Annotated in this window: 50 protein-coding genes and 3 pseudogenes (1 of these 53 only partly in view); 37 read left to right on the top strand and 16 right to left on the bottom strand. The window is 60.2% G+C overall.

The genetic code is table 11. From position 1 onward, the window contains the following. Positions 1-252, bottom strand: partial view of a pirin family protein gene (locus ACP7CJ_RS24800; protein WP_276193530.1) — the beginning only. It extends 471 nt beyond the left edge of the window; the window shows 252 of its 723 coding nt (coding positions 1-252); its start codon is at positions 250-252; its stop codon lies beyond the left edge, outside the window. A 180-nt stretch (positions 253-432) separates the two neighbouring features. Between ACP7CJ_RS24800 and ACP7CJ_RS24795 the strand changes: the two genes are divergently transcribed. After that, positions 433-1,383 carry a GlxA family transcriptional regulator gene (locus tag ACP7CJ_RS24795; protein WP_426102471.1) on the top strand — a complete coding sequence of 317 codons (951 nt, stop codon included), beginning with the start codon at positions 433-435 and terminating at the stop codon, positions 1,381-1,383. A 150-nt stretch (positions 1,384-1,533) separates the two neighbouring features. Further along, complete coding sequence (locus ACP7CJ_RS24790) at positions 1,534-2,985, top strand: winged helix-turn-helix domain-containing protein (protein ID WP_426102469.1); 1,452 nt, start codon at positions 1,534-1,536, stop codon at positions 2,983-2,985. Here the strand turns inward: ACP7CJ_RS24790 and ACP7CJ_RS24785 are convergent. After that, positions 2,932-5,694, bottom strand: a complete 2,763-nt coding sequence (locus ACP7CJ_RS24785) for an ATP-binding protein (protein WP_426102467.1) — start codon at positions 5,692-5,694, stop codon at positions 2,932-2,934. The two genes, ACP7CJ_RS24790 and ACP7CJ_RS24785, sit on opposite strands and share 54 nt — an antisense overlap. Positions 5,695-5,752: 58 nt before the next feature. Then, positions 5,753-6,148 carry a helix-turn-helix domain-containing protein gene (locus ACP7CJ_RS24780; protein ID WP_276193526.1) on the bottom strand — a complete coding sequence of 132 codons (396 nt, stop codon included), beginning with the start codon at positions 6,146-6,148 and terminating at the stop codon, positions 5,753-5,755. Between the two features lie 204 nt (positions 6,149-6,352). Between ACP7CJ_RS24780 and ACP7CJ_RS24775 the strand changes: the two genes are divergently transcribed. The 6 genes and pseudogenes from ACP7CJ_RS24775 to ACP7CJ_RS24750 form a co-directional block, all read left to right on the top strand. After that, entirely contained in the window at positions 6,353-7,264 is a 912-nt protein-coding gene (locus ACP7CJ_RS24775; protein WP_426102465.1) for a LysR substrate-binding domain-containing protein, read from the top strand. A gap of 110 nt (positions 7,265-7,374) precedes the next feature. Continuing rightward, positions 7,375-7,965 carry an antibiotic biosynthesis monooxygenase gene (locus tag ACP7CJ_RS24770; RefSeq protein ID WP_426102463.1) on the top strand — a complete coding sequence of 197 codons (591 nt, stop codon included), beginning with the start codon at positions 7,375-7,377 and terminating at the stop codon, positions 7,963-7,965. After that, positions 7,962-9,800 carry an amidohydrolase gene (locus tag ACP7CJ_RS24765; RefSeq protein WP_426102461.1) on the top strand — a complete coding sequence of 613 codons (1,839 nt, stop codon included), beginning with the start codon at positions 7,962-7,964 and terminating at the stop codon, positions 9,798-9,800. Before ACP7CJ_RS24770 ends, ACP7CJ_RS24765 begins: the two co-directional genes overlap by 4 nt. 36 nt (positions 9,801-9,836) lie before the next feature. After that, on the top strand, positions 9,837-10,454 hold the full coding sequence (gene ycaC / locus ACP7CJ_RS24760; RefSeq protein ID WP_276193522.1) for an isochorismate family cysteine hydrolase YcaC: 618 nt from the start codon (positions 9,837-9,839) through the stop codon (positions 10,452-10,454). A gap of 692 nt (positions 10,455-11,146) precedes the next feature. Further along, on the top strand, positions 11,147-12,034 hold the full coding sequence (locus ACP7CJ_RS24755; RefSeq protein ID WP_426102459.1) for a LysR family transcriptional regulator: 888 nt from the start codon (positions 11,147-11,149) through the stop codon (positions 12,032-12,034). Next, positions 12,033-12,182, top strand: a pseudogene (locus ACP7CJ_RS24750) (energy transducer TonB); the annotation flags it as partial. The gene ACP7CJ_RS24755 and the pseudogene ACP7CJ_RS24750, both read left to right, overlap by 2 nt. Before the next feature lie 184 nt (positions 12,183-12,366). Here the strand turns inward: ACP7CJ_RS24750 and ACP7CJ_RS24745 are convergent. Then, complete coding sequence (locus ACP7CJ_RS24745; RefSeq protein WP_276193520.1) at positions 12,367-13,992, bottom strand: methyl-accepting chemotaxis protein; 1,626 nt, start codon at positions 13,990-13,992, stop codon at positions 12,367-12,369. Between the two features lie 344 nt (positions 13,993-14,336). Here ACP7CJ_RS24745 and ACP7CJ_RS24740 point away from each other — a divergent pair, with 344 nt between their 5' ends. Further along, positions 14,337-14,957 carry a hypothetical protein gene (locus tag ACP7CJ_RS24740; protein WP_276193519.1) on the top strand — a complete coding sequence of 207 codons (621 nt, stop codon included), beginning with the start codon at positions 14,337-14,339 and terminating at the stop codon, positions 14,955-14,957. A 54-nt stretch (positions 14,958-15,011) separates the two neighbouring features. Here the strand turns inward: ACP7CJ_RS24740 and ACP7CJ_RS24735 are convergent, their stop codons facing one another. Continuing rightward, positions 15,012-15,221, bottom strand: coding sequence for a phosphomannomutase (locus ACP7CJ_RS24735; RefSeq protein ID WP_276193518.1), 210 nt, complete (start codon positions 15,219-15,221; stop codon positions 15,012-15,014). 336 nt (positions 15,222-15,557) lie between these two features. Between ACP7CJ_RS24735 and ACP7CJ_RS24730 the strand changes: the two genes are divergently transcribed. The 20 genes from ACP7CJ_RS24730 to ACP7CJ_RS24635 all read left to right on the top strand — a co-directional run bounded on the left by ACP7CJ_RS24730 (position 15,558) and on the right by ACP7CJ_RS24635 (position 37,497). Next, entirely contained in the window at positions 15,558-16,004 is a 447-nt protein-coding gene (locus ACP7CJ_RS24730; protein WP_426102457.1) for a low molecular weight protein-tyrosine-phosphatase, read from the top strand. Between the two features lie 220 nt (positions 16,005-16,224). Beyond that, positions 16,225-18,447, top strand: coding sequence for a polysaccharide biosynthesis tyrosine autokinase (locus ACP7CJ_RS24725; protein WP_276193517.1), 2,223 nt, complete (start codon positions 16,225-16,227; stop codon positions 18,445-18,447). Positions 18,448-18,520: 73 nt separating this feature from the next. Next, positions 18,521-19,858: a UDP-glucose dehydrogenase family protein gene (locus tag ACP7CJ_RS24720; RefSeq protein WP_426102455.1), complete on the top strand. Its 1,338-nt coding sequence runs from the start codon at positions 18,521-18,523 to the stop codon at positions 19,856-19,858. An 8-nt stretch (positions 19,859-19,866) separates the two neighbouring features. Continuing rightward, on the top strand, positions 19,867-21,168 hold the full coding sequence (locus tag ACP7CJ_RS24715; RefSeq protein WP_276193515.1) for a lipopolysaccharide biosynthesis protein: 1,302 nt from the start codon (positions 19,867-19,869) through the stop codon (positions 21,166-21,168). After that, a complete protein-coding gene (locus tag ACP7CJ_RS24710) occupies positions 21,158-21,751 on the top strand; it encodes an acyltransferase (protein WP_276193514.1) in 594 nt (197 codons plus the stop codon). The genes ACP7CJ_RS24715 and ACP7CJ_RS24710 overlap by 11 nt, the downstream gene beginning before the upstream one ends. A 1-nt stretch (position 21,752) precedes the next feature. Further along, positions 21,753-22,985 (top strand): glycosyltransferase family 4 protein, encoded by a 1,233-nt coding sequence (locus ACP7CJ_RS24705; protein ID WP_276193513.1) that lies wholly within the window; start codon positions 21,753-21,755, stop codon positions 22,983-22,985. After that, positions 22,963-24,285 carry an O-antigen ligase family protein gene (locus ACP7CJ_RS24700; RefSeq protein WP_276193512.1) on the top strand — a complete coding sequence of 441 codons (1,323 nt, stop codon included), beginning with the start codon at positions 22,963-22,965 and terminating at the stop codon, positions 24,283-24,285. The genes ACP7CJ_RS24705 and ACP7CJ_RS24700 overlap by 23 nt, the downstream gene beginning before the upstream one ends. 28 nt (positions 24,286-24,313) lie before the next feature. Next, entirely contained in the window at positions 24,314-25,459 is a 1,146-nt protein-coding gene (locus ACP7CJ_RS24695; RefSeq protein ID WP_276193511.1) for a glycosyltransferase, read from the top strand. Next, complete coding sequence (locus tag ACP7CJ_RS24690) at positions 25,456-26,043, top strand: putative colanic acid biosynthesis acetyltransferase (RefSeq protein WP_426102453.1); 588 nt, start codon at positions 25,456-25,458, stop codon at positions 26,041-26,043. The genes ACP7CJ_RS24695 and ACP7CJ_RS24690 overlap by 4 nt, the downstream gene beginning before the upstream one ends. Before the next feature lie 42 nt (positions 26,044-26,085). Next, a complete protein-coding gene (locus ACP7CJ_RS24685) occupies positions 26,086-27,021 on the top strand; it encodes a glycosyltransferase family 2 protein (RefSeq protein ID WP_426102451.1) in 936 nt (311 codons plus the stop codon). A gap of 69 nt (positions 27,022-27,090) precedes the next feature. Beyond that, on the top strand, positions 27,091-28,212 hold the full coding sequence (gmd, locus tag ACP7CJ_RS24680; RefSeq protein ID WP_276193506.1) for a GDP-mannose 4,6-dehydratase: 1,122 nt from the start codon (positions 27,091-27,093) through the stop codon (positions 28,210-28,212). Positions 28,213-28,214: 2 nt separating this feature from the next. Beyond that, positions 28,215-29,192 (top strand): GDP-L-fucose synthase, encoded by a 978-nt coding sequence (fcl, locus tag ACP7CJ_RS24675; protein WP_276193504.1) that lies wholly within the window; start codon positions 28,215-28,217, stop codon positions 29,190-29,192. Then, positions 29,192-30,400, top strand: coding sequence for a glycosyltransferase WbuB (locus ACP7CJ_RS24670; protein ID WP_276193502.1), 1,209 nt, complete (start codon positions 29,192-29,194; stop codon positions 30,398-30,400). Before fcl ends, ACP7CJ_RS24670 begins: the two co-directional genes overlap by 1 nt. 5 nt (positions 30,401-30,405) lie before the next feature. Next, positions 30,406-30,864: a GDP-mannose mannosyl hydrolase gene (locus ACP7CJ_RS24665; RefSeq protein ID WP_276193500.1), complete on the top strand. Its 459-nt coding sequence runs from the start codon at positions 30,406-30,408 to the stop codon at positions 30,862-30,864. A gap of 22 nt (positions 30,865-30,886) precedes the next feature. Further along, positions 30,887-32,296 carry a mannose-1-phosphate guanylyltransferase/mannose-6-phosphate isomerase gene (locus ACP7CJ_RS24660; protein ID WP_276193499.1) on the top strand — a complete coding sequence of 470 codons (1,410 nt, stop codon included), beginning with the start codon at positions 30,887-30,889 and terminating at the stop codon, positions 32,294-32,296. Positions 32,297-32,547: 251 nt separating this feature from the next. Beyond that, a complete protein-coding gene (locus ACP7CJ_RS24655) occupies positions 32,548-32,787 on the top strand; it encodes a hypothetical protein (protein WP_276193498.1) in 240 nt (79 codons plus the stop codon). 88 nt (positions 32,788-32,875) lie between these two features. Continuing rightward, entirely contained in the window at positions 32,876-33,988 is a 1,113-nt protein-coding gene (locus ACP7CJ_RS24650) for a polysaccharide biosynthesis/export family protein (protein ID WP_426102449.1), read from the top strand. 13 nt (positions 33,989-34,001) lie between these two features. After that, positions 34,002-34,661, top strand: coding sequence for a YjbF family lipoprotein (locus ACP7CJ_RS24645; RefSeq protein WP_426102447.1), 660 nt, complete (start codon positions 34,002-34,004; stop codon positions 34,659-34,661). After that, the gene (locus ACP7CJ_RS24640; protein WP_276193493.1) at positions 34,658-35,425 is read left to right on the top strand and encodes a capsule biosynthesis GfcC family protein; all 768 of its coding nucleotides are present in this window, start codon (positions 34,658-34,660) and stop codon (positions 35,423-35,425) included. The genes ACP7CJ_RS24645 and ACP7CJ_RS24640 overlap by 4 nt, the downstream gene beginning before the upstream one ends. After that, a complete protein-coding gene (locus ACP7CJ_RS24635) occupies positions 35,422-37,497 on the top strand; it encodes a YjbH domain-containing protein (protein ID WP_276193491.1) in 2,076 nt (691 codons plus the stop codon). The genes ACP7CJ_RS24640 and ACP7CJ_RS24635 overlap by 4 nt, the downstream gene beginning before the upstream one ends. 37 nt (positions 37,498-37,534) lie before the next feature. Here the strand turns inward: ACP7CJ_RS24635 and ACP7CJ_RS24630 are convergent, their stop codons facing one another. From ACP7CJ_RS24630 to ACP7CJ_RS24615, 4 genes are all read right to left on the bottom strand, one after another. After that, positions 37,535-38,926: an undecaprenyl-phosphate glucose phosphotransferase gene (locus ACP7CJ_RS24630; RefSeq protein ID WP_426102445.1), complete on the bottom strand. Its 1,392-nt coding sequence runs from the start codon at positions 38,924-38,926 to the stop codon at positions 37,535-37,537. 255 nt (positions 38,927-39,181) lie between these two features. Further along, positions 39,182-39,865: a winged helix-turn-helix domain-containing protein gene (locus ACP7CJ_RS24625; RefSeq protein ID WP_426102443.1), complete on the bottom strand. Its 684-nt coding sequence runs from the start codon at positions 39,863-39,865 to the stop codon at positions 39,182-39,184. A gap of 30 nt (positions 39,866-39,895) precedes the next feature. Further along, entirely contained in the window at positions 39,896-40,651 is a 756-nt protein-coding gene (locus ACP7CJ_RS24620; protein ID WP_426102441.1) for a hypothetical protein, read from the bottom strand. Beyond that, positions 40,644-41,372, bottom strand: coding sequence for a winged helix-turn-helix domain-containing protein (locus ACP7CJ_RS24615; protein ID WP_426102439.1), 729 nt, complete (start codon positions 41,370-41,372; stop codon positions 40,644-40,646). The genes ACP7CJ_RS24620 and ACP7CJ_RS24615 overlap by 8 nt, the downstream gene beginning before the upstream one ends. Before the next feature lie 503 nt (positions 41,373-41,875). Between ACP7CJ_RS24615 and ACP7CJ_RS24610 the strand changes: the two genes are divergently transcribed. From ACP7CJ_RS24610 to ACP7CJ_RS24595, 4 genes are read left to right on the top strand one after another with little or no spacing between them, the layout of a single operon-like run. Beyond that, positions 41,876-42,907 (top strand): isopenicillin N synthase family dioxygenase, encoded by a 1,032-nt coding sequence (locus tag ACP7CJ_RS24610; protein WP_426102437.1) that lies wholly within the window; start codon positions 41,876-41,878, stop codon positions 42,905-42,907. A gap of 13 nt (positions 42,908-42,920) precedes the next feature. Beyond that, positions 42,921-43,715 (top strand): MetQ/NlpA family ABC transporter substrate-binding protein, encoded by a 795-nt coding sequence (locus ACP7CJ_RS24605; protein ID WP_426102487.1) that lies wholly within the window; start codon positions 42,921-42,923, stop codon positions 43,713-43,715. Further along, a complete protein-coding gene (locus tag ACP7CJ_RS24600) occupies positions 43,712-44,458 on the top strand; it encodes a methionine ABC transporter ATP-binding protein (RefSeq protein ID WP_426102435.1) in 747 nt (248 codons plus the stop codon). Before ACP7CJ_RS24605 ends, ACP7CJ_RS24600 begins: the two co-directional genes overlap by 4 nt. Continuing rightward, complete coding sequence (locus ACP7CJ_RS24595; RefSeq protein WP_426102433.1) at positions 44,455-45,120, top strand: methionine ABC transporter permease; 666 nt, start codon at positions 44,455-44,457, stop codon at positions 45,118-45,120. The genes ACP7CJ_RS24600 and ACP7CJ_RS24595 overlap by 4 nt, the downstream gene beginning before the upstream one ends. 25 nt (positions 45,121-45,145) lie before the next feature. Here ACP7CJ_RS24595 and ACP7CJ_RS24590 read toward each other — a convergent pair whose 3' ends face one another. Continuing rightward, on the bottom strand, positions 45,146-46,558 hold the full coding sequence (locus ACP7CJ_RS24590) for a PLP-dependent aminotransferase family protein (protein ID WP_276193481.1): 1,413 nt from the start codon (positions 46,556-46,558) through the stop codon (positions 45,146-45,148). Positions 46,559-46,700: 142 nt separating this feature from the next. Here ACP7CJ_RS24590 and ACP7CJ_RS24585 point away from each other — a divergent pair, with 142 nt between their 5' ends. The 4 genes from ACP7CJ_RS24585 to ACP7CJ_RS24570 all read left to right on the top strand — a co-directional run bounded on the left by ACP7CJ_RS24585 (position 46,701) and on the right by ACP7CJ_RS24570 (position 50,748). Further along, on the top strand, positions 46,701-47,333 hold the full coding sequence (locus ACP7CJ_RS24585) for a LysE family translocator (protein ID WP_426102431.1): 633 nt from the start codon (positions 46,701-46,703) through the stop codon (positions 47,331-47,333). Positions 47,334-47,415: 82 nt separating this feature from the next. Next, positions 47,416-48,474 (top strand): diguanylate cyclase, encoded by a 1,059-nt coding sequence (locus tag ACP7CJ_RS24580; protein ID WP_426102429.1) that lies wholly within the window; start codon positions 47,416-47,418, stop codon positions 48,472-48,474. A 47-nt stretch (positions 48,475-48,521) separates the two neighbouring features. Continuing rightward, complete coding sequence (locus tag ACP7CJ_RS24575; RefSeq protein ID WP_276193478.1) at positions 48,522-49,751, top strand: M20/M25/M40 family metallo-hydrolase; 1,230 nt, start codon at positions 48,522-48,524, stop codon at positions 49,749-49,751. Between the two features lie 130 nt (positions 49,752-49,881). After that, positions 49,882-50,748 (top strand): pirin family protein, encoded by an 867-nt coding sequence (locus tag ACP7CJ_RS24570; protein ID WP_426102427.1) that lies wholly within the window; start codon positions 49,882-49,884, stop codon positions 50,746-50,748. Between the two features lie 200 nt (positions 50,749-50,948). Here ACP7CJ_RS24570 and ACP7CJ_RS24565 read toward each other — a convergent pair. The 6 genes and pseudogenes from ACP7CJ_RS24565 to ACP7CJ_RS24540 form a co-directional block, all read right to left on the bottom strand. Beyond that, a pseudogene (locus ACP7CJ_RS24565) lies at positions 50,949-51,416 on the bottom strand (MFS transporter); the annotation flags it as partial. 74 nt (positions 51,417-51,490) lie between these two features. Beyond that, positions 51,491-51,693, bottom strand: a pseudogene (locus tag ACP7CJ_RS24560) (hypothetical protein); the annotation flags it as partial. A 712-nt stretch (positions 51,694-52,405) separates the two neighbouring features. Beyond that, positions 52,406-53,296, bottom strand: a complete 891-nt coding sequence (locus tag ACP7CJ_RS24555) for a phytanoyl-CoA dioxygenase family protein (RefSeq protein WP_426102425.1) — start codon at positions 53,294-53,296, stop codon at positions 52,406-52,408. Between the two features lie 76 nt (positions 53,297-53,372). After that, complete coding sequence (locus tag ACP7CJ_RS24550) at positions 53,373-54,608, bottom strand: glycosyltransferase (RefSeq protein WP_426102423.1); 1,236 nt, start codon at positions 54,606-54,608, stop codon at positions 53,373-53,375. Positions 54,609-54,796: 188 nt separating this feature from the next. Further along, on the bottom strand, positions 54,797-55,045 hold the full coding sequence (locus ACP7CJ_RS24545) for a DUF6137 domain-containing protein (protein ID WP_426102421.1): 249 nt from the start codon (positions 55,043-55,045) through the stop codon (positions 54,797-54,799). Positions 55,046-55,071: 26 nt separating this feature from the next. Then, complete coding sequence (locus ACP7CJ_RS24540) at positions 55,072-56,685, bottom strand: GMC oxidoreductase (protein WP_426102419.1); 1,614 nt, start codon at positions 56,683-56,685, stop codon at positions 55,072-55,074. Positions 56,686-56,977: the final 292 nt, after the last annotated feature.

The raw sequence follows: 56,977 nt of genomic DNA, 5'->3' as shown, positions 1-56,977 counted from the left end.
CACCGAACCGGTGCCCAGGGTGTCCTTGTGTTCCAGGGCACCTTCGAGCACATAGGAGAAAATCTCCATGTCGCGGTGCGGGTGCTGGCCGAAGCCACGGCCTGCCGCGACGCGGTCATCGTTGATCACCAGCAGGTCGGAAAAACCCTGTTCGGCGGGGTTCCAGTAGTTGGCGAATGAGAAGGTGTGGAACGACTTCAACCAACCGTGATTGGCGGCGCCGCGATCGGAGGCTTTGCGAAGGGTCAGCATGGTGGTGTCCTCACGTCTGAGCGGGCTGCGAAATGCAGGGCGCTTGCGTTGAGAAGAAGGTTACTGGTTACTTAAATATTCATTAAGAAGCTGATATTTGAATAACTGTCATGCTGAAGTTGACAGTCTCAGGCGTGGCATAATGGCCGCTGCCTTCCTTCCTGATGGACGTCTCTCTCTATGAACACCGTGGCCATGGCGCTGTTTCCAGACTTTCTCCTGCTCGACATGGCCGGGCCGCTTGAAGTGTTTTCGATTGCCAACCGCTACCTGCCGGCGGCGCAGCACTATCAGATCCTGACCGTCGGCACCGAGCCCGGCCCGCTGCGTGCGTCCAATGGCGTGGTCGTCCAGCCCGACCTGCTGCTGGCCCAGGCGCACGAGGCCTATGACCTGCTGCTGGTGCCGGGTGGCCCCGGTGCCTATAACGAATGCCACCCCGACCTGTTGCCCTGGCTCATGGCCGCCGCCCCGCGCGCGCGGCGCTTCGGCTCGATCTGCACCGGCGCCTTTGTGCTCGGGCATGCCGGGTTGCTCGACGGCCACCGCGTGACCACCCACTGGCATTACACCGAGCGGCTGATCAAGGCCTTCCCCCAGGCCATCGTTGAAACCGACCGCATCTACTTGCAGGACGGTCGCCTGATCACTTCGGGTGGGGTGACGGCGGGCATCGACCTGGCGCTGTCGGTCGTCGCTCAGGACCACGGTAAGCAGGTGGCGGTGGACGTGGCCAAAGTGCTGCTTGTGGTGATGAAACGCCAGGGCGGGCAGGCCCAGTTCAGCCCGATGACCGCCGCCGTGGCGCCCCAGGAAACCGCGATCACGCGGGTGCAGAACCAGGTGCTGGCGCATCTGGACCAGTCATTCACCATCGAATCCATGGCGGCGCTGGCGGGCATGAGTGCGCGGCACTTTGCGCGATTGTTCGCCAAAGAAGTGCAGATGACGCCCATGGCGTTCCTGCAAGGCGCGCGCATCGACCGCGCCCGGCACCTGCTGGAAACCACCGACCTGCCGCTCAAGACCGCGGCCTTTTACGCAGGCTTCGGCAGCGTGCGACATATGCGCTTTCTGTTCAGTGAAAAACTGGGCCTTAACCCCACCCAATACCGACAGCAGTTCAGTTAACGACAGGATGTCCGTCTCGCGCACCCGATTGTCCGTATCGCTCCCCGTACCAGCATTGCCCTGTCACGGCGAGCTGGCAAGATAACGGCAGGCCCATGGAAGAAGGATGCGCAGGCGCCCAAGCCCGGGTGTTTCAGCGCTTTTACGCAGATGAACAACGACCATGCGATGCGCTTTGGCCCTTACACCTTTCACCGCCAGCAGCGCCTGGTCAGCAAGGCGGGCATGCCTGTGCCGTTGGGCGGGCGCGCGTTGGATATCCTGGCGGTGCTGCTCGAAGCGCCTGGGCAATTTGTTCGCAAGGACACCCTGATCGCCCGCGTCTGGCCGTGCAGCGTGGTGGAAGAGAACAACCTGCGGGTGCATATCGCCGCCCTGCGCCGCGCATTGGGCGGCCGTCGCTACATTCTCAATGACCCCCAGCGCGGCTATTGCTGCGTCGCACCGCTGCAGGATGCCGCCCGCCACGTGCCAGCGCGGCACAACCTGGCGACCCGACTCAGCCCGTTGATCGGCCGCGACGAACTCTTGGGTGCGCTGGTCCGGCGCCTGTGCGGGCAACGCCTGATGACCTTGACCGGAGGCGCCGGCGTCGGCAAGAGCAGCCTGGCCCTGGCGTTGGCCGAGCGCGTGTTGCCGCGTTATCGCGACGGCGTGTGGTGGCTGGATCTGGCCAGCGTCGACGCGCCCACGGCAATCCTGCGCCACGTGGCCCAGACCCTTGGGCTCGAGGCGTGTGACAGTGCCTCGGCGTTATCCCGTCAATTGGCCTCGCGCCAGTTACTGTTGGTGCTCGATGGTGCCGACGTATTGCTCGGTGCCTGCCGTCATCTGGCGCGCGCGCTGCAGGCCAGCGCGCCCGGAGTGACGCTGTTGTTGAGCAGCCGCGAAGCCTTGCGGGTGCCCGGTGAATGGGTGCAGCGCGTGCCTCGATTGGCGCTGCCGATGCCGTCCGCCTGGGGCAGTGTCGAGCAGGCGATGGCCTACTCGGCGGTGCAGGTGTTCGTTGCGCGTGTACGCGCCAGTCAGCAAGGGTTTGCCCTGCGCTCCCAGGACTTGCCGGCGCTGCGCGATATCTGCCGCCGGCTCGACGGTATCCCTTTGGCCCTCGAACTGGCAGCAGCCCAGGTCGACGCCCTCGGCGTGCAGGGCTTGCAGGTGCAATTGCGCAGCAGCCTACAGGTACTGGCGCGCGGTCGGCGCACGGCGGTGGAACGGCACCGATCCCTGGCGGCGGCCCTGGATTGGTCATACGAGCGCCTGAGCCTGCCGGAGCGCTGGCTGTTCCTGCAACTGGGGCTGTTCAAGATGGCGGTGAGCTTGCCCGCGCTGACTCAGTTGATCGCCGGCACCGAGTTGGCCCACGCCGATCTGGCTTACCTGCTGCGGCGACTGGTCGACACCTCGCTGCTGAGCGTGGAACCCGGTCTCGGTCCCGAGCGTTATCGCCTGCTCAACAGCGTGCGCAGCTACGCCCTGGCGCAACTGCGCGACCCGCTGCAGGTGGCGCGTTTGCAGCAAGGGTATGGGCATTATCTGGGCGCGTTTTCAGGCCGGCCGTTTGTCTTGCAACTCGTCGAGCAGGCGGCGCACGCCGATTAGGTCCTGGGTGGCGAACCCTTCGGTGAATCGCGCGTAGACCGCGTTCAGCAACTCGCGGGCCGCTTGCCGGCGGTCTTGGCGCTGCCACAGCCGCGCCAGTGCGGTCGCGCTGCGTAACTCCCAGGCCAGGGCACCTTGCTGGTGCGCCAGGCCCAACGCGTCGAGCAGCAGTGCTTCTGCCGCCTGGGGATCGTCGATGTGCTCGGCGCGCACCCGCAAAACTTCCGCAGTACACCAGCCGGCCGCGCCGTTTCTGGCGCGCTCGAACATCGCCGCGTCCACCGCGCGCGCGTTGAAGGTCACCAGGGTGTCTGCGACCAGGCCGAGCCCGTGCATGTCTTGCTCTGGCGCCGTGCCGGCGTAGTGTCGGGCCCAGGTGTGAAACAGCTGCACCGCGTGTTTTTGCGCTTGTTGCATCAACAGGTCCAGCAGTGAACGCGCCGTGGTCGCGTCGCCGTTGTAGCGGGCGATGACCACCCCGGCCAGGGCCAGGGTGTAGCAGATCGAGGTGCCATGGTTGATTTGCAGCGCCAGTTCCAGGGCCTGGTTCGCGGTGCGCCAGGCGCGCTCCGGGAAGCCCCGCAGCCACAGGATGCGGGCGAGGATCGTCAGTGAGGCCACGCTCTGGTCGTACTGCACGCCGAAGCCATGGGTGAACCGGTTCAGATGGCCGCTGTGGGCCATGCGCTGGATCACCTGTTCGCCATTGTGCTGGGCCAATGCCTGGTCACCCGCAAAGTGCTGGGCCAGTACCCGCAGGCGTTGGGCGCTGAGGTCGAGCAAGGGAGCGGCCTGGGGGCTGAGTTGATCAAAGTGCAGGCTTTGCGCAAGCGCCTGGCGATAGTTGCCGCAACACAGGTTGACCGCCATGTGGCCCGACACCGCACGCAACTGGCCGCTCAGGTCATTGTTCGTTTCGGCCAGGCGCCGCGCGCAGGCAAAGGCGTCAATGGTCTGCGGCGTACCGCCCTGGGTGTGATACGAAAAACTGCCCAGCGCCAGTTGCAACGCCATGTGCAGGTGCGGGTTCGGCGCCGGCGATTGCGCCAGCCGCGCGAGCGCCTTGCCCACGTACAGCCCGTGCTCCCTCAGCAGTGACAGCTCCTGCCACAACGGCATCGCGCTGACCGTCAGGCGAATCCCCAACAGGTGCGCGCCCTGGTCGCTCAGGCCCCAATCCAGTGCGGTGCGGATGTCTTCGCGCAGGGGCGCATAGCGGTCGATCCAGTGCTGGGTCGCGGTCCGTTCCCAATCTTCCCGTGCCTGTTCCATCAAGGCCAGGCAGCGTGCGGCGTGGCGTTCGCGGGTGGTGTCGAGTTCAGCGGCCACGCTGAGCTTTTCCAGGGCGTAGGTGCGGGTGATGTCGAGCAGGCGGTAGACCATCTCGTCATCTCCGGGCTCGACATTGAGCAAGGACTTGGCCACCAGTTGGGTGATCGAACCCAGCACCTCGGCCGGTGCGATCTGCTCCCCGGCGATCACCGCCGCCGCGCTGGCCAGGCTGAAGCCGCCGCGAAACACCGCCAGGCGGCGCAGGCAGATCTGTTCGCAGGGCGAGAGCAGGTCGAAACTCCAGTCCAACGTGGCGCGCAAGGTCTGCTGGCGGGGCAGGGCGCTGCGGCGGCCACGGGTCAGCAGGCGAAAGTTGTCTTCCATCTGCACCAGCAGGCCTGGCAGGCCGAAGCGTTCGATCTGCGCCGCCACCAGCTCGATGGCCAGCGGGAGACCGTCGAGGCGCTGGCAGATATCAATCGCCAGCGGCAGTTCGGCTTCGCTGAGCGCGAAGCTGTCCTGATGGGACATGGCCCGTTCGATCAACAGTTGCAGGGCCGGATAGCCCAGGGCCTGGGCACGGTTGCCGGTGGCGGGCGGGCAGGCCAGCGGCTCCAGGCGCTGCACATATTCACCCTCGGCACGCAGTGCTTCACGGCTGGTGGTGAGGATGTGCAGGTCGGGCGCACGGCGCAGCAGGGTTTCGCTGATCAGCGCGATGTCGTCGAGCAGGTGTTCGCAGTTGTCGATCACCAACAGCAACTGGCGCGCCTGCAGGCTGCGCGCCAGGGTGAGCAGCGGCGCGTGTTCGGCGGGTGTGAGGTCGAGCAGGGCGGCGAGGTTGGGCAGGATCATCGACGGCGCGCTGAGGGGCGCCAGGTCCAGCAGGCGAATACCGTCGCGGTAATGCCCGATCAACAATTCGGCGACGCGCAGCGCCACCGTGGTCTTGCCGATGCCCCCCGCGCCGGTCAGGGTGATAAAACGTTGTTGCGGCAATTGCTGCACCAGCGCATCGATCAGCGCCTGGCGGCCGATCATCCGCGTGCGGCGCAGCGGCAGGTTATGGGCCTGGCTTTGGGGAATGCCGTCGGCTGGAATCGTCATCGGTTCGATGCTCAGTGGCGCCACAAAACTGTAACCGCGCTGGGCCACGGTGACGATATAGCGCTGCCCGGCCTGGCCATCGCCGAGGGCCTTGCGCAACGCCGCCATATGCACCCGCAGGTTGCCGTCTTCGACCACGCTTGTGGGCCAGACCCGCGCGATCAGTTCCTGCTTGCTCACCACATTGCCGGCCTGTTCCAGCAGGATCAGCAGGATCTCCACCGCCCGCCGTCCCAGGCGCAGCGGCCGGCCCGCCTCCAGCACCAGGCGTTGACGCGGGTGGATCCGGTACGGGCCGAAGTGCACGGCCTGTTCGCTGAGGTCGCTCATGCCTGCGCATGCTCTGAGACAAGGGGCCGCCCAGCATATTCCACGCGTGCAGCGAGCACTAGGCCGCAATGACCTGCTTGTGGCGCAGTTGGTGATTGCGCCAGGTCATCGGGTTGACGCCTTCGCTGCGGGTGAACATATGGCAGAAGTGCGCCTGGTCGCAGAAGCCACATTCCAGGCTGATTTGCGTCAGGCTCAAGGAGGAACCGGTGATCAGCTCCTTGGCGCGCTGGATACGCTGTTGGCGAATCCATTCCTGCGGCGACAGCCCGGTGGTGCATTTGAAGGCGCGGGAAAAATGGCTGCGCGACAGTGCGCAGGCCTGGGCCAGGTCGGCAATCGTCAGGCTTTCGCCGAGGTTGGCGAGGATCAGTTGCTTGGCGATACGCTCGCGCCGGGAGCAGAGGCCGCCGGTCGCGCAAATGCTTGGAGCACAATGCTCAAGTCGGGCCATGACGAATATCCGTGGTCGATGGGAGCGTTCCCGGTGAATGGATGCAGTGTAGACGGCCTCATTCTTGGTACAGGGCCGTCCGGCTGACGAGTTAATCGTTGTTAATTTCGCCCGGTGCGGGTGAAAAAAAGACAGCACAGGTGTGCAATCGCGCTCGCCTGCCGCGTGCTTAGCTAGTGCTCTGCTAACTGTTTGGATACCGCCATGAACCGCAACGACCTGCGCCGTGTCGACATGAACCTGCTGGTGATTTTCGAAGCGCTGATGTTCGAGAAGAACCTGACTCGGGTCGCTGAAAAACTCTTCATAGGGCAACCGGCGGTGAGTGCGGCCCTGGGCCGTTTACGTGATTTGTTCGACGACCCGTTGCTGCTGCGCAACGGGCGCGGCATGGAGCCCACGCCACGTGCAATGGCGATACTCAAGGAGCTGCAACCGGCCATGGACACCATCTCAAGCGCCGTCAGCCGCGCCAAGGATTTCGACCCTTCCACCAGCTGTGCGGTGTTCCGCATCGGCCTGTCCGATGACGCCGAGTTCGGCCTGTTCCCGCCGTTGCTCAGCCAACTGCGTGACGAGGCACCGGGGATTATCCTGGTGGTGCGCCGCGCCAATTACTTGTTGATGTCGTCGCTGTTGGCCAGTGGCGAGATCACTGTTGGCGTCAGCTACACCACGGATCTGCCGGCCAATGCCAAGCGCAAGAAACTGCGCGACATACCGTGCAAGGTACTGCGCGGCGATGGCGGCATAGCACCGCTGACCCTGGACGAATACTGCGCGCGGCCCCATGCCATGGTGTCGTTCTCGGGGGACTTGAGCGGCAATATCGACCTCGACCTGGCGCGTATCGGCCGAGCGCGCCGGGTGGTGCTGGCGGTGCCGCAATTCAGCGGATTGCGTGCGTTACTGGCGGGCACGCAGATCATCGCGACGGTGCCGGACTACGCGGCGTGTGCCTTGACCGAAGGCACCACGTTGCGCGCGCAAGCCCCGCCGTTTGCAATCGACGCAGCGGAGTTATCGATGGTGTGGAGCGGGGTGCATGACAACGACCCGGCGGAGCGTTGGTTGAGGAGCCGGATCAGCGCGCACATGTCCACTTTCCCTGTGTAGGCGCCCCCTGAAAGGTCGCCCCGCCAAACAGCACAAACATCCAATTCCGAATCGCCCGTCGCCGCCAAACTCCCCCCATCGCTCAGCTCTCCAGGGGGGAAGAACACACCATGAACCCAACACCCGAAACCAGCCCCGACGAAGTCGTCACCCTGATCGTCAAACACCGGATCAAATCCGGCAGCGAGGCTGACTACGAAGCCTGGCTACGGCGCATCGTGCGCATCGCTGGCGAGCGTCCCGGCCATCTCGGTGTCGACGTCGTGCGCGGTAAACAAGGTGGCCTGGCGCTGTTCACCTGCGTGTTGCGCTACCGCTCCATCGACGACCTGCAACGCTGGCTCGACTCCCCCCAGCGGCACACCCTGATCGAAGAAGCCGCGCCGATGTTGGCCGACGGCGACCAAACCGAAATCGGTGCGGTCAACGAGTTCTGGTTCACGCCGCAAACCGACAGCGTCGCCAAACCGCCGCGCTGGAAACAGGCCGTGGTCACCCTGTGTGTGATCCTGCCGCTGACCCTGCTGGTGCCGATCGTGTGGGGGCCGATATTGCGCCTGCACCCGTTGCTGTCCAACTACCTGGTCGCCACCTTTCTGGTGACGGTGACCATTGTGGTGCTGGTGGTGTACCTGCTGATGCCGGCGGCTACCCGCTTGTTCGCTCCCTGGCTTGAAGCCTCTGTAAAGGAAACCCTATGAACGCCGATCTGATTCTGTTCAATGGCCAGTTCCACACCGTGGACCGTGAAAACCCGCGCGCCACCGCCGTCGCCATTCGCCAGGGGCGCTTCGTGGCCGTGGGCACCGACGGTGAAGCCATGGCCCTGCGTGGCAGCGCCACCCAGGTCATCGACCTCAAAGGCCGCACGGTGATCCCCGGCCTTAACGACTCGCACCTGCACCTGATCCGTGGCGGCTTGAACTACAACCTCGAACTGCGCTGGGAAGGCGTGCCGTCCCTGGCTGACGCGCTGCGCATGCTCAAGGATCAGGCCGACCGCACCCCCACGCCGCAATGGGTACGCGTGGTGGGCGGCTGGAACGAATTCCAGTTCGCCGAAAAGCGCATGCCGACCCTGGAAGAACTCAACCAGGCGGCGCCAGACACCCCGGTGTTCGTGCTGCACCTGTACGACCGCGCCTTGCTCAACCGCGCCGCCTTGCGCGTGGCCGGCTACACCAAGGACACGCCCAACCCGCCGGGCGGCGAGATCATGCGCGACAGCCACGGCAACCCCACCGGCATGCTGGTAGCGCGGCCCAACGCAATGATTCTCTACTCGACCCTGGCCAAGGGGCCGAAACTGCCGCTGGAATACCAGGTCAACTCGACCCGCCAGTTCATGCGCGAACTCAATCGCCTCGGCCTCACCAGCGCGATCGACGCCGGCGGCGGTTTCCAGAACTACCCCGATGACTACGCGGTGATCGAGCAACTGGCCAAGGACGAACAGCTGACGGTGCGTATCGCCTACAACCTGTTCACCCAGAAGCCCAAGGAAGAACTCAGCGACTTCAAACACTGGACCGGCAGCGTCACCCTGCACCAGGGCGACGACTACCTGCGCCACAACGGCGCCGGCGAGATGCTGGTGTTCTCGGCGGCGGATTTCGAAGACTTCCTCGAACCGCGCCCGGACCTGCCGCTGAGCATGGAGCAGGAGTTGGAGCCGGTGGTACGCCACCTGGTGGAGCAGCGCTGGCCGTTCCGCCTGCACGCCACCTATAACGAATCGATCTCGCGCATGCTCGACGTGTTCGAGAAGGTCAACCGCGATATCCCGTTCAATGGCTTGCCGTGGTTTTTCGACCACGCCGAAACCATCACCCCACACAACATCGAGCGCGTGCGCGCCCTCGGCGGCGGGATTGCGATCCAGGACCGCATGGCGTTCCAGGGTGAGTACTTTGTCGAGCGCTACGGCGCCAAGGCCGCCGAAGCCACGCCGCCGATCAAGCGCATGCTCGCCGAAGGCGTGCCGGTCGGCGCGGGCACCGATGCCACGCGGGTCTCGAGCTACAACCCGTGGACCTCGCTGTACTGGATGGTCAGCGGCCGCACCGTGGGTGGCCTGGAGCTGCACGCCGAAGGCCTGCCGCGCCTGACCGCGCTGGAACTGTTCACCCATGGCAGCGCCTGGTTCTCGTCCGAACAGGGCAAGAAGGGCCAGATCAAGGTCGGCCAGTTGGCGGATGTCGCCGCGCTGTCGGCGGATTTTTTCAGCGTCGATGAAGAGGCCATCAAGTGGATCGAGTCGGTGCTGACCGTGGTCGGCGGCAAGGTGGTGTACGGCGCCGGCGACTTCGAAGATTACGCACCGCCGCGCGTGCCGGTGCTGCCGGACTGGTCGCCGGTGGTCAAGGTGCCGGGGCACTGGCGTCCGACTTCGGCGTTGCAAGCCCAGGTTCACCAGTGCAGCGGCCCGTGCGGCGTGCATTCCCATCGCCATGAAAAAGCACGCCTTTGCAGCGTGCCGGTCAGCGACTTCCAGGGTTTCTGGGGCGCGTTTGGCTGCTCGTGCTTTGCGTTTTAATCAACCCACCTCTTTTCACAAACAGGAGCTACTCCCATGACTTACAAACGCCTGAATAAAGATGACGCAGTGGTGCTGTTGGTGGATCACCAGACCGGTCTGATCTCCCTGGTGCAGGATTTCTCCCCCAACGAATTCAAGAACAACGTGCTGGCCCTGGCCGACGTGGCGAAGTTCTTCAACTTGCCGACCATTCTCACCACCAGCTTTGAAAGCGGCCCCAACGGCCCGTTGGTACCCGAGCTCAAAGCCCTGTTCCCGGACGCGCCGTACATCCCGCGCCCTGGCCAGATCAACGCCTGGGACAACGAAGACTTCGTCAAAGCGGTGAAGGCCACCGGCCGCAAGCAGATCATCATTGCCGGTGTGGTGACGGATGTGTGCGTCGCGTTCCCGACCCTGTGCGCCCTCGCCGAAGGCTTTGAGGTGTTCGTGGTCACCGATGCTTCCGGCACCTTCAACGAAACCGTGCAACAGGCTGCCTGGGCCCGTATGACCGCTGCCGGTGCGCAACTGGTGAACTGGTTCTCCGTCGCCTGCGAGCTGCAAGTTGACTGGCGCAACGACATGGAAGGCCTGGCCAACCTGCTGTCGCCGCGCATCCCCAACTACCGCAACCTGATGAACAGCTACTCGGCGTTCACCGCCAAGTAACCCGACCTCACGAATGTAGGTAATCAATGTGGGAGGGGGCTTGCTCCCGATGGCGGTGGGTCAGTCACGCATGCATTGGCTGACACCCTGCTATCGGAGGCCCCCTCCCACATTTGATGGTGTTGGCACATTAGGTTTGTGGTCACCGATGCTTCCGGCACCTTCAGCGAAACTGTGCAACAGGCTGCGCGCATTCCCCACTACCGCAACCTGATGAACAGCTACTCGGCGTTCACCGCCAAATAACCCGACCTCACGAATGTAGGTAATCAATGTGGGAGGGGGCTTGCCCCCGATGGCGGTGGGTCAGTCACGCATGCATTGGCTGACACCCTGCTATCGGGGGCAAGCCCCCTCCCACATTTGATTGTGTACACACATTAGGTTTGTGGTCACCGATGCTCCGGCACTTTCAGCGAAACTGTGCAACAGGCTGCGCGCATTCCCCACTACCGCAACCTGATGAACCGCTCCTCGGCGTTCACCGCCAAGTAACCCGACCTCACGAATGTAGGTAATCAATGTGGGAGGGGGCTTGCCCCCGATGGCGGTGGGTCAGTCACGCATGCATTGGCTGACACCCTGCTATCGGGGGCAAGCCCCTTCCCACATTTGATGGTGTTCACACATTGGGTTTGTGGTGTGGCCACTGACAGGCTATAAATCAGCCCATCGTCCACCGAGAAGCGACAATGAATCCCTTCGAAGACATGCGCCTGTTTTGCCAGGTCATGGAATCCGGCAGCTTCACCGCCGCCGCCGAACAACTGGGGCTGTCCAAGCAATTTGTCAGCCGTCGTCTGATCCAGCTCGAAGACCGCCTCGGCGTGCGCTTGCTCAACCGCTCCACCCGCCGCCTGGATGTCACGCCCCTGGGGCAGAGTTACTACGAATCGGCCTTGCGCCTGCTCGGTGAAGTCGAGCAAGTGGAGCAGGGCATCGCCGGCCAGAACAGCGAGCCACGCGGCACAATTCGCCTGAGTGCGCCGTTGTCGTTTGCCATGGCCCACCTGGGCTGCCTGCTGCCGGCGTTTTTGCAGCGCTATCGGCAGGTATCGGTAGAAGTCGATCTGAGCGACCGTCCCGTGGACTTGATCGGCGAAGGCTACGACCTGGTGTTGCGCATTGGCATTCTCGAAGACTCCACCCTGATCGCCCGGCGTATCGCCAGCGTGCAGCGCGTGTATTGCGCCAGCCCCGAGTACCTCGCGTTGCACGGTACACCGCGCAAACCTGACGACCTGGCCGACCACGATTGCCTGCCCTACGGCCACGGCCGCCAAGTGCAATGGCGGTTCCAGAGCAAGGGCAAGCTGCAGTCGCTGAACGTCAGCGGGCGCATGCGCGTGAACAACGGCGAGCTGCTGCGCGACACCGCTATCGCCGGCCTGGGCATCACCTACCTGCCAACCTTTATCATCGCCGAGGCCTTGAAGGATGGGCGCCTGGTGACGCTGCTGGAAGACTTCGCCCCCGACGCCCTGACCCTGTCGGCGTTGTACCCGCAGCACCGGCAGAGTTCGCGGCCGGTGCAGGCGCTGGTGGACTTTCTGCGCGAGCGCCTGGCTAGCGGCTGCTGACCCCAAGGTGCTGGACGGCTGTCACCCGCTGTTTATCCGGCCGTCACTGGCGGCGGCGAATACGTTCCGCTACCCGCCGAGGATCGTTGAAGGCAGGGCGGTTGCGGTGCCGGCGGTGCGTAATACCTTTCACTACCGCATTCAGTAGGGGCCGTCGCCGGCCCGGGCCTTGATCGTGGACTGATGATTAGCCTCCCGCAGCGGTTGCAGCTCAGCGGCCGGAGATCGTGAAAGGGTTCGCTTACCTCCGCCTGGAGAAGGGGAGGTGCGGCGTTCACGTTATGTCCATTGCATTGGGTGGCGTGTCGGTCTGTCTTGGCGAGCCCGCAGGATCAGGTACGAAAGCGCCCCACCAGCCCGCTCAGTTCGGCGGCCAACTTCGACAGTGCATGGCTTGCCGCGTTGGTCTGCAAGGCGCCCGCTGCCGATTGCGCCGACAGGTCGCGGATCGCCACGAGGTTGCTGTCCACCTCACGGGCAACCTGGGCTTGCTCTTCGGCTGCACTGGCAATCACCAAGTTGCGCTCATTGATCTGGCCGATGGCGGCGAAGATATCCTCCAGCACTACCCCCGACGCCTGCGTGATCTCCAGCGTGCCTTGCGCCCGCGCTGTGCTGCTGCGCATCGAATCCACCGCCTGTTCGGCAGTGCTCTGCACGCTCGCAATCATCTGCTCAATCTCGCGGGTCGACTCCTGAGTGCGGTAGGCGAGGGTGCGCACCTCGTCGGCCACGACCGCAAACCCCCGACCGGCTTCACCCGCCCGGGCAGCTTCGATCGCTGCGTTGAGGGCCAGCAGGTTGGTCTGCTCCGAGACGGCTCGGATCACGTCCAGCACCTTGCCGATGTTGCGCACTTCATCGGCGAGGTGCTGGATACGTTCGGCGCTGCCCTGAATCTCGGCGGTCATCGATTGCGTACCGCTGATGTTCTCGCGTACCTGCTGACGGCTTTTTTCTGACAGCGTATTGGAGGCGGTGGCCGCTTGCGAAGTAGACACCGCGTTGCGCGCCACTTCTTCGACCGCACTGGTCATCTGGTTAACGGCGGTCGCAGCCTGTTCCAGCTGCATGTCCTGCTGCTGGAGGCCGCGGTTGCTTTCTTCGGTGACGGCGTTGAGTTCTTCAGCGGCCGAGGCCAACTGCGTGGCTGAGTCAGCGATCTGGATCAGTGTTTCACGCTGGCTGGCCTGCATGCGTTGCAGCTCAAGGAACAACTCGCCAATTTCGTTGCGGCCAGGCGAGACGACCTCGCGGGTCAAATCGCCCCCGGCAATGCGCTTGAAGTGCTCGCCGGCCGCGCGCAATGGGCGCAGGACGGTGCCCGAGATGAATATCCAGCAGACGACAGCAAGCGCCAGGGTCAGCAGGATCAAGGCAATGGCCAGGGTTTGCGAAGTCTGTAGCCGCGCAGCCGCCTGCGTGTTGATCTCCTGAGCACGCGCATCCAATGCGCCGACCAGCTTCATGCGAATGTCCTGGAGCTTGGTCATGCTGTTGCCGGCATCGATGTTGACTTGAAAATACTGTTCGGCGGAGCGCGCGCGAGCGGCCGCGCGCTGACCGACGATGGCCGTGCCGTATTCGGCGAACGCACGCTTGAGATCTTCAGCGAGGGCCTTCAACTTCGGGTCACGCAAGTCTGTGGTAGAGGCATTGACCTTGGCGATGGCTTCACTCCAGATCGCCTCGCTGCGAACCAGCCTGGCTTCAGCGTCATCGAAACGCCCGCCGACGGTCTCGATGAACGCCGAGGACACGTTGGCGCTGGTACGGATTGCCAGCAGCAACGCATTGTTGATGCCGTCGATTTGTCGCGAGGTACGCCCCAACTCGTCAATCTGATCGTAGCTGAGTACCGCCGACCGCCAGCCGTTAAGGGTCGAAAACAACAGTGCAATGGCGAACAGCAGTAGCACCCCGATCATGCCGGTGCGAATTTTTAGATGGGCAAACATGGGAGTACTCCGCGGACCACTTGATTGATATTGATCGAACTATCCGCATTCATCCCCGGAACTTAAATGGCAGAAGTGGAAACCCGTTCGATTATCGAACCAAGCGTTCAAGGCGGGCGCGGCCTGAGTGGGGGTTGCGACGCAGCCCTTTCACCCGCTTCGCTGACAAACCGTATGGCATGCCCGCAAGGCTTCAATCCAGCAGGCGGCTGACCTCCCGCAGACGCACATAGGTGCAGCGTGCGGCGTTGCAAGGGCTTTAGTCTGACCGTAGATAACGTTGTATTTTTCCCAGGCCTGCGGTCAGATGGGCGCGGAAAATTGGTGGGTCAGGTTGGTCACTCATGCGCGCAGAACTCGCACACTATGGCGGTATTACCGTCATGATTCCGGCCGCGCTGGTCATCGCTGTGTGGCTGCGCTATTCGTCGCCGCTGGCGCTCAGGTGGTGGGTAGTCACCGTCACGTGCACCTATTCAATCGTGGCGTTCAGCAAGTTGCTGTTCAAGGGGTGGGGCGTTTCGTTTCAACACCTTGATATTGCCGTGCTCAGTGGGCATGCCATGAACACGTGCCTGATGGTCACGGTGGCAATGAGTTTGATTGCACGCCGGTTCAACCCGGCCTTTCGCTGGCCGGCGGCGATCGCCGGATTAATCGCTACCGGCTGGTTCAGTGCTTATTGTGTCGCGCCGTATATTCACCCTCTGAACGAGGCGCTGGCGGGCGGGTTATTGGGCGCTGTGGCTGCGCTGGCTTTCTTGTGGCGAATAGACGTCGCGCCGGTCAATGTGCCGCCGTCGCTGATCGGCGCTGGGGTAGTGGTCGTGCTATTGAGTGCGCTGGCGCCCAAGTACAACGCCGAGCGCCTGCTTAACCATTTAGCCGTCAGCGTCTCGGGGGCGCAACACGCCCACCAGGAGCCCGCGTGGCGTGTCGGTTCCGGGCCGATCAAGGCCGAATAAGGCGCCACCCTCGCTGTTTCAAGGCATAGGCGCGCCTTGACTGGCCGTACAGGTTCACGAGTGCCCCTCGGCGCTGAAGATGTTCGCCAGTAACTCGTCGGTCTTGGCTTGCATGAAATGGCGGTCGCCACGGCTTTCTACGCACAGGCATACGGACAGGGCATTACTGACTTGCAACTTGAAGCGCCAGTCAGCGAAGACCATGGACAGTCCGGAGCCGGACTCGTCGAAGTCTAAAGAGTTGCCGGCATATAACACCTGCATACGCTCTACTACCGTTGTCGAGTTATCGACGTTGAGATGAATGTTTCCCGAAGAAGGGAATAGGCCAATACGCTCTACGAGTAACTTTGAACTTTTCATGGCCGTGCCCCGTCGCTATGTTCAGTGGGCACTTTATTCTGAAGAAGAACAAAAGTAAGCGAATGTTATTTTTAGTCAGCCAGTAGGCGGTTATGTTATTTATTGTCTGTCTCAATCGATGGTCGGATCTTGTCGCCTGTGAACATAATTGCCGGGCTTGTTTCAGAGTGCTGTGTGCTGGCGTTGATGTTTTCTATTCTTTGCTTTGGCTGATCAGTACTTTGCGGTGTGTGGGAGATGGCATTGTTTAATAAGGTTTTGATTGTGTGCGTCGGCAATATTTGTCGCAGCCCTATGGCTGAAAACTTGCTGCGTGCCGCACTCGCTTCGAGCGATATACAGGTAAGTTCGGCTGGGCTGGCGGCGCTGCATCAACACCCGCTGGAGGCCACGGCTTCACGGGTGCTGGAAGAGCATGGGCATACTTCTCAACCGCATCAGGCGCGCCAATTGACGAGCGCGGTGGTGAGCGATGCGGACCTGATTCTTGTAATGGAACAGTGGCAAATCGAGGAGGTGCTCAAACTCGCGCCCGTCGCTCGAGGCAAGGTTTTCCTGCTGGGGAAGTGGCAGTGTAATAGAGAGATCAAAGACCCTTACCGGCAAGGCAAACCCGCTTTTATACAGGCTTATGTATTGATCGAGCAAGCAACTGATGCGTGGGCGCAATTGTTGGCTGGTTGATGTTGTCTAGAGGTTATTTAAAGTCTGAGATGATCGCTTGAAGCCTCTACTGGAATATTGGGAAAGTGGTTCGTGAGTTGAGCGTCAAGTGTTGGGGCGGTTGTGTTGTCAGGTGCTAGTTAGCGTGTGTGTATCGAGTGTAGCCGTTGTACGTGCATGGAGCCGGGCGTCTTGCACCCTGTGCCATTCCTAGACTATTTGTAAGAAAAAGAACTGACTTATGCAATCAGCAACTGCGGTAACTTCACAGCATTCTGATGACACCGATTTGGACTTTATGGCCCTGGTGGGTACGCTGCTGGATCATAAATGGTTGATCGGTGGAATCAGTATTGCCTTTATGGCCCTTGGCGCAGCCTATTCGGTGTTGACGCCGCCGATCTATCAGGCGACCGCGTTAGTTCAGGTCGAGCCGAAGAAGGGCGACATGCTGGGCTTCTCGGATGTTGGCAGCCTACTGGGCAAAGAATCGCCGACGGTGACGGAAGTCGAACTCATCCGCTCCCGGATCACCATCGGGACCGCCGTTGATAATCTGAACCTGGACCTTGAGGTCAAACCCAAGCGTTTCCCGTTGGTGGGGGACTTTGTCGCCCGTCGTTTCAAGCCCGCTGGACAGGATGCTGTGGCTGCACCCTGGTTGGGATTGAGCAGCTTCGCCTGGGGTGGGGAGGAACTGAAGTTTTCCGAGTTGCGCCTTCCCGCCAATCTGCTGGGCCAGGAGCTGACGCTGACCGCCGGCAGCGCCGGCAGCTTCACGCTGTCGGACCAGGACGAGGCTATTTTGCTTGAGGGCCAAGTGGGTCGTTTCTACGACAGCAACGGCATCAAGCTACGTGTCGAACAGCTTCGCGCCAATCCAGGCACGTCTTTCAGCGTTGTCCGCTCACCGCGCCTGAGCAGCATTTTGCGCTATCAGAAATTGCTCGACGTGGCAGAACGCGGTAAGGAGTCGGGCATTATCGGGCTGGCGCTGGAAAGCGCGCGCCCTGGCGATGCGATTCAAGTACTCAATGAGGTCGCACGCATCTATGTGCGGCAAAATATTGACCGTACTTCGGCAGAAGCCGCGCAAAGCCTGGCGTTTCTTAAGGGCCAACTGCCGCAAGTGCGCAAGGATGTCGAACAGGCGGAAGCGGCGTTAAATCAATTTCAGATCCGCAACAAGACCATCGATATCAGCCTGGAAGCGAAAGCGATCCTGGATCAGATCGTCGCGTTGGACGCCAGCATCTCCGAACTCAAGATGCAGCAGGCGGAAATAGAACGTAAGTTCACCCCTCAGCATCCCGTGTACAAAGCGTTACTGACTCAATTGGCAGAGTTGACCGCGCGCCAGGATGAGTTGGCCAAGAAGGTCGAGAGCCTGCCCACCACCCAGCAGGAGCTGCTGAGCCTGACCCGCGATTTGAAGGTCAGCACCGAGATCTACACGCTGCTGCTGAACAAGTATCAAGAGTTGGACGTGATGCGCGCCGGCACCGTGGGCAATGTGCGGCTCATTGACACCGCCGATGTTGATTTGAGAAATCCGGTCAGGCCGCAGAAGGCGCTGATCATCGTGATTGCCACACTGCTTGGGGCCTTTGTCGCAATCGCATTGGTGATGTTTCGCAAAGCGCTCAACCGCGGCGTTACCAACCCCAATGACCTGGAAAAGCTCGGCCTTCCGGTCTACGCCGCGATCCCGTTCAGTACGATCCAAAAAGAGCTGGATCAAAAAAACTATCGTAAAGACCGGGTCGGTGAGGCACGACTGTTGGCCATGAGTCATCCGTCTGACCCCGCGATTGAAGGGTTGCGCAGCCTGCGTACCAGTTTGCATTTCGCCATGCTGGAAGCCGCTAACAATCGCCTGATGATCTCCGGGCCCAGCCCGCAGGTCGGCAAGACGTTTGTATCGGCGAACCTGGCGGCGGTGGTTGCCCATTCAGGGCAGCGGGTGTTGTTGGTCGACGTGGACATGCGCAAAGGCTACTTGCACAAGGTCTTCGGCGTGTCGGTTGAAAATGGCTTGTCTGACGTGCTGGCCAAACACTGCGAACTCACCGCAGCCATCCACCACACGGCAGTGGAAAACCTCGACTTCCTCGGGCGCGGGCAAGTCCCACCGAACCCCTCTGAATTACTGATGCACGCCAATTTCAGCGCGTTCCTCGAACAGGTCAGTGCGCTGTATGACCTAGTGATTCTGGATACGCCACCGTTTCTCGCGGTGACTGACGCAACCATCGTGGGTCGTCAGTCGGGCACCAACCTGATCGTGGCTCGCTTCGAGGTGAACTCCGTGCGTGAAGTGGAGTTGACGATGCGCCGTTACCGGCAGAGCGGTATCGAGCTCAAAGGCGCGATCTTCAATGGCATCGAAAAACGCTCATCCGCCAAATACGGCTATGGCGCCTACAGCTATTACAACTACGACTACAAGTCAGACAGCGTTTGATCTTGCGCTACCGGCAATCGACGTCCAACGAGCAGCCTTTTCACCACTGGCCGCAGGTTCAAAGAGAAACGCTATGAAAGTTACAGTTTTTGGCATCGGTTATGTCGGCCTGGTCCAGGCCGCGGTACTTGCTGACGTCGGTCACGACGTGCTTTGCATCGACATCGACGTTTCGAAGGTCGAGCGTCTCAATCAGGGTCATATTCCGATCTATGAACCTGGCCTTGAGGCCCTGGTCAGGGACAACCATGCGGGCGGTCGCCTGAACTTTACCGCCGATGCCGTGGCCGCGGTCAAACATGGCGAAGTGCAGTTTATCGCCGTGGGTACGCCTCCCGACGAAGATGGTTCTGCGGACCTCAAGTACGTGCTGGCGGTCGCCGAAACCATCGGCCTGCATATGGACGCGCCGCTGACGATCATCGACAAATCCACGGTCCCTGTAGGGACGGCCGATAAGGTCAGCGCGCGTGTCGCGGCCATGCTGGCTCAGCGCGAGCGTAGCGACTTGACCTTCGATGTGGTGTCCAACCCGGAATTTCTCAAGGAAGGGTGTGCGGTCGCCGATTGCACAAGGCCGGACCGCATTGTCATTGGCACGGCCAGCCCACGGGCCGAAGCGGTCATGCGCGAGCTCTATGCGCCGTTCAATCGCAATCACGACAGAATCATCGTGATGGATGTACGCAGCGCCGAGCTGACGAAGTATGCGGCCAACTGCCTGCTCGCCACCAAGATCAGTTTCATGAACGAGATGGCCAACCTGGCCGAGCGGTTGGGGGCCGATATCGAGATGGTTCGCCAAGGGATCGGCTCCGATCCGCGCATCGGCTATCAGTTTCTTTACGCCGGCGTCGGTTACGGCGGGTCGTGCTTCCCCAAAGACGTGCAGGCGTTGATTCAGACCGCCGACAGCATCGACTTCGATGCCACGCTGCTCAAGGCGGTGGAGCGGCGTAACGCCGAACAGAAACATACCCTGTTCAACAAAATATCCAGCCACTTCAATGGCGAGCTGGCGGGTAAGACCTTTGCGCTCTGGGGGCTGAGTTTCAAACCCAATACCGATGATATGCGCGAAGCTCCCAGCCGCGTGCTGATGGAGGCGTTGTGGCGCGCGGGGGCCAGGGTGCAGGCCTATGATCCGGAAGCCATGGAAGAAACCCAGCGCATTTATGGCGACCGGGACGACTTGCGGTTGTGCGGCACCAAGGAAGCCTGCCTCAAAGGCGCGGATGCGTTGATGATTGTCACCGAGTGGCAGGCATTCAAGGCGCCGGATTTCAACGCGATCAAACAGCAACTCAAACAGCCGTTGATATTTGACGGGCGTAACTTGTTCGACCCCGGCAGCGTGCTGAGGAAAGGCATTGAGTACATTTCCATTGGGCGACCTCTCAACACGGTATAGGTCCTCCCATGAGTGTGCTTAAAAGAGTCGTCAACGGCATTGGCGCCAACTCGTTTGGTCAGGTGGTCAATCTGCTGATTCAACTGGTGAGTGTTCCGGTCCTGATCGCCAGCTGGGGGTTTGGCGCCTACAGCGAATGGGTCGTGCTGTCAGCGATCCCCACCTACCTGGCGTTATCCGATCTTGGGGTCACGACCGCCGCCTCGAGCAAGGTGGTGATTTGGCATGAGCGAGGCCGGTTGAAGGTTGCCAGTGCGGTCTACAGCACCAGCTTTGCGTTTTTGCTGTTGGCGGGGGTTAGCGTGTTATTGCTGGCGGTTGGTTCACTGGCGTTTTTTGACCTTTTCAGTCTGCTCAATCTCAAGTCCATCAGGAGCGGCGATGGGGTGTTGATCCTCTCGGCGTTGACCGGGTACTCGTTGCTGTGCCTGCTGACCAACATGGTTTCGATACGTTACCGGGCATACAAGGCGTTGCCTTTGTCGTCCTTCATCATGAATGTGATCAGGATGCTGGAATGGTCCACCGCCTTACTGTGCGCGTATCTCACCCATAGCCTGGTTGCCACGAGCCTGGCGCTGTTGATCGTCCGTTTGAGCGGCATTGTCGTCAAGAATCTGCTTGCCGATCGACTGGGCATCAGCTTGTGTTTCCATCCCTCGGCGGTTGGGAAGAGGGCATTTATCACCTTGATAAAACCCTCGCTGGCCTCTTTGGCCTTTCCCATCGGGCTGGCGCTGAATGTTCAAGGCCTGACGATTTTGTTGTCGATACTGCTGTCACCGGCCCATGCCGCGATATTCGGTCTGTACCGAACGATCTCAAGGGTGCTGGTGCAGTTTTCCACGGTGGTGAATCAGTCGATCTGGCCGGAAATCTCTTATGCATTTTCCGTCGGTGACAACCAGTTGGTCAGGAAAATGATTCGGTATGCGCTGAGGTTTTCACTGCCCATCGCCTGTGTGATGGGCGCGCTGATCGTGGTATTCGGCGGATCGATATTCGATGTCTGGTCGGGAAGAAAGGCGGATTACTCGGCGACCGTCATGCTGGTACTGATTGTCGGCGCACTGACGCATGTGGCATGGCAGGTGTATTGGGTGGCCATGATGGCAACCGCTTCCTACTCGTCGTTTGCAGTGGTCTTCATGCTGGTGTCGATGGCCAGCGTTCTGGCGGTTTTTTGCCTGGCTCAAGACTTCGGTCTGCTGGGTGTCTGTTATGTGCTGGTGGTCACCGAAGTGGTGTTGTTCTGCTTTGCCAAACGCGGGTTCTTTCGTCTTGAACAGAGGATGGCCCGTGTTAATTAACTACCTGTTCCAGCATCGAGTCAGGGTGAGCCCGTTCACGCTTGCCGGGTTGAAATACCTGGCCAAGCGAGTGCTGCTGCTCAGCCGCTTGATCCAGGCCAACCGCCGCCAGTGCCGGCTGCGTCGACAGGGCGCGACTATCGGTGCGCTGGTGATGATCAACGATGCGCAGTTTGAAGGTGCCGTCGGCCGTTTCAGCATCGGCGCGGGCAGCTTTATCGGCAAGCGCGCGTTTATCCAATTGCACGCACCCGTGAAGGTTGGCGGGCAGGTTGCGATCAATGACGGTGTGCGAATCCTCACGGGCACGCATGGCGTGGACGATCCCGCTTGGCGGTTGAAGGTCGCGCCGGTGGTGATTGGCGATTACGCGTGGATTGCCACGGGCGCGATCATCTTGCCGGGGGTGACCATCGGTGAAGGCGCCGTGGTCGGTGCGGGCAGTGTCGTTGTTCGCGATGTAGCGCCTTTCACTATCGTGGCGGGTAACCCGGCGGTCGTGATCAAACGTCGCGCCGCGTGCGCGTTCACCTACAGCCCGGTCAGATCGAGTGCCGTGGTTGAAGCCTGGATGGGTAAATAAGATGATCCTGGTCTCTCACCCGGTGGGTAATCAAAACGTTCGCGCTCTGTTGGGCGCGTTGAATCAACGGCGCTTGCTGCACTCGTTTCATAGCTCGCTGGCGTTGCATAAAGATTCATGGCTTTGCCGTCTTCCCGTCGTCGGCAAGGAGTGCCTGCGGCGCACGTTCGACATGGTCGACGGCGCGTTGCTGCACAGCTACCCGCGCTACGATGTGCCGCGCGTGCTCTGTGACAAGTTGAAGTGGTACAGCCTGACGCAACGCAACATCGGGATGTTCTGCCCGGAAAATGTGTACGCGCATATTGATCAGGCCAGCGCGGATTTCTTGTACAAAACCGCGCGCAAACCCAGGCAGGTGTACGGCTATGACGGTAAGTGCAAGGCCTTGTTCACCGCCGCCAGGGCGGTTGGCGGGATCACGCTGAATTATGAGGCGGCCTTCGGCTCCATTTCCTACGCGTGCATGATGCTGGACCATGAGCGCGAAGCGAACCCCGCGTGGCGGGCGAGCGTTCCGAACATCAGTGAAAATACCATTCGCAAGCAGACCGCCGAATTGGCGTTGGCGGATCGGATCATCGTGGCAAGCACGTTTGCCAAACGCACCTTGGGTGAGTCCGGTATCGCCCATCACAAAGTAGCGGTGACCCCCTATGGCGCGCCTGCGCCGATGGTCCACAAAGAGGTGGATGTGCGGGCCGGGGGGCCGCTGAAAGTGGTTTTTGTGGGCGCGCTGACCCAGCAGAAGGGCATCTCGTATTTTTTCGAGGCGCTGAAGATTGCGTCAGACAGCGTTGCCCTGGATGTCACCGTAATCGGTGCCGACTATGCGAATGGGCGCAACCAGGCGCTCAATACCGAGCTGAAGAAGTATCGCTGGTTCAGCTCGGCGCCCCACGATCAGGTCATCCGCCAGTTGCTGGCGGCCGACGTGCTGGTCTTGCCTTCACTCGCCGAGGCATTCGGCCTGGTGGTGGGTGAGGCACTGTCCACGGGGACAGCGGTCATCGTTTCGCAAAATTGTGGCGCGGCGGATTTGATTGTCGACGGTTTCAATGGGTACGTGGTGCCGATCCGTTCCGCCGAGGCCATTGCTGCCCGCCTGGTTGAGCTGGCCGGTGACAGTGAAAAGCTCAGTGCGCTGAAGCACAACGCGGTGTTCTCGGCGGGTAGAACGACCTGGGACACCTACGCCAAGGAGGTGCTGGATGCAATCCTTGGCCAACCCTGAGCCGTCCAGCCTGAAGGAACGCTACAGAAAACGCGTAGTCAGCGCGTTTGTACTGATCTATCTGTTTATTTTGTTTGAAGGGGTTTTGCGCAAGTGGCTGCTGCCGGGTCTGAGCTCGGCGATCTATTTCATCAAAGACCCGATTGTTCTCTATATCTACTGGTACGCGTTCAGGTTCGGTTTTTTTTCAAAGAACCTGCTGTCGGCGTACTTCGTGATGTTGCTGGTGGTGTTCTTTGTCCTGGTCTCCGCGTTTTTGTTGAGCAGCCCTGAAGGGCTGGTCATCTACGGCTATGGCGTCAGGAACTACTTGCTGTACTTCCCGCTGATATTCGTTGCTGGAAAAACCCTGCAACTGGCGGATGTCTACCGTTTCGCCCGGATCACGCTGTTCGCGGCGATTCCCATCAGCGTGCTGGTGGTCATGCAGTATTCGTCTGGACCGCAAGCCTACGTCAACAAAGGCATTGGCGACGATGACTTCATTTTCATGATCGCCGACGGCGTTGTCCGGCCGTATGGAACGTTCACATTCACCGCAGGGCACGTTGTTTACGTGTCCGCCTGCTTTGCCTTCCTGGTGGCGGCGATTTTCGACCGGGCCTTGTTTCGCGCGGTGTTCGCGAAACGATACCTGTTGTTCCCGGTGTCGGCAGCCTCGGTGGCGGTGATGTGTTTCTTGACGGGATCGAGGGCCATCTATGCGTATGCCGCCATTGTGCTGCTGGCGGCGTTGATGGTTGCCTTGATCAAGAAGTCGCAAAGAAACCTGTTGTCGCTGTTTTTCCTGGTGGCCGCACTGTTTGTCAGCTTGCTGATTTTCATGTCGTCCGACAGTTATCAGATCCTCGTCGAACGCAACCGGAGTGCCGTCGCCAGTGAAGGTTCGCCGGTTACCCGGGCGTTCTCCAGCCTGTATGCGTTCACCCGCGTAGTCGACGATGCGCCCCTCTGGGGGCACGGCATCGGCTCGGGTACGAATGCCGCCTCGGCGCTATTACGCGCGGGGCGTGAGCAAGGTGCGGGGTTTTTGCTGGCCGAAGATGAATGGTCGCGGATCATCCTGGAGTTGGGCCTTCCCGTCGGGGCGCTCTTTATCCTGTTCAGGATCTTCTTACTGATCTGGTTACTTCTGAAAGCCTATAAGGCGCTGATCAGGCAGGGCACGGGCGTTCCATTACTGCTGTGCGGTTTCCTGGCGCCGATTTTATTCAATGGGGTCATGACCATGCAGGGCACATTCCTGGCCTTTGGCGTGTTCTACGCCTGCCTGATTCTTGCCGCCTGCAAGAAGACTTGAATCAATTCAACGGATGAGCGGACAGCACTTGAAGTTATTAAGAATCATCTCTTCGGTTAAACCGGAAAAGGGCGGCCCCATCAACGCTGCCCGCGAAATTGACAAGATTCTGCTGCAGAACGGGCATCTCGTGGATGTCTTGACGCTGGATGCAGACTTTGCCGTCGACTACCCGGGCACCGTTCACTTCATGGGGCCGAGCCTGTTTGGGTATGGCGTAAACGCCAAGATCCGCGAATGGCTGGAACAGCACGCCAGTGACTACGACTTTTTCATCGTCAACGGTTTGTGGCAGTACCACGGGTTTATTGCGCGCCAGGTCCTGCACAAGTTGGGTCGGCCTTACATCGTTTATACCCATGGCATGCTCGACCCCTGGTTCAAGCACGCATATCCGCTCAAACATTTGAAAAAGTGGTTGTACTGGCCGTGGGGTGAATACCGCGTGCTGAGGGACGCCCAGCGTGTGGTGTTTACCAGTGAGGAAGAGAAAATCCGTGCGCGCGAGTCATTTTGGCTGTATCGCGCCAAAGAGACGGTCACCGCCTATGGCACCGCCAGTCCGCCCGCGGGCGGTGCAGTGCTGGCGCAGCGCTTTGTTGATGAGCATCGCGAGTTGACGGGTAAACGGGTGCTGTTGTTCCTGAGCCGCATCCACGAAAAAAAGGGTTGCGACCACCTGCTGCACGCCTTTGCCCAAGTGGCTGGCGAAGACGAACGCTTGCACCTGGTCATGGCCGGGCCCGATCAAGGCGGCTGGGTGCAGACGCTGCAAGCGCAGGCCGTGCAATTGGGGATTGCCCACCGCGTGACGTGGCCCGGCATGTTGCAGGGCGCAGCGAAATGGGGCGCCTTTTATGCCGCCGAGGTGTTTTGCCTGCCTTCCCATCAGGAGAATTTCGGCGTGGTCGTGGCGGAGGCGCTGGCCTGCGGCAAACCGGTGCTGATCAGCAATAAGGTCAACATATGGCGCGAAATTGAAGCCGATGCGGTCGGCTTTGTGAGCGACGACACGGTGGCGGGCGCCGTGCATAACCTGCGGCGCTGGTTGCAGCTCGACCCGCAGCAGTATGCGGACATGTCCGGGCGCGCCCGCCGCTGTTTCACCGAGCGCTTTCATATCCAGCGCGGTGCGCAGCGTTTGCTGGAGATCGTGCGGGAGTGCCTTGCATGATCCTCCAAGGCAATGACCCTTATCGTGCTGCTTCATTTTCATTGTCCCATCGGTTGCGGCGGCAACTGTGGAACATGGTCTATGTGCTGTTATTCCGCACCAGCCCGCGCCCCTTTCATGGGTGGAGGGCGTTTCTGTTGCGGCTGTTCGGTGCCCGTCTTGGCAAAGGTGTGCATGTTTATCCGCGCGCCAAAGTGTGGGCGCCGTGGAATCTCGAGCTGGGTGACCATGTCGGCATTGCCGATGACACCAACATTTACAACATGGCGCTGATTTCTATCGGGCGCTACAGCGTGATTTCCCAGGGCGCGCACTTGTGCGGCGGGTCGCATGACTACAACAGCCGCAACTTTCAACTTTACGCCAAACCTATCGTGCTCGGAGAGCACGTGTGGGTGTGCGCCGAGGCCTTTATCACGCTGGGCGTGTGTATTGCCGATGGCGTCGTAGTGGGCGCCCGCGCGCTCGTCATCAAAAACATCGCGCAACCGTGGACCGTGCATGCCGGGCATCCGACCCGGCAGATCGGTCAGCGGACCCGGCATCTGCAAGCGCCTGCGCCACGACAAGGGAGTCAAGCCTGATGACCGCACCGTTTAACCTGCCTCACCTGCACGGTGGCTGACATGAACCGCGAAACCGTCAGTGTGATCATCCTCACCTACAACGAAAGCCTGCATATCGCCCGCGCGATCGAATCGGTGCGCGCCTTCAGCGACGAAGTGCTGGTGGTCGACTCGTTCTCCAGCGACGACACCTGCGAGATCGCCCGGCGCCACGGTGCCCTGGTGGTGCAGCATGCGTTCGTCAACCAGGCCAAGCAGTTCCAGTGGGCGCTGGATAACTTGCCGGTCACCGGTAACTGGACGATGCGCCTGGATGCCGATGAAATCATCGAGGCCGACCTGGCGGCGCAAATCAACACGCGGCTACCGACGCTGGACCAGGACATCACCGGCATCAACTTCAAGCGCAAGCATATTTTCATGGGCCGCTGGGTGCGCCATGGCGGCCGCTACCCGTTGCAGATGCTGCGGCTATGGCGCACGGGGCAGGGGCGCATCGAAGATCGTTGGATGGACGAGCACATCTCAGTGGCCGAGGGCCGCACCATCACCCTGGAAGGCGGGTTTGCCGATCACAACCTGCATGACTTGACGTTCTTCACCCACAAGCACAACCAGTACGCGACCCGGGAAGCGATCGAGATCATCAACTCGCGCCGGGGGTTATTTGCGGTGCGCCATGAATTGAATGAGGGGCACAGTTCGTTCCAGGCCAGGCTCAAGCGCCTGGTTAAAAACCGTGTGTATAACCGCGTGCCGTTTACCTTGAGTTCGACCGCGTACTTCCTCTGGCGCTACATCATTCAACTGGGTTTTCTCGATGGCCGCAGCGGCCTGGTTTATCACGTGCTCCAAGGTTACTGGTACCGCTTTCTGGTGGGCGCCAAGGTGCTTGAACTGGAAACCGCGATTGCTCACTTACACGACAAGGACGCAATTATCCGCGAACTTTCAACGTTGACCGGACATAACTTGACGCTGCCCACACCGAAGTAACTGACCATTTTTAACAAACACCCAAGTTCGGGTGTCGGCCTTCGTTCGCCTATTATTTGGGAGATAGACATGAAAAAAGTCGCGCTTATTACCGGGATAACCGGGCAGGATGGCTCTTACCTGGCGGAACTTCTGCTGGAAAAAGGCTACGTCGTGCATGGCTTGAAACGCCGCTCTTCGTCGTTCAATACCCAGCGCATCGATCACATTTACCAAGACCCCCAAGCCCCGCATAAAAACCTGATCCTGCACTATGGCGACCTGGCGGATGCGTCCAACCTGACGCGCATCATCCAGCAGATCCAGCCGGACGAGATCTATAACCTCGGTGCCCAATCCCACGTGGCCGTCAGCTTCGATTCGCCGGAATACACCGCCGACGTGGATGCCCTCGGCACCTTGCGCATCCTCGAGGCCATCCGCCTGCTCGGCCTGGAAAAGAAGACCCGTTTCTACCAGGCCTCCACGTCCGAGTTGTACGGGCTGGTGCAGGAAACCCCGCAAAAGGAAACCACGCCGTTCTACCCGCGCTCGCCCTATGCCGTGGCCAAGCTGTATGCCTACTGGATCACCGTGAATTTCCGCGAAGCCTACGGGCTGTATGCCTGCAACGGCATCCTGTTCAACCACGAGTCGCCGCGTCGTGGCGAAACCTTCGTCACGCGCAAGATCACCCGCGCCTTGACCAACATCGCCCTGGGCCTGGAGCAATGCCTGTACATGGGCAACATGGACGCCTTGCGCGACTGGGGCCACGCCAAGGACTACGTGCGCATGCAGTGGATGATGCTGCAACAGGACAGCCCTGAGGACTTCGTGATCGCCACCGGCGTGCAGTATTCGGTGCGCGACTTCATTCGCTGGTCGGCGGCGGAGTTGGGGCTGCGCTTGCGCTTTGTCGGGGCGGGCTTGGAGGAAGTCGGGGTGGTCGAGCACATCGACGGCGACCTGGCGCCCGGCATGCTGGTGGGCGACGTGATTGTGCGGGTGGACCCGCGCTACTTCCGCCCGGCGGAAGTCGAGACGCTGCTGGGCGACCCCTCCAAGGCCAAGCAGAAACTGGGCTGGGTGCCGGAAATCAGCGCCCAGCAGATGTGTGCGGAGATGGTGCGTGAAGACCTGAAAATCGCGCGGCGCCATGCGTTGCTGCGCCTGCACGGCCACGATGCGCCGATTGCCGTGGAGAACTGAGCATGGCACGTGATCTGAACGCGCGGATCTTTGTCGCCGGCCATCGCGGCATGGTCGGCTCGGCCATCGTGCGCCGCCTCTGGGCCTTGGGTTATACCCAGATCCTCACCGCCTGCCGTGATGAACTGGACCTGTTGGACCCGGTAGCGGTGCAGGCGTATTTCGCCGAACAACGGGTCGACCAGGTGTACCTGGCAGCGGCCAAGGTCGGGGGGATTCATGCCAACGCCACGTACCCTGCCGATTTCATCTACCAGAACCTGATGATCCAGGCCAATGTGATCCACGCCGCGCACACGCATGGGGTGTTCAAGTTGTTGTTCCTCGGCTCATCGTGCATTTACCCGGTGCTCGCCGCCCAGCCGATGACCGAGCAAGCGCTGCTCTCGGGCTCGCTGGAGCCGACCAACGAACCCTACGCCGTGGCCAAGATCGCCGGCATCAAACTGTGCGAAAGCTACAGCCGCCAGCACGGGCGCGATTACCGCAGTGTGATGCCGACCAACCTGTACGGCCCGGGCGACAACTACCACCCGCACAACAGTCATGTGATCGCCGGCTTGCTGCGCCGTTTCCATGAGGCGGTGCAGCGCGGTGATGAAGACGTGCTGATCTGGGGCAGCGGCGCGCCACGGCGCGAGTTTCTGCATGTGGATGACATGGCGGCCGCCAGCGTGCATGTGATGGAGCTCAGTCAGGCGCGCTATGGCGAACACACCGAGCCCATGCGCTCCCACGTCAACGTCGGCACCGGCGTGGATTGCACCATCCGCGAACTGGCGGAGGCGCTGGCGCGGGTCACGGGCTTCAAGGGGCGTTTGCGTTTTGATACCAGCAAGCCCGACGGGGCGCCGCGCAAGTTGCTTGATGTCAGCCGTATCAACGCCCTCGGCTGGGAAGCCTACGTGCCGTTGGAAGAGGGCCTGCGCGATGCCTACAACGCCTATCTCGCAGCCCTCGAACAGCCTCGGGGCCAGTGATGAAGATCCTCTTGTATGGCATCAACTACAGCCCCGAGCTGACTGGCATCGGCAAGTACAGCGGTGAACTGGCGCGTTGGCTCGCCAGCAAGGGCCACGAGGTGCGGGTGGTCACGGCGCCGCCGTATTACCCGCAATGGCAGGTCAGCGAGGGCTACTCGGCGTGGCGTTTTCGCACCGAGCAGGTCGACGGCGTGACCGTGGTGCGCTGCCCGTTGTACGTGCCGCGCAAGCCCACGGCGCTGAAACGCTTGCTGCACCTGGCGAGCTTTTCCGCCAGCTCGTGCCTGGCGGTATTGGGGCAACTGCGCTGGAAGCCGGACCTGGTCATCCTGGTGGTGCCCACCTTGTTCTGCGCGCCCCAGGCGTTGCTGTTGGCCAGGCTGTGTGGTGCCAAGTCGGTGCTGCATATCCAGGATTATGAAGTCGATGCGATGTTTGGCCTGGGCCTGGGCGGCAGCCCTTTACTGCGGCGACTGGCGTGGGGTGTGGAGCGCGGGTTGCTGCGGCGCTTTGATCGGGTCTCGACGATATCCAGCGGCATGCTCGATAAGGCCGCCGGCAAGGGCGTCGAGGCTCAGCGCCTACTGTTCTTTCCCAACTGGTCGGAGACCGAGCGGTTTCTCGATGTGCCGCGCAACGGCAGGCTGCTGGAGCGGCTCGGCGTGCCGGCGGGAAAGCGGGTGCTGTTGTACTCGGGCAACATCGGCGAGAAGCAGGGGCTCGAACTGATCCTCGATGCCGCCCAGGCCCACGCCCATCGCCCGGAGCTGGTGTTTCTGATCGTCGGCCAGGGCGCCGGCAAGGCCCGTCTGCAGCAGCGCGTAGAGCGCGAGGGCTTGCACAACGTGGTCTTCGCCCCGTTACAGGCCTATGAAGACTTGCCTGCGCTACTGGCCTCGGCGGACGTCCATTTAGTGATCCAGAAACGCGGCGCGGCGGATTCGGTATTGCCCTCCAAGCTGACCAACATTCTGGCCGTCGGCGGCCATGCAATCATCACCGCCGACCCCGACACCACCCTTGGTCGCTTGTGCGATGAGCATCCGGGCATTGCCGTGCGGGTCGAGCCCGAATCGGTCACCGCCCTGAATGAAGGGATCGAGCGGGTGTTGGCATTGCCTGCGTACAACGCGGTGGCGTTGAACTACGCCGCAGAATTTCTCGATAAAGAACGCATTCTCCAACGCTTCCTGGCACAGGTTTGACGCTTATGTGGCTTGATTTACCGACCTTCAATACGGTCGTGGCATCGACGCCGTTGGTGTCCATCGACTTGGTCGTGAGCAAACCCAGCGGCGATACGCTGCTGGGCTTGCGGATCAACCGGCCGGCCTATGGCTTCTGGTTCGTCCCTGGTGGGCGTATCCAGAAAAACGAAACCCTGGACAACGCCTTCCGCCGCCTGACCCGCGAAGAACTGGGCTGTACCTTTGAACGCGCCGATGCGCAGCTGCTGGGCGTGTTCGAGCACTTCTACGACGACAGCGTCTTCGCCAACGCCGGGAGCGGCCCGGACACCCACTATGTGGTGCTGAGTTATTGCCTGACCCTCGCCGAGGATCAGGTGCTGGAACCGCCCACCGAGCAGCATCGGCACTACCGCTGGTGGTCGCTCGATGAGCTGCGCTACAGCCCCCGTGTACACGAGAACACCCGTGCCTATTTCTGACCCTCTATCGAAGGACGCCTTCATGTTATTACCGGTGATCTTGGCGGGAGGTTCGGGTTCGCGCCTGTGGCCGCTCTCGCGGCAACTCAACCCCAAGCAGTTCTTGCGCCTGACCCATAAAAGCCTGTCGATGTTGCAGCAGACCATTGGCCGCCTGGAGGGCGCGGATGTTGCCTTGCCGCACGTGATCTGCAATGAGCAGCACCGTTTTCTGGTGGCCGAGCAATTGCGTCAACTGGGCATGGAGCAGGCGAGCATTCTGCTCGAACCCATGGGGCGCAATACGGCGCCGGCGATTGCGCTGGCGGCCTGCAAGGCGGTCGACGAGTGCCATGACCCGATCCTGTTGGTACTGGCGGCGGATCATCTGATTGAAGATGTTCCCGCGTTTCATGCCAGCCTCGCGGTGGCGCTGCCCCTGGCCGAGGCCGGCAAGTTGGTGACGTTCGGCATCACGCCGACCAGCGCGCACACCGGATATGGCTATATCGAACAGGGCGCGGCGGTGGGCGAGGGCGGTTATGCCGTGAAGCGTTTCGTCGAGAAGCCGGACGCCGCCACCGCTGCCGACTACGTGGCGCGGGGCGATCATTACTGGAACAGCGGCATGTTCATGTTCCGTGCCAGCCGTTACCTGGACGCCTTGGCACGTTTTCAGCCGGCGATTCTCGCGGCCTGTCGCGCGGCGTTGGCTGCGGGTAGCCAGGATCAGTTGTTCACCCGGGTCGATGAGGCGCTATTCGCCGCCTGCCCGGACGACTCCATCGATTATGCCGTGATGGAAAAAACCAGCGACGCGATCATGGTGCCGTTGCAGGCCGGTTGGAGTGATATCGGCTCCTGGTCGGCGTTATGGGAAGCCAGCGAGAAGACCGACGGCGGCAACGTGCTGCAGGGCGATGTGCTGCAACTGGATACCCGCGATACCTACGTGAACGCCGACAGCCGCCTGGTCGCCACGGTGGGCGTGCAGGACCTGATCATTGTCGAAACCAAGGACGCGGTGCTGGTGGCGCACAAGGACCAGGTGCAGCAGGTCAAGGGCATTGTCGACCAACTCAAGCGCGACGGGCGTCATGAACACCTCAATCATCGTGAGGTCTATCGGCCCTGGGGCATGTATGACGCCATCGACAGCGGCCACCGCTACCAGGTCAAGCGCATCACCGTGAAGCCCGGCGCCAAGCTCTCGGTGCAGATGCATCATCACCGTGCAGAGCACTGGATTGTGGTCAGCGGTACGGCCAAGGTCACCAATGGCGAGCAGACGTATCTGGTCTCGGAAAACCAGTCGACCTATATCCCGATTGGCCAGGTGCATGCGCTGGAAAACCCGGGTGTGATTGCGTTGGAGTTGATCGAGGTGCAATCGGGTTCCTATCTGGGCGAGGACGATATTGTGCGCTTTGAAGACAAGTACGGCAGGGCCTGAGGCTTTCCGACAATTAATAACATTTTCCCCCGTGTTAAATTGCCAGCCTTGTTAGTTTCGCGACCTCAATGTGTTGATACACGGGGGCTGGCGTCGAGAAATGTTATTTTCGAATGCATACGTTCAACTTGCTGGGTAATGGCCGGGCTGGAGTATGGCTGGTGCGCTGTTTACTTGAGTGGCACTATCAAGGCGTACTTCAGTGGCACACGCTCGTTTGCTGAATACTCACTATCGATAAGGAGTCTGATATGAGAAAACAACTGGCTATTATTGTGCTCAGTCTCTTGAGTACTTCTGCCATGGCTGCCGAGTTGCCGCTTGGTCTGAGTACCGCGGTGGTCGGCTCTGTGACGGTGGGGGAAACCCTGCTGATCGGCGCGGCCCTGGTCGCGGGCGTTGCCGCCGCGTCCAGCAGCGGTGGCAGCTCCAACGGTGGTACTACCACAGGCACTACAGGCACCACGGGTACCACCGGTACCGGCAACTAACAGAACGCCTTCCGCTTTATAAGACTGCTTGGAAACCCCGCCCAAGTAGTCTTTTTTTCTTGTCGTTTATCGTGAGTGTCTTAGTACTATGATGCGTATTTTTTCTGTGGTGGTCGTGGCCTCCGCATTGTTACAAGGCTGCATGTTTGCGCCCGGCCAATACATGGACATCGACGCAATGACCAAAGACGACGGTGCAGAAAGCAGTCGCGTGGAGTTGATCCCGATTACGCCAAAGTTGCTGGCCATGGACGCGGCGACTCAAGTGTCTTATGCGCTTCCCAAAGAACTACTCGATTATAAACCCGCGCCCTATTTGATCGGCCCAAATGACGCGTTGTACATCACGGTTTGGGATCATCCGGAATTGACCGCACCTTCCGGCCCGCAGCAGCAAATCGATGCCAACGGGCGTCTGGTCCACCCCGACGGCAATCTGTTCTACCCCTATGTGGGCGAAGTGGTTGCCAAGGGCCGCACCCTCGCGGCGCTGCGCAGCGAAATCACCGACAAGCTGCGTCAGTACATCGACAGCCCCCAGGTCGATATCAGTGTGCTGCGGTTTGCCAGCCAGCGAGTGGTGATCACCGGGGCAGTGCTCAAGGCCGGGCCTGTACCGATCACCACCATCCCAATGAGCGTCATGGAGGCCATCGGTGTGTCCGGCGTCGATCCGCTCAATGCCGACCTCTCGAACCTGACGCTGACCCGCGACGGCAAGCGTTACACACTCGACCTCGACACGTTGAATCTCAACCCGTCGCGCTTGAACGACATCTACCTCAAGGACGGTGACCAGTTGTACCTGCCCTACAACGACCGCAAGCGCATCTATGTGATGGGCGAGGTCATGCAGCCTCGCGCGTTGAGTTTCAAGACACGCAGCATGAACCTCACGGACGTGTTGGGCTCGGTGGGCGGCATCAACCAGAACACCTCGAACGCCGATGCGATCTACGTGATCCGTGGTGCGCAGAACCTGGACACGCAACCGGCCAAGGTCTTCCATCTGCAAGCCGGTTCCGCAGCGGCCATGGCCCTGGCCACGCGCTTCGATGTGCAGCCCCAGGACGTGGTGTTCGTCGGTCCCGCCAATATCACTCGCTGGAACCGGGTCATCAGTCAGTTGTTACCTTCCGCCTCGATCATCGGCACCGGTGCTTCCACCCAAAACAACCTGAGCGAAGCCAACAGCCGATAAGGGTGGAACCTGCGTGAACAGTGTGAAAATCGGTATTTACGTGTGTCTTGCATGGCTGTTGTGCGGCTGCAATCCACTGATGCAGGCCTCGCTCGATACCTTCAAGGCGGCCGTCGTCGGGCCTGCGCCATTGGCGCTGAGCCAGGCCCAGGTGGACGCCGTGCCGTTTCCCCAGATCAAAGTGACCACGGTGTCCAGCGAAGGGGTGATGGCGATGATTCGCCAGCGCGATGACCTGCAGTTCTGGGTCGCCTCCGGCAAACAGGTGCTGTTGATGCGCGATGGCCTGGTAGTGCGCACCGTCGGGCTCGGTACTGATCTGGATGGCACGCGCTGGCAGGGGCAGTCGCCGTTCCAGCTGGGGCTGCACCGCGTGCCGGACGGCTACCGCAGCAGCCGGCAGATCGACCTGGTGGAGGGCTATCGCGTCGGCATCACCGTCACCAGCCGCCTGACCCGCGAGGGCATGGAGACGCTCGAGATCCTCGACAAGCCTTACGCCTTGCTGCGCGTCGATGAAGACATCGAAGCCGAGGCCCTGGGTTTTCGTGCGCGCAACCGTTATTGGGTCGACCTCACTGACGGCTTCATCGTGCAAAGCGAACAGCACCTCAGCCCCCGCCTCACGTTGAAAATCACCCAACTGCAACCCGCCCGCCAGGAGGCCCGATGACCGCTCGCAAACGCTGGGTGCTGGCGCTGTTGTGGAGCGGCGCCAGTGCCTGCCAGGCCGCCATGACGGTGAGCGGTCAAGTCCTGCACCCCGGGCCGATCACCCTGCCACCCGAGGCGCGCTTGCTCGACGCGATCACCGCGTCACAACCGGATGCCCAGGGCTATTGGCTGGCGGCGGCCTGGCTGCACCGGCCATTGATCGAGCCCCAGACCCGGCTCAAAGCCGGCGTGCTGTTTGACCTGGATACGTTGCGTCAGGCCGCATTGGCCGCCGGGCGCGACGGCAGGGCCGACGTCGCGGCGCGCGTCTATCGACAGGTGCAGGCCTTGCCGGTGACCGGCCGGCAACGCGCGGTGCTGGACCCGGTGGCCGTGGAGGTCGGCTTTGCGCCCAACCTGCGGGTCAGCGAGGGTGATCAACTGATCTACCCGGCCAGGCCCGCTAGCGTGCGCGTCCTGGGCGCCGTCGCGGCCCCTTGCACCTTGGCGTTCCAAGCGATGCGGGCGGCGCGCGACTACCTCGACGAATGCCCGGCGGTGGCGGGTGCCGATCTCGACTACGTGTGGCTGATCCAGCCCGACGGCCAGGTCACGCGCCTGGGCATTGCCCCGTGGAACCGCGAGACAGCTGCCGCGCCTGCACCGGGCAGCACATTGCTGGTGCCGCTGCGCAGCGACGACCTGGAACCGCCCACGCCTGAACTGAACCAACAACTGGCCGAGTTTCTTGCCACCCAACCCCTGGCTGAGGTCACGCCTTGAAATTATGTATTGCAGCCGTGCTGCTGGTGCCCTGTGGCGTCGCGCATGGCGATCCGCGTTACACCCAGAGTGATTTTGGCGGGGTCGGGCTGTTGCAAACCCCGACCGCACGCATGGCCCCGGCCGGCGAACTCAGCGTCAATGCCAACCGCACCGAACCTTACAGTCGCTACAGTTTTTCCGTGCAGCCGCTGGACTGGCTCGAAGGCACCTTTCGCTACACCGCCATCACCAACCGCCCTTATGGCGCCGAATCGTTCAGTGGCAGCCAGAGCTACAAGGACAAGGCCGTCGACGCCAAAGTGCGCCTCTACGAGGAAAGCCACTGGTTGCCCCAGGTCGCAGTGGGGATGCTCGACCTGGGGGGCACCGGGCTGTTTTCCAGCGAGTACCTGGTGGCCAACAAGCGGTATGGCGAATTCGATTTCAGTGCGGGCATCGCCTGGGGCTACCTGGGCAGTCGTGGCGATTTCGGCAACCCGTTGGGCGCGCTGAGTGATCGGTTCAACGAGCGGCCTACCGCCGAAGGTTCCGGCAACTTTTCCAACGGCTACTTCCGCGGCCGCCCCGCGCTGTTTGGCGGCGTCGCCTACCAGACCCCCTGGGCGCCGTTGAGCCTCAAGCTGGAATACGAGGGCAACGACTACCAACGCGAGCCCCGAAACAACAACCAGCGCCAGGACTCGCCGCTCAACCTCGGGCTCGTCTACACGGTGGCCGACGCCGTCGACGTGAGTGCCGCCTGGGAACGCGGCAACACGGCGATGTTCGGTATCACCCTGCACACCAATTTCGTCAGCCGCAAGGCACCGGTCAAAACCTACGACCCGCCAGCCCCCACGCTGCCCGCCCAGGCGCCGACCGTCGCCATGGATCAGGTGGATTGGGCCGCGGTGTCCAAGCGTTTGCAGGACAACGCTGGCTATAACGTCGAACGGATTGCCCAGCGCGGCCCAGAGTTATTGGTGTATGGCGAGCAGCAACGCTATCTCTACAGTGCCAAGGCCGTGGGCCGCGCCAGCCGTATCCTGGACGACAGTGTCAATGACCAGATCAGTTGGTTCACCCTGGTGAGCGAGCGGTACGCCATGCCGATCGAAGAAACCAGCGTGCCCCGCGAGACGTTCCGCGAGGTGGTCAACCAGCGCGAGACACTGCAGACCCTGCGTCGCCAGACCGAAGTCAACCCGCCTAGCGCCCAGGCGCAAACGCTGCTCTACACCCAACCGCCCAAGCCCTTGAGCTACGGCGTCGGCCTGGGATACAAGCAGAACGTCGGCGGGCCCGATGGCCTGCTGTATCAGATTTCCGCCGACCTCGACGCCGAATACCGCTTCAACCGCAACACCTGGTGGAGCGGCCTGCTCAGCGTCAACCTGCTGAACAATTACGATGGCTTCACCTACGACGCCCCCAGCGGCTTGCCGCGCGTGCGTACCGATCTGCGCAAGTACATGACCAGCTCCGATGTGACCTTGCCGACGTTCCAGCTCAACCATGCGGTGCGACTGGATCAGGATCTATACGGCATGGTCTATGGCGGATTACTGGAGTCGATGTATGCCGGTGTCGGCAGTGAAGTGCTGTACCGGCCGATGGGCCAGCGCTGGGCGCTTGGCGCTGATCTGAACTACGTGCGCCAGCGCGGATTCGAGCAGGACTTCAGCCTGCGCGACTACCGCACGGTCACGGGGCATATCACCGGCTACACCGACTTGCCGTTCAATACACAGGGGGCGCTGAGTGTCGGTCGTTACCTGGCCCGCGATTGGGGCGCCACCCTGGACCTGTCGCGCGAATTCAACAATGGCGTGCGGATTGGCGCGTGGGTCACCCGCACCACCGCGTCAAAAGAAGCCTTTGGCGAAGGCAGCTTCGACAAAGGCCTTTACCTGTCGATTCCGTTCGATGAGTTGATGAGCCTGTCGACGATGCGCCGCGCCAACCTGGTGTGGGCGCCGCTGACCCGCGATGGTGGTGCGCGGCTCAATCGCGCGTATTCGCTGCATACGATGACCGACGGCCGCGACAGTGACCTGTTCTACCGGAACTTCGAGAAAGTCACTGAATAGGCATGGAAGGGGGACGTGAAGTCCCCCTTTTTTTGTCTTAGTAAATGTCTTTGGACAGCAGGGTGAACGGCGTTTTTAGCAGGATCTTGATGTCCAGCCACAGTGACCAGGTGTTGATGTAGCGCAGGTCGATGTCGACGCGCTTTTGCATCTTCTCCAGGGTCTCGGTCTCGCCCCGGCACCCGTTGATCTGCGCCAGGCCTGTGATGCCGGGCTTGATACGGTGGCGCGCCATGTACGCGTGAATCTTCCCCGAGTAGTAGTCGTTGTGCGCAACCGCATGGGGCCTTGGACCGACCAGGGCCATGTGCCCTTGCAGCACATTGAACAACTGCGGCAGTTCATCGATGGACGTGCGGCGCATGAACCGCCCCACGGGGGTGATGCGCGAGTCGTGGCGGCTGGCCTGGCGTACCTCCTGGTCGTCATGCACACGCATCGAGCGGAATTTCCACACCTTGATCACCTGACCGTTCCAGCCGTGGCGGTCCTGCTTGAAGATCACCGGGCCGGGGGAGGTCAGTTTGATCAGCACGGCGAACAGCAACAGCAGTGGGCTCAGCAGGATGATCGCGAGCAAGGCCAGGCTTTTGTCCAGCAGCGACTTGCTCAGTGCGGCGGTCGGGCGGCTGGTCAGCGGGCTTTCATTGAGGAAAATCGCCGGCAGGCCATCCACCTCGGCCACGCAGTGATTGAGCAGCAGCATGTTATTGAGGTCGGGGACCCAAATGACGTCCACGCTGATCTCCAGCAGGTTGATGTACAGCGCCTCGATGTGGGTGGCTTCCTGCAGCGAATGGGTGATGTACAGCCTGCGGATACCGTGCTGCCTGATCAACTGCGGCAGGTCCGGCAGCTCGCCGAGTATCTGCGATTGCACGCCTGGGAAGGCGGTTGCCGTGGCACCGACGAGGCCGACCAGCGGCGAGCGTTTTTGCCGGGACAGTGTGTTCGCAAGGTCGGCGGCAAGTTTGCCGGTGCCAATGATTAGCGACTTATGCCGCTCGTGAAGTTGCCCGTGGTAATAGCGGGAAAGACTGTGGATGGGGATGTAACAGAGCGCCAGCACGGCATAACTGATTGCCGCCCACAGCAGCAGGATTTCGATGGGGAACAACGCATTGGCATTGCAGGCGATGCCCACGGCAATCAGTATCAGCAGGGTAAGTAACCAGCCCATGAAGAGTCTGCCCAATCCCACCGCGTAATCATCTTTCTTACTGTAGACATCACACAACATATAGGCAGGGATCGAGGCCAATATACTAAAGGCGGCCAATACCCGATAGTGATATTCGAGCTGGCCGGTCTTTAAAATAACCAATGCAAATAACAGCGCGACGACCAAACTTGAGGCCAGCGTCCACTGTCCCCAAAAGGTCAGACCTTTGGGGGTTAGGTTACGATGCATTCTTCGGTTATTTAGCATACTACTGCTCCCAGTGGTGACCACTCGCGGTGGCAGGCTTAAGCGAGACGTGGCGTTAAAGCGGCCAAATGACAGGCACACGTAAGCGCGCACAGATTGATATTAATCAACGGCAGGGGGCAGTAGCTGACGACTTATAACAGGAGCATGGCAATAGTTGAGTCGTTGTTGGATGAGGGCAGATTGTTATAAAAAGGCAGATATAAGGGCGTCATTAACGCCAAGAATATCGAGTGTCGGATTATTATTGGTTTTTTAGCGGCATTGCTGAGAAAGCTCGACGGTGTTTTTTATTTTCTGTGTCAAGCAATAGCCACGGTTTCTCACCGAACGGAACAAACGCTCGCCATCGTTGACGCGCCTGAATTTATCCTGAAGTCGACTGAGGCACATTTCCAGGCCTCGGTATAATTCAGGTTCGCGACCAATATTGCGAATAAGTTCTTCTTTACTTACCACGCGTTCTTCATGGTGTAACATTTTTTTGATAAGTGCTGATTCAATCGTGGTCAAGGAAATGCGTAGGCCACCTTTGACCAACATTCGATCATGGTGTGTCAGTGTCCAGAAGTCGGGCGCGTGTGCCGCGGGTTTTTCGGTGTAGGTATTCAGTGTTTTTTGATGCCGGTCGACGCTGCGAAGCTGAACCTTGAAGTCAAGGTTGTTATAGGGTTGCAATTTATTATAAGGCTCGGGCGTCGATACAATATGAGGGTTGTTGAACTTTTCAATTGCCGGATAATTAGCGCAGCGTTGATTGAAATAATGCTTGGCAAGCGATGGCGTGCTTGTTGCCGGTGATGTAGAGGGATGCTCTTCTGGGTTCGCTCGTGACGGGCAAGCGATGTCGTCATACAGTAACTCCGTATTCGACGCAAAGTCGGGCAGCACGATAAATGCAGTCGTTGCTGTGGACAGGTGTTTCTTAAGTGCGCTCATAGTGTTCACCGTGGTCAGGGGAGTAGAACTTTACAGATTTTCAGCGGGCGAGTAATAGCCGCCCTGAAAGTAATTGAAAGGTAAGCGTTTAGCGAGCGTCGCACTGTCAGAAAACTCAACCATATCCGCAATGAACGAGACTCGGGTGGCGCTGATCAGCTCTAGCATGCGGTCGTAGAGTCGGTCGAACAGATCGGAGCGCGTGTTCAGACTCAATCGCAGGGCCGAATCCGGAAACGGCATTTTTATGTAGTCATAGAGCTTTAATTCGATCAGCAGGTCAGCCTGCTTTGTATCGAGTGTGTAGTTATTGTAGGCAAGCTTGATACCACTTCGGTCTTTCAGGGTATAAAGCTGACGCACCATCGCGCGGCGTTCTGTGGGGCCAGGGAGCGCATCCAACGGATTTTCTACACTGATAACGAGTTGTTGCTTATATGTCTCCAGGGTGTGCGCGGCCTGGATAAGTTCCTTGAGCGTGTCTTCGTACATAAGCGCCGACTGCTCGATTTGCAGGAATTTATGAGTCGCCGGCTGCGCAGAGGCGGGTGCTAGATGACGGATATTGGTAGTCGTGCGTCGTTCGAAACGCGACAAGGCATCACTGTAGGCGCATTTAAGTTGAATGCGATATAGCGGGTGCAAGTGCTCCGGAAGGTTGAGCAGATTGCGTTCGCTGGTTATGCGGATCTCATTACCCCAAAGTGCGTAACTTCGTTCAACTATCGCTTGCCTGAAAAGCTTTAGTTCAGCTATTTCAGCAGGTGATGTCTTTTCGCTAGTCACGATGCGCACGCTCCTGGAGAGGCTGAAGATGATTGGCGGAAATAATCCCGCGGCTCAATTTGTAGCCGTAGCCACGGATGTTCTGAATGACATTTTCGCCATAGCGAGCCTTTATTTTGCTGCGCAGACGGCTGATGGATTTTTCCAGGGCTCGAGAATCGTAGAATTTGGTATTGAGCCCCATGACCCCGGCGATCTCATCGTGACTGAGCAGTCGACTATGGATCAGGGCTTCGAGGACTTTCATTTCGACGAAGGAGATTTCGAGTTTTTCGCCATTGCCGAAAATGCACATCCGATCCTGGTCCAGAATGAGTTTGCAGTAGTTCAAACGATACGTCTCATTGAGAAACGCATCGACTAAACAAAATTTTTCCTCAGGCGCGGTGTGTGTGACTTTTAGGCAGTAATCCGCACCGGCCAAATAATATTTGGTTTTGCTTTGGGTTGAGGCAAAGGTAACGAAAACAACTATGAGGCAGGCCGGATTTTTAGTCCTGATCTTCTTTATGATGTCCAGGGCTTGGCCGCTGGCAGAGGGAGTATCGATTTCTATAATGATGGCGCGATAATCGGCGTGGTCTTCCTGGTGGTCGATTAGTTGGCTGTAGCTGCATGTGTCGACTTTTAAATCATTTGGTACCGTGCGAACTATAAGCGCTCTAAAATCCTCGGTTTTAGACGCGGTCCGTGAAATAGCGAGGACGTTGGAAAAGTGCATCACCTACTCCCTTTTCTGGCATGCAATGCCGACAGTTCAATCGCTGCTAGCGTTTAGATACTAATCGAATTGACTACGCCAAAACGTGACAAATTTTAACATTCATCACTTGATTTTAAAGGCGATAGCGGGGTGGGAGGGGGGTGTTGCGGGGGGTGTTGCGCGGAGGTACACGTATGCTAGTACAGATTGTTAGTGTGCGATAAGTATCTTAGGGCAAATGGTTTTTTTGCATCAGGTGATTTAGTTTTCTCTATAAATGTGGCCCGGTGATGGCTCGCCTAATTCCCTTGAAACTCCAGGGTTTTACCTGGGAAGCCAGCGCCATGTCGCTACGGCTCCGCTCCGCCACCCCCTGCCCGGTGCCGTCGATTCCGCGCTTGTGTGAGCGCTCCCGCAGGTGAAGCGACTGCTTAAGCTAATGCAAAAAAGATATTTATTGAGGTTTTTTAAGATCGTTTAGCTTGGTTGCTCCCACAAGACGTTCATGGAGTGAGCCGCCGATGCTGCAATCTATTACCGCCTTGCCGCTGCTGGACCTGTCGCTGCTCGATGGCAGCCCGGCGCAGCGCGGCGCGTTTCTTGATGAGCTGCGTTTTGCCGCGCGGCACATCGGCTTCTTCTACCTTACGGGTCACGGTATCGCCCCGGCGTTGCTGGCGCAGGTGCAACAGCAGGCGCGGGCCTTTTTCGCCTTGCCCGAGGCAGAAAAACTGGCCGTCGGCATGATCAACTCCGCGCACTTTCGCGGCTATAACCGCGCAGCTTCGGAAATCACCCGCGGCCGGCCGGACCTGCGTGAGCAGTTCGACGTCGGTGCTGAGCGCGAACCCTTGGCCGTCGATCAGCACCCTGCGGCCTGGGCACGCCTGCAAGGCCCCAATCAATGGCCGGCGGCGTTGCCCGAGCTCAAGCCCTTGGTGTTGGCCTGGCAGCACGCGATGACCCAGATGTCGTTGCGCCTGCTACGTGCATTCGCCCAGGCCTTGTCCCTGCCTGAGAACGCGTTCGACGCGCTCTACGGCGACACGCCCAACGAACATATCAAGCTGATCCTCTATCCCGGCCGCCATGCCGGGCAAAGTCGCCAGGGTGTCGGCGCGCACAAGGACTCCGGCTTCCTGAGTTTCCTGCTGCAAGACCAGCAGGCCGGTTTGCAGGTAGAAGTGGAGGAGGGCCGCTGGATCGATGCCGCGCCGCGCGCCGATACGCTGGTGGTGAATATCGGCGAATTGCTGGAGCTGGCCAGTAACGGCTATCTGCGTGCCACGGTCCACCGCGTAGTGTCGCCGCCGGTGGGCAGCGAACGCTTGTCCCTGGCATTTTTCCTCGGTGCGCAACTGGATGCGGTGGTGCCGGTGTACCAACTCGCGCCCCAACTGCTGCGCGATGCCCACGGCCCCACCAGCGATCCGCGCAACCCGTTGCTGCGCGACGTCGGCTGGAACTACCTCAAGGGCCGCCTGCGCTCCCACCCGGATGTCGCCCAGCGCTTCTACGCCGACGCCACGTTGCCCCACGCTCTGTCCGCCTGAGCAGGAGATCACTCTGTTGAAGACATCCGCACTTACCCTGGCGGCCTTGCTGGCCGCTTTCAATGTGTCGGCCGCCGATGCCTTGCGCGTCGCCGCCGACCCGATTCCCCACGCGCAAATCCTCGAATACGTGCAGAAGCTCGACCCGAGCCTGAAGCTGAACATTATCGAGATCCCCAGCGGCGTGAACTCCAATGAGTTGTTGGCCCATGGCGATGTCGACGCCAATTATTTCCAGCACCTGCCGTATCTCAAGTCCCAGGAACAGGCGCTCGGCCAGAAGTTCGTCGTGGCGGCCACCGTGCATATCGAACCGTTGGGGATCTATTCGCACCGCCACACCCGTTTCGACCAGGTGCCCGACAACGGCACCGTCGCCGTGCCGAATAACGTCACCAACCTCAGCCGCGCCCTGTACCTGTTGCAAGCCAATGGCCTGATCACCCTAAAGCCGGGCTTCAACGATGCGTCCAAGGACCAGGCCACGCCCAAGGACATTGCCGAGAACCCCAAGCACCTGAAGATCCTGGAAATCGAATCGCCGCAAATTCCCCGGGCGCTGGAGGATGTCGACCTGGCGGTGATCAATGGCAACTTCGCCCTTGAAGCCGGGCTGCAACCGGCCAAGGATGCGCTGGGGCTGGAAAAGGCCCAGGGCAACCCTTACGCGAATATTCTGGTGACCACGCCCAAACTGGCGCAGGACCCACGCATCCAGCAACTGGCCAAGGACCTGCGCTCGCCGGCGGTGGCCAAGTTCATCAGCGAGAACTATGCCGGTTCGGTGATCCCGGTGGCGCTCGAATGATCGTCGTCGAGGGCGTTAGCAAAACCTACGCCGACGGCCAGCCGGCGGCGCTGGATAACGTGTCGCTGCAGATCGCCGACGGCTCGATCTTCGGCATCGTCGGCCGCAGCGGCGCGGGTAAAAGCACCTTGCTGCGCTGCCTTAACCTGTTGGAGCGGCCGACGTCCGGGCGCATCCTCATCGATGGCCAGGACTTGACCCGGTTAACGGATAAGGCGCTGCGCCAGCAACGCCAGCGCATCGGCATGATCTTTCAGGGGTTCAACCTGCTGCACTCGCGCAATGTGGCGGATAACGTTGCGGTGCCGTTGGAGATTGCCGGGCTGCCCAAGGCCGAGCGTGCCGTGCGGGTGGCGGAGTTGCTGGCGTTGGTTGGCTTGAGCGACAAGGCGGTGGCGTTTCCTGCGCAACTTTCCGGTGGGCAAAAGCAGCGCGTCGGCATCGCCCGCGCACTGGCCGCGCGCCCGGCGTATCTGCTGTCGGATGAAGCCACCAGCGCCCTAGACCCGGAAACCACCGCCTCGATCCTGGCGCTGTTGCGCGACATCAACCGGCAACTCGGGGTGACCATCGTGTTGATCACCCATGAGCTGGAGGTGGTCAAGGCGATCTGCGACAGCGCGGTATCCCTGGCGGCGGGGCGTGTGGTGGAAAGCGGCACGCTGCTGCAACTGCAGGCCGACCCGTCATCGCGCCTGGGCCGCTCGCTGGCGCCCAGCCTGCAAGGGGTGAGGGCTGTATGAAAACCGACTGGAATGAGGTGCTCCAACTGCTGCTCAACGCCACCGGCGAAACCCTCTACATGGTGCTGCTGGCGGGGCTGTTCACCTTATTGATCGGCCTGCCGCTGGGCGTGTTGCTGTTTATCAGCCGCGCGGGTGGGCTGTTCCCGCTGCCACGGCTCAACCGTGCGTTGGGCGCGGTGATCAACCTGGGGCGTTCGTTGCCGTTTGTGGTGATGTTGATCGCGTTGATTCCGCTGACCCGCCTGATTGTCGGCACCACCTTGGGCAGCACGGCCGCCGTGGTGCCGATCACCATTGGCGCTTTTCCATTTTTCGCACGCATTGTCGAGGCCGCCCTGGACGAAGTGGACACGGGCCGCATCGAGGCGATCGTGGCGATGGGCGGCGATATCCGGCATGTGATTTTCAAGGTGCTGCTGCCCGAAGCCTTGCCGGCGCTGGTGGCCGGGGTCACGCTGACCCTGGTGATGCTGATCGGCTTTTCATCCATGGCCGGGGTGATCGGTGGCGGTGGTTTGGGCGACTTGGCGATTCGTTACGGCTACCAGCGTTTCAACAACCAGATCATGGTGGTGACGGTGGTGGTGTTAGTGGTGCTCGTGCAGGGCGTGCAAAGCCTGGGGGATCGCTGCGTGAGGTCGTTGGCGCATCGTCGATAGACGCTTAATGTTGATCACGGCATGCTCAACGGTCGCGCACGGCCTTGAGCAGCAGCGTTTCGAAGGCTTGCTGTACCCCTGGCCCATCACTGTGGGCCACGTTGAAACGCATCGAGTCACGCAGTGCCGGGTCGTAGCCGAACAACGCCCCCGGCGCTAGCACCATGCTTTGCTTCAAAGCCTCCTGGGCCAACTGCTCACCGTTCACCCCCGGCGGCAGGCGGGCCCAGATGAACATGCCGCCTTCATACGCCATCGGCAATTGGCAGCCGCAGCGCTTGAGCCATTGTTCGACACGCCCGCCGGCCTCCAGCAAGTGCTGCACCATGCGTTTGCGGTGCCGGGCGTAACTGCCTTCGCTGAGCAGGCGATAGACGATCTGCTCGAACAGCTCCGAGGTCACGCCGCCGCTCATCAACTTCATATGGGTCAGGTTGGCCGCCAGTTGCGGCGCGGCCACCACGTAGCTGACGCGGGTGTTGGCGCTGAGGATTTTCGAGAAGCCCGACAGGTAGGTGACCTGGTCCAGCCCTGCGACGGCGGCCAAGCGCGGTGGCGGGTTGGGGTGCAGGTCGCCGTAGAGGTCATCCTCGATGATATGGCAGTGGTACTGCCGGGTCAGTTGCAGCAGGCGAAACGCCTGGTTGGGGCTGAAAGAATGCCCGGTCGGGTTATGCAACACGCTGGTGGTGAGGTACAGGCTGGGGCGATGTTCAGCCAGTAACTGCTCGAGTGCGGCGAAATCGAAGCCATCGGGGCGACGCTCGATCGTCACCACCTTGACCCCGTGCAGGGCCAGGTTGGCGTGGAAGTTGAAGTAGCAGGGCGCGTCGAGCAGCACCGTGTCGCCCGGGCGGGCGAGCAGGCGCATGAGCATGTCCAGGCCTTGCAGGGTGTTGGGGGTGGTGATGATTTGCTCTACGGGCACCGACAGCCCTTCGGCATGCAGCTTATGTTGCAACGCCTGGCGCAAGGGCAATAACCCGGCCGGCGTGCCCATCCCGGCAAGGCGCAGCGACGGCGCGCGCACCACGCTGCGCATGGCTTGGCGCAGCGTTTCGCTGTCCAGCCATTGCTCCGGTAAATGCCCGCCACCGGGGCGCCATTCGCCATTGACGCTGACCAAGGGCCGGCGCAGGACACTGAGCAGGTCCTGGGGCAACAGGTCGACCCAGCTCGACGACGCGGGGCGGGCGGTGTCCGTCGCCACAAAGTAGCCGCGACCCTGGCTCGACGTCAGCAGGTTGCGTCCGCGCAGGCGGTCCAGGGCTTCGTTGAGGGTGAACTTGCTGACGCCCAGGGTCTGGGCCAGTTCACGCACCGACGGCAACTTGCTGCCGGGCGCCCATTCGCCGTTCTCGATCGCCTGGCTGAACGCCTCGACGATTTGCTGCACCTTGGGTGAGCCTGCCCGAAAGGCGATGGCGGATACAAACATGCGGCATCCTTGTCTTTGCTGGTGATTTTACCGGTGAAGTAGGGCTGGATTAGGCACGACTTTACCTGCCTTGTGCAATGCCGCTGCCCTAGACTGCCGACCATCTGGCCACTTTCTGGCTGTCTTCCCAAGGTCCAAGGCCATGACAACCGCGCTGACCCTCTCTTCGTTCCTCTACTTTCTGTTGTTTTGCGCCACCGTGACGTTCAGCCCCGGCCCCATGACCTTGCTGCTGCTGAGCCTGGGCTTGAAGGACGGCCTGCGCAGCTCGATCCCGGCGCAGATCGGCGCCAGTGTGGCGTACCTGATCTCCATCCTGATCTTTGCCGTGGGCTTCTCGGAATTGATCAAAGGCAACCTCGCGATCACCCAGAGTATCCAGATGGTCGGCGTCGCCTACATCCTCTACTTGGCCTACAAACAGTGGACCGGCAGCGGCGTGTCCAGCGGCGCGGTCGTTGCCGTGGAAGGCGGGCGCAGCCTGTTCGGCAAGGGCTTGCTGACCGGGTTTTCCAACCCCAAGGCGATCGTTATGTTCAGCGCCGTGTTCCCACAATTCGCTGGGGCCGGGGAGCACAACTCGATGACGGACATCGCCATCCTCGGGCTGACCTTCCTGGTGCTGCAATTTGCCAGCGGCTGCCTGTATGGCTATTTCGGCCAGCGCATCAAACCTGTACTGGAAAACCCTCGGCGGCGGGTATGGCTACAACGAATTACGGCGCTGCTGCTACTGGGCGTCGCCGGGATGCTGGCACGGGGCTTTTCCGACTGACGACGGAGAGTGTATGAGCGGTAGTGGCGATATGACGTTGCCCTGATAGACTCCAGGCACTCACTCAGGATCGCACTCCACCATGCCAGCCTCCGGAGGAAATGGAGTTCCGCTCGCTACCCGCTTGTACAAATCCCGCACGTTGGGGCTGATGCTTGGCTTTGCCTGCGTGGCGTTCGGCATGTATCCGCTCAACCCACCGTCGTGGGTGTGGGTTTTGATGGTGATCAACGGCTTTGTCTGGCCGCATCTGGCTTATCAATGGTCGCGCCGTAACGCCAACACATTGCGTTGTGAGCGGCGCAACCTGCTGTTCGATTCGTTTTGCGGCGGCTTCTGGGTCGGCGCCATGCACTTCAACCCACTGCCCAGCGTCACCACCCTGTCGATGATGACCATGAATAATGTGGCCATCGGGGGTACCCGTTTCATGCTGGCGGGCTGGGTGGCGCAGGCGTTGGGCGTCGGCGTGTCGCTGCTGATCTTCACCCCGGCGTTCATCAGCATGACCACCCAGGCGCAGCTGTACGCCTGTTTGCCGATCCTGATGCTGTATCCGCTGGCCCTGGGCTGGATTTGCTATCGCCAGGCCGTGAGCCTGGCCGGGCACAAGCGCGAGCTACTGGCCCTGAGTCGCACCGACAGCTTGTCCGGCCTGCTCAACCATGGCGCGTGGAAGGACCATCTGGACATCGAGTTCCAACGCTGTCACCGCGAGCCACTGGGCGCGGTCATTGCCCTGATCGACATCGATCACTTCAAAGTGATCAACGACACCTACGGCCATGTCACTGGCGATATCGTCCTGCGCCAGCTCAGTAAAGTACTGCGCCAGAACCTGCGCGCCACTGACCTGGCCGGGCGCTACGGCGGTGATGAGTTCCGCGTGATCCTGCCGGGCGTGCCGCTCAATCGGGCCACGGAAGTCATGGATGCCCTGCGTGATCGCTTCAATGCGCTGGCCTATGCCGAGGACCCGACCCTGCGTGCCAGCTTGAGCATCGGCCTGGCGCCTTATCAGCCCGGGCATGCCGATGCCACCAGTTGGCTCAACGATGCCGACCAGGCGTTATACGAAGCCAAGAGCAGCGGGCGCAACCGGGTCAGCGCGGTGCAGGGCCCTTGGTTGAGGTCGGTCTAGTGGGGTAGGGTGTGGCGTTCCCTTCCAATAAAAACAAGGATCGATTGATGCTCTTCACCTTCCCCCGTACTCTTTTGGCCGCGACCCTGGCCGTGTCCTTCGCGCTCCCGGCCTACAGCGCCGAACCCCACACACAGATCCAGGCGGCTGCCGAACAGTACCAGGCCGACGCGCTGAAATTGCTCGAGCGCCTGGTCAACATCGACTCGGGTTCCGGCTACGGGCCGGGCCTGACCCAGGTCAGCGACATCGCCGTCGATGAGCTCAAACAGCTGGGCTTCAGCATCGAACGCGTGCCGGATGCTGCGGCCAACAGCAGCCATGTGATCGCCACCCTCAAAGGCACCGGCAAGGCCAACATCCTGTTGATGGCCCACATGGACACCGTATTCAAAGAAGGCTCGGCCGCCGCACGTCCGTTCCACATCAAGGACGGTCGCGCCTACGGCCCCGGTGTGATGGATGACAAGGGCGGTATCGTCGCCGGTCTCTATGCGCTGAAAGTCCTGAAAAACCAGGGCTTCACGGACTACGCGCAGATCACCTTCCTGCTCGACGCCAGCGAAGAAACCGGTTCCGACGCCGCCTCAGCGCTGATCCGCAAAACCGCCAAGGCCCACGACGTGACCTTGAATCTCGAGCCCGGTCGCCCGGCGGATGGCCTGGTGGTCTGGCGCAAAGGCAGCGCCACTGCGGTGGTCGAAGTCAAAGGCAAAGCCGCTCACGCCGGCGTCGCCCCGGAACTGGGGCGCAACGCCGCGATGGAAGCTGCCCACCAGATCCTGCAACTGGGCCAACTGGGCGATGCAGAAAAGAAAACCACCATCAACTTCACCGTGCTTCAGGCCGGTGATCGCGTCAACGTGATTCCTGACCAGGCGACGGCCAAGGCCGATGTGCGTGCGGCGTTGCCGGAAGAGTTCGACCGCATCGAGAAAGACCTGGCGCGGGTATCGGCCAACAAGTTGATCCCCGAGACGCAAGTGACGACCAGCCTGCTGCGCGGTCTGCCGCCGATGCCACAGACGCCGGAATCGGACAAATTGGTGGCGATTGCCCAAGGCATTTATGGCGAGCTGGGGCGCACGCTGACCATTGAAGGCAGTGGCGGCGCGGCGGATGCGAGTTTGTCGGCCGGGGTAGGAACGCCGACCCTGGATGGGTTTGGGATTGTCGGTGGGAATATCCACACGCCCGAGGAATATGCGGAGGTGGGGAGTGTGGCGCCGCGCATTTATTTGTTGAGCCGTATGATCATGGAGTTGGCGAAGCGCTGACTTGAGGTTCCCAGGGAACGTTCTGTGAGGACCTGCTGATTGTCCTATGCATAGAACGAACAAGGTCGCGTTTACCGGCTAGTACCCCGGGATCGAGGGGCTTAGGGTGTAGGCACTTTGGAGGTACACCATGAAGAAACTCATCGGCATCTACACCAGCCCCAGCGCCCATTGGGTCGGCGACGGTTTTCCGGTGCGCACGCTGTTTTCCTACGACTCCCTGGGCAAGCACATCAGCCCATTTTTGTTGTTGGATCACGCCGGCCCGGCCGATTTCACCCCGACTGCACAACGTCGCGGCGTCGGCCAGCACCCGCATCGTGGCTTTGAAACCGTGACCATCGTCTACGACGGCGAAGTCGAACACCGCGACTCCACCGGGGCCGGCGGCACAATCGGCCCCGGCGACGTGCAATGGATGACCGCCGCCAAGGGCATCCTCCACGAAGAGTTCCACTCCGAAGCCTTCGCCCGTCGCGGCGGAGTGCTGGAGATGGTGCAACTGTGGGTCAACCTGCCGGCCAAGGACAAAATGGCCGACGCCGGCTACCAGACGATTGTCGACGGCGATATTCCGTTGCTGCCGCTGGCCAATGAGGCCGGCCAGCTGCGCCTGATTGCCGGTGAGTTCGCGGGCACAAAAGGCCCGGCACGCACCTTCACGCCGATCGACGTGTGGGACCTGCGCCTCAACGCCGGCAAGGCGCTGACCCTGGATTTGCACGCCGGACGCAACACCGCGCTGGTGATCTTGCGCGGTACGGTGCTGGTCAATGGCGCAGAAATCGCGCGCCAGGGGCAATTGGCACTGTTTGAGCGCGACGGCACGCAACTGTCCCTGGAGCCCAGCGACGACGCCAGGGTGCTGCTGCTCAGCGGTGAGCCGATCGACGAGCCGATCGTCGGCCATGGGCCGTTCGTGATGAATACCGAGCAGGAAATCCATCAGGCGTTTGCTGATTTTCACTCCGGTCATTTCGGGCAGATGCAGCGCTGAAAGGTTGACGCCAAGCCTAATGTGGGAGCGGGCAAGCCCCCACATGCGTAATTGCATGGACTTGACCAGTGAGGCCGAGAGTGGTCGTTATGCTGTAAACGTTCGGCGGCGATCATGAGTTCGAACCGGCAGACTCTTCTTTGCGGACATGATCCGTATGCTTCCTTGGAATATGCTTACAAGCCTGCCGACGCAACTTTCTATTTTCCGGCTTCTTGGTCAGCTTCGAGAATCAAGCTCGGGGATGGGCTGCGAGCCTTTGCGAACCACCACATAGCAAATGCCCCAAGAATAGTCGTTAACACGGCCAAAATCAGGATTACGGTCTGGGTGCCCAAGGGCGCAGCTAACAAAGCCACCAGTAAACCTGCCAGAGGCTGGGACATGTTGTTCAGCAGCGTGATCACACCTACCGTCTTGCCGAAGTCCTGAGGCGGTATCACCCGCTGCCGGATAGTGCGTATGTAGACGTTGAACATTTTGTCGAAGCCTGCGATCAACAGGAAACCCAGCACATAGCCGAGCAGACTCGGACTTAGGGCGCTGATGAATGCCCCCGTTGCGATCATTGAATATCCGACACCCCCGAGGACCCGCAGAGGCAGCACCACCCGAGCGAGAAGAAACAGGATCACGATTGTTGTCACCGCATCCGCCGCCTGAAGCCCTGGCAAGGCCACCAGTTGGAAGATTGCTCCATCATATGCCGCGAATTCGGTTTCAACGGTGACTGATCTAGTCAGGTCAACCAAGTGCTGTTGCCGCCTCAGCTTGTTGATTCCGCGGCTCGATCAAGGCACGGTAGACCCTCCTGTTGGCTCGCGCCACGGCTTCGGAACAGGCCCGATCAACCACGATCAGTGTTGGTAAGATCCGCCGTTGTTGACGCAGACTCTCCAGAGCCTGTCCGGCCAGTAACAAGCCTCTGTCGGTTTGCTGGGCCAGATGGCCATCCAGCTCACTTTGCATATCACCGGTAAACCAGGTTTTTGAATTGGCCGGTGGACGTTTAAGCGTCGCTTTGACCTTGTTCCGGAGTGGTGTAGAACCAAGCTTTAACTCCTGGAAGATCAGCGAGTCATTATGGCCTAACGGCAGATTGGACAGTGCTTCAACGGCTGTCTGGCCGACCAAGGTCATATGCGGCTCACCTCCCTTTATCTCTACCTCCGTCCAGTAGCCGTAATATTTCTTTCGGTCGTATTCGACCTCAAAAACCATAAACTTCAGCGACTATCCGGGGCGTGTCCCCATTTTTTCCTGGACCTGCAATATAGAGTTCCAGCCTACGGCTCGGCACCGGCGATAAGTGTTGATTTGATCGATGGCATATGTGTTCTTTTTTGATGAAGACGCTCACTCTGAAGTGTGTGCTGCTGCCGAGAGACCAACCAACGCACAAAGCTGAGGTTGCGTCGTCAGGGATAGATCAAGATACGTCAATTGTGTCAGGCTGAAATCTGTGATTTTTGTTAGCAGGTTTCAATAAATTTCACTTGAAACTCTAACCTGCCAGACTGAGCTCTGGAAGCCTGACATCAGGTTAGGGTATAGCTCAGCCTGACGGCAGTCTTAAAGACGTATAATTGTTCACTAAGATTGACTTTGAATCGAATAATCTAACCAAGGACATCCATTCTGGCTTCCTAAACATTCCTCAATCGAATTTTGCTTCCCGCAGGAAAGACCTGCGATCTTCGTTCTGCTCGGCTTTCAGCATCAACTCCGCGCCCACGAGTTTGCCAGGTTGACCCCGTCCCAACACAGTCATCGGATCCTCGAACCCGTGGACATAGCCCAAGGCGAACGCTCCGCACTGATAGCCCATAAGACGCAGCAATTCGTCCGGCAGCGTACGGGCAATTTCGAGCGGACAGGACAGGAACTGGTTCTCCTCTTGCCGAAGCCAGCCGAGCGCATAAGTCAGGTTGATGGCCGACCGGACTTGGCTGGAACGATTGGCTCCGCCGCCGTGGTACACCTTTCCGTCGTAGACGAGCACCGATCCCTTTTCCATCTCGGCAGGGAGGCTGGCCGCAATCTCAAACTCGACGCTGCGCCCCGCTCGGTGACTGCCCGGTACGATGCGCGTGGCGCCCATCTTCTCGGAGTAGTCGGTCATGGCCCATAGGGTGTTGCATTGCACGTGATAGTCGTTGGGAAAGGGGAACATATCCCAGGCTACTTCGTCTTGATGCAGCGTCTGTGCTCTTGCACCCGGATGAATGGATACGATCTGAGTGCAATGGATCTGAAACGTCGTAGCGTGAGAGAGAAAGCGCCGTGTAGTCTCGAGAATAGTAGGATTGAGGATCAACTCACGCGCCCCTATAGATCGCGCAATTAGGCCGCCGGTGCGTTTGGTCCGCCTACCGAGAATGCCGTCTGGCCCAAAGGACGTCACCGCCGTGTAGGGTTCGAGTTCTTCGGCGATGCGATCCATAGCGGTGCCGGGCACGAGTTTGTCAATGATCGCGTAGCCGTGCTCGCGCAAGCACTGCACCACTTCTGATGCAGAAACCGTGTTGGGAAGGTGAATCAGCGACATAGAAAATACTCCGTGGCGGGTCGTTTTCCGGTGGGCGAGTTTTTGTCGATGCCGCGTAGTTGCTGCGCCGCGGTACTCATGGTCTGACAGGTTTCGTAGAGTTGATCAGCGCCAATCGATATAGATCCAGAATTCGGGCGCCCATGGCGGATGGGGCATAACGTTGTTCAACGTAGGCACGCAACCGAGCCGATTCGATACTCTGCGAATGGTGCCCGGCTAACACCGCCTTGACTTTTGCAATCAGAGCGGGCGTATCCTCCGGTGCGATCAGCAGCTCGGGAGTTATACCGCGCAGAATTTCCGAAAGGCCGCCAACGGCAAACGCCAGTACCGGGACGCCGGTAGCCAGTGCTTCAATGCTGACGCCCCCGAACTCTTCATACGCTGACGGCATCACGATCAGACGGCAGGCCGCTATCGCCAGGGGTACTTCATGATTGGGGATGAAGCCCGTAATCGTCACCCAGTCCTGCAGTCCGGCCTTGTTAATGGCGTGCCGCAGCCGGTCCCGTTGTGTCCCGTCGCCGACGATCAGCAGCTCGCACTCTTGCTCGCGAAGCGCTTGAGCGAGCGGGATGAGATGTTGCCATCCCTTTTCTTTCGCGATGCGGCCGACAAAGCCCACCGTTTGCCGCCGCAGATTATGATGTTCGCGGAACGCAGTTACGACTTCTTGCTGGGGCGGCGCGAATTGCGTGGTGTCGACCACGTCAGGAACGATCTCAACATGACGCGCATCGCGTGTGAGTTGCGATGCGGTTCGTTGGGTCAGGGCGACTACCGCGAAGGCCGTGCCCACGGCTTTGCGTTCCAGCCACCTGGCCAGACGGTGCTGAAGCATGTCCAGCCAGGAATGCGGCGTGTAGACCGCGAGACGAGAGCAATGCACCGTCAGGATCAACGGGCATCGTAGCAATCGAGGCGCCAAACAAGCGACCAGCAGCGCCGGAATTTGTCCGTCGAGATGCGTATGAACGACATCGAAATCATGCTTGCGCCCTTTTTGGAGCAGCGCAAACAGTGTTGCTACCGCCCACGACTGCGTTAAACCTATCAAGCCGCTGAATTCGGACCGTATCCGCGGCATAGGTAGTAGCATGCGCTCGACCCACAGAAACGGAAGCAACTGTCGCAGCTTGGGCAGTCCGGGGAAACCGATGGTCATGACATGTTGATGGATACCTTCCTGAGCAAGCCAAACTGCTTGTCGCCAAGTCTGAATCTGCATGCCACCTACCGAGTCGTACGCCGCCGGCCACGAGTCAGCATCCGGATGATGGAAAAAAGGCGTCAGCTTCAAGACTTTCATACGAATCAGGCCTTTGGTAAATGAATTAGGGTCGAGCGGTTCGAGAGTGCTGGGGCGAGCGATAAGCGTGCCCGTCGCGACTGCCCGGTGAGATGCGTAAGTAACACATCGTTTGACGTCCTCGGCCATCCGCATGGGTGAGGTCAAGCCGCACGTCAAGACTCAGGGTGTTTCCGATCATGTATCGGTCAGGTGACGATGTTGTCTGTAAGCCTTGCGTGCAGCATATGCATCAATGCCTCGATGGAGAACGATCGCTCGACCGAGGTCAACATACCGGTCTGGATGTCGAGCGTTGCTTCCAGCCGGCTGAAGACCTGCTCCCAGTCTCGGGTATTCAATTCAACCCAGTCGATGGCCATAACCTCTTTAGGGGACGCGCCGGTCACATTGCAGATCGTGTGAATGACGAGTTGGCGAATGAAGTGGGGAGTCATGAGTGTGGCCACTTTATGATTGATCTTCAGTTAGCAAAAGGCTGCGGCGCTAGCGAGGCGCTCAGATGACCCGTTGCATCGCGAGCGATCTTGCGAGCAATTCTCAATGCATTGGCCTGGATCGTCAGAGTGGGATTCACTCCACCGGGGTAGGGCATGTAGCTACCGTCCGCAACATAGACATTATCCAGCGAATGGAGCTTGCCATCCTGATCCACCACGGACGTTCGCGGATCGTCACCTGCGCGGCAGGTGCCGTGTAGGTGAGTGCTGCCCATTGCGAAGTTTGAGGCTTCATGTTGGATATCCCGCGCGCCGGCGGCCTTGAGCCAGTCGGCTGAGCGTTCCACCATATAAGCCAGGCGTGTCAGATCCTTTGGATTCGTCGTGTAGTCGATCATCAACCGCGGAAAGCCCCATGAGTCTGTACTACTGGATAGACGGATCCGATTCCCGAGAGACGGATGGTCAGCAAGAACGGTTTCCACACGTAGCACTAAACCATCGCCCTGTAGAAGACTCCAGTCGTCGTGCTTGGCTTCGTAGATCAGCCCGCCGACTCCGGTCGGACAGCGCTCGTCCAAATAATGGTCAAGCGTGCAAACCGTCGAGAACGGACCCCGATAACCTATCGGATGATCATCGATTTGTTGCTGGTTTGTAGGCACTACGCCCTGCGAATATTCGCTGAGTTTCATGCAAAGACCCCGACCGACCATATCGTGGTCGTTGCCAAGCCCCCTTGGCGCATAAGGTGTAATCGAACGGAGCAGTAGCGCGGCTGTTTGAATTGCGTTGCAGGCCAGTACAAAACGGTGACCACGGATTGAACGAACCTTACCAGTTACGGTGTCCATGCATCGCACTGCGCTGGCACGATTGCCCTGTTCCTGCGTTAGTGTCATGGCTTTCACGCCGGTCAGCAGTAGCAGGTTGGGCATATCGGCCAAGGGACCGAGTAGGGCGTTCACCACATCTCGCTTGGCGCCGCGCATGCACTGTGCCGAGATACATAAGGAGCAGTGGTCGCACCGGCTGCGGTCGATCGCTACAGGAGTCGGGCGGGGGGACAGGCCGAGCCGGAGCGCACCTTCCCAAAGATGTTCCGCGGGCAGGCTCAGCGTATTTGGAGCCTGTCTTTGCCTACACTCAAACCCAGCGTGGTCGATGGAAAGAATCGACTCTATCTCGTTGTAAAAAGGAGCGAGATCGGAAGCGCCGATGGGCCATTTCACCGGTAATCCCTCGACACGGATGAGTTCACTGGGATCGAAATCGAACTCGGTATACCGAAACGAGGCACCGCCGTAGAAAACCGTGCCACCACCAAGATTGCGCGTGCTCCATGGCCATCCCCGCGGACTCCATCCTTGCGCGGAATTTCCAGCCAATGCGTGCTCTGCCTGCGCGTCAACGTCTGCATTGTTCGCACTGGCCTTAAGTCTTGCTCCTTCCTCCAGCAAGAGGGTGCGAAGCCCTGCTCGAACGAAGGTGTCTGCAGCAACCGCACCAGCGGCCCCACTACCAATGATCACCACGTCAAAAGGATCATCTAACAGGGTGTTTGACCGCAGCCCATGCAGATGGGACGTACCGAGCGGACGGTCTTCGACGTGCTGCTTTAATGAAGAAGTCATCATTATGGGTGGTCCTCTAACGTGGTTACATGGAGGCGCGCAGCAAGCAATAAAAATGTCTGATATTCCTGTCGAGCCTATCGAATGAATGATCCGATCTTTACAATAAATTTGTAGCGCGCAACTGTCAGGCTATGGAGTAACACTACACTTGGCCTATCACTGACGCCTTTGAAGAAACTCACCCCATTTCGTGAAAGTTAAATTAAATTAGCAGAGAAATCGATAGTAGAAACTTGCAAAATGCAAAATTTTATTTTATTGGGACGACTCCGTAATATCCTTCCTAAAACCT

It is taken from the genome of Pseudomonas sp. PSPC3-2, assembly GCF_049897085.1.
In the GTDB taxonomy this organism is placed as follows: Bacteria; Pseudomonadota; Gammaproteobacteria; order Pseudomonadales; family Pseudomonadaceae; genus Aquipseudomonas; species Aquipseudomonas paraveronii.
The sequence above is the reverse complement of the archived record's forward strand: the minus strand, read 5'-3'. Positions and strand labels throughout refer to the sequence as shown.

Excerpts from the sequence above, each read along its gene's own strand:
- ACP7CJ_RS24735 (WP_276193518.1), bottom strand. The coding sequence starts at position 15,221 with ATGCAGGTGTTATATGCCGGCAACTCTTTAGACTTCGACGAGTCCGGC.
- ACP7CJ_RS24785 (WP_426102467.1), bottom strand. The coding sequence starts at position 5,694 with ATGAGCGACCTCAGCGAACAGGCCGTGCACTTCGGCCCGTACCGGATC.
- ACP7CJ_RS24595 (WP_426102433.1), top strand. The coding sequence starts at position 44,455 with ATGAAAACCGACTGGAATGAGGTGCTCCAACTGCTGCTCAACGCCACC.
- ACP7CJ_RS24725 (WP_276193517.1), top strand. The coding sequence starts at position 16,225 with ATGCAATCAGCAACTGCGGTAACTTCACAGCATTCTGATGACACCGAT.
- ycaC (WP_276193522.1), top strand. The coding sequence starts at position 9,837 with ATGACTTACAAACGCCTGAATAAAGATGACGCAGTGGTGCTGTTGGTG.
- ACP7CJ_RS24705 (WP_276193513.1), top strand. The coding sequence starts at position 21,753 with ATGATCCTGGTCTCTCACCCGGTGGGTAATCAAAACGTTCGCGCTCTG.
- ACP7CJ_RS24630 (WP_426102445.1), bottom strand. The coding sequence starts at position 38,926 with ATGCTAAATAACCGAAGAATGCATCGTAACCTAACCCCCAAAGGTCTG.
- ACP7CJ_RS24665 (WP_276193500.1), top strand. The coding sequence starts at position 30,406 with ATGTGGCTTGATTTACCGACCTTCAATACGGTCGTGGCATCGACGCCG.
- ACP7CJ_RS24660 (WP_276193499.1), top strand. The coding sequence starts at position 30,887 with ATGTTATTACCGGTGATCTTGGCGGGAGGTTCGGGTTCGCGCCTGTGG.
- ACP7CJ_RS24730 (WP_426102457.1), top strand. The coding sequence starts at position 15,558 with ATGGCATTGTTTAATAAGGTTTTGATTGTGTGCGTCGGCAATATTTGT.
- ACP7CJ_RS24745 (WP_276193520.1), bottom strand. The coding sequence starts at position 13,992 with ATGTTTGCCCATCTAAAAATTCGCACCGGCATGATCGGGGTGCTACTG.
- ACP7CJ_RS24545 (WP_426102421.1), bottom strand. The coding sequence starts at position 55,045 with ATGACTCCCCACTTCATTCGCCAACTCGTCATTCACACGATCTGCAAT.
- ACP7CJ_RS24780 (WP_276193526.1), bottom strand. The coding sequence starts at position 6,148 with ATGGCCCGACTTGAGCATTGTGCTCCAAGCATTTGCGCGACCGGCGGC.
- ACP7CJ_RS24655 (WP_276193498.1), top strand. The coding sequence starts at position 32,548 with ATGAGAAAACAACTGGCTATTATTGTGCTCAGTCTCTTGAGTACTTCT.
- ACP7CJ_RS24790 (WP_426102469.1), top strand. The coding sequence starts at position 1,534 with ATGAACAACGACCATGCGATGCGCTTTGGCCCTTACACCTTTCACCGC.
- ACP7CJ_RS24670 (WP_276193502.1), top strand. The coding sequence starts at position 29,192 with ATGAAGATCCTCTTGTATGGCATCAACTACAGCCCCGAGCTGACTGGC.
- ACP7CJ_RS24690 (WP_426102453.1), top strand. The coding sequence starts at position 25,456 with ATGATCCTCCAAGGCAATGACCCTTATCGTGCTGCTTCATTTTCATTG.
- ACP7CJ_RS24555 (WP_426102425.1), bottom strand. The coding sequence starts at position 53,296 with ATGTCGCTGATTCACCTTCCCAACACGGTTTCTGCATCAGAAGTGGTG.
- ACP7CJ_RS24600 (WP_426102435.1), top strand. The coding sequence starts at position 43,712 with ATGATCGTCGTCGAGGGCGTTAGCAAAACCTACGCCGACGGCCAGCCG.
- ACP7CJ_RS24765 (WP_426102461.1), top strand. The coding sequence starts at position 7,962 with ATGAACGCCGATCTGATTCTGTTCAATGGCCAGTTCCACACCGTGGAC.
- ACP7CJ_RS24650 (WP_426102449.1), top strand. The coding sequence starts at position 32,876 with ATGATGCGTATTTTTTCTGTGGTGGTCGTGGCCTCCGCATTGTTACAA.
- ACP7CJ_RS24610 (WP_426102437.1), top strand. The coding sequence starts at position 41,876 with ATGCTGCAATCTATTACCGCCTTGCCGCTGCTGGACCTGTCGCTGCTC.
- ACP7CJ_RS24640 (WP_276193493.1), top strand. The coding sequence starts at position 34,658 with ATGACCGCTCGCAAACGCTGGGTGCTGGCGCTGTTGTGGAGCGGCGCC.
- ACP7CJ_RS24740 (WP_276193519.1), top strand. The coding sequence starts at position 14,337 with ATGCGCGCAGAACTCGCACACTATGGCGGTATTACCGTCATGATTCCG.
- ACP7CJ_RS24795 (WP_426102471.1), top strand. The coding sequence starts at position 433 with ATGAACACCGTGGCCATGGCGCTGTTTCCAGACTTTCTCCTGCTCGAC.
- ACP7CJ_RS24775 (WP_426102465.1), top strand. The coding sequence starts at position 6,353 with ATGAACCGCAACGACCTGCGCCGTGTCGACATGAACCTGCTGGTGATT.
- ACP7CJ_RS24685 (WP_426102451.1), top strand. The coding sequence starts at position 26,086 with ATGAACCGCGAAACCGTCAGTGTGATCATCCTCACCTACAACGAAAGC.
- ACP7CJ_RS24755 (WP_426102459.1), top strand. The coding sequence starts at position 11,147 with ATGAATCCCTTCGAAGACATGCGCCTGTTTTGCCAGGTCATGGAATCC.
- fcl (WP_276193504.1), top strand. The coding sequence starts at position 28,215 with ATGGCACGTGATCTGAACGCGCGGATCTTTGTCGCCGGCCATCGCGGC.
- ACP7CJ_RS24625 (WP_426102443.1), bottom strand. The coding sequence starts at position 39,865 with ATGAGCGCACTTAAGAAACACCTGTCCACAGCAACGACTGCATTTATC.
- ACP7CJ_RS24575 (WP_276193478.1), top strand. The coding sequence starts at position 48,522 with ATGCTCTTCACCTTCCCCCGTACTCTTTTGGCCGCGACCCTGGCCGTG.
- ACP7CJ_RS24770 (WP_426102463.1), top strand. The coding sequence starts at position 7,375 with ATGAACCCAACACCCGAAACCAGCCCCGACGAAGTCGTCACCCTGATC.
- gmd (WP_276193506.1), top strand. The coding sequence starts at position 27,091 with ATGAAAAAAGTCGCGCTTATTACCGGGATAACCGGGCAGGATGGCTCT.
- ACP7CJ_RS24550 (WP_426102423.1), bottom strand. The coding sequence starts at position 54,608 with ATGAAAGTCTTGAAGCTGACGCCTTTTTTCCATCATCCGGATGCTGAC.
- ACP7CJ_RS24585 (WP_426102431.1), top strand. The coding sequence starts at position 46,701 with ATGACAACCGCGCTGACCCTCTCTTCGTTCCTCTACTTTCTGTTGTTT.
- ACP7CJ_RS24615 (WP_426102439.1), bottom strand. The coding sequence starts at position 41,372 with ATGCACTTTTCCAACGTCCTCGCTATTTCACGGACCGCGTCTAAAACC.
- ACP7CJ_RS24700 (WP_276193512.1), top strand. The coding sequence starts at position 22,963 with ATGCAATCCTTGGCCAACCCTGAGCCGTCCAGCCTGAAGGAACGCTAC.
- ACP7CJ_RS24540 (WP_426102419.1), bottom strand. The coding sequence starts at position 56,685 with ATGATGACTTCTTCATTAAAGCAGCACGTCGAAGACCGTCCGCTCGGT.
- ACP7CJ_RS24580 (WP_426102429.1), top strand. The coding sequence starts at position 47,416 with ATGCCAGCCTCCGGAGGAAATGGAGTTCCGCTCGCTACCCGCTTGTAC.
- ACP7CJ_RS24570 (WP_426102427.1), top strand. The coding sequence starts at position 49,882 with ATGAAGAAACTCATCGGCATCTACACCAGCCCCAGCGCCCATTGGGTC.
- ACP7CJ_RS24715 (WP_276193515.1), top strand. The coding sequence starts at position 19,867 with ATGAGTGTGCTTAAAAGAGTCGTCAACGGCATTGGCGCCAACTCGTTT.
- ACP7CJ_RS24590 (WP_276193481.1), bottom strand. The coding sequence starts at position 46,558 with ATGTTTGTATCCGCCATCGCCTTTCGGGCAGGCTCACCCAAGGTGCAG.
- ACP7CJ_RS24720 (WP_426102455.1), top strand. The coding sequence starts at position 18,521 with ATGAAAGTTACAGTTTTTGGCATCGGTTATGTCGGCCTGGTCCAGGCC.